52 protein-coding genes and 4 pseudogenes (2 of these 56 running past the window's edge) are annotated in these 55623 nt (G+C 61.1%); 28 read left to right on the forward strand and 28 right to left on the reverse strand.

All coding sequences use genetic code 11. The features are described from left to right. Positions 1–1758: the 5' portion of a sigma-54-dependent Fis family transcriptional regulator gene (locus tag M5B96_RS05040; RefSeq protein ID WP_248795495.1), read on the reverse strand. It extends 135 nt beyond the left edge of the window; only the first 1758 of its 1893 coding nucleotides appear in the window; it begins with the start codon at positions 1756–1758; its stop codon lies beyond the left edge, outside the window. A gap of 345 nt (positions 1759–2103) precedes the next feature. On the opposite strand from M5B96_RS05040, the gene M5B96_RS05045 reads away from it, so the two are divergent. The 6 genes from M5B96_RS05045 to M5B96_RS05070 all read left to right on the forward strand — a co-directional run bounded on the left by M5B96_RS05045 (position 2104) and on the right by M5B96_RS05070 (position 8347). Beyond that, positions 2104–3204, forward strand: a complete 1101-nt coding sequence (locus tag M5B96_RS05045; RefSeq protein WP_248795496.1) for an ATP-NAD kinase family protein — start codon at positions 2104–2106, stop codon at positions 3202–3204. Beyond that, positions 3182–4159, forward strand: a complete 978-nt coding sequence (locus M5B96_RS05050) for a thiamine pyrophosphate-dependent dehydrogenase E1 component subunit alpha (protein ID WP_248795498.1) — start codon at positions 3182–3184, stop codon at positions 4157–4159. Before M5B96_RS05045 ends, M5B96_RS05050 begins: the two co-directional genes overlap by 23 nt. Positions 4160–4192: 33 nt before the next feature. Continuing rightward, complete coding sequence (locus M5B96_RS05055; protein ID WP_248795499.1) at positions 4193–5212, forward strand: alpha-ketoacid dehydrogenase subunit beta; 1020 nt, start codon at positions 4193–4195, stop codon at positions 5210–5212. Next, positions 5209–6321 carry an acetoin dehydrogenase dihydrolipoyllysine-residue acetyltransferase subunit gene (locus M5B96_RS05060; protein WP_248795501.1) on the forward strand — a complete coding sequence of 371 codons (1113 nt, stop codon included), beginning with the start codon at positions 5209–5211 and terminating at the stop codon, positions 6319–6321. The genes M5B96_RS05055 and M5B96_RS05060 overlap by 4 nt, the downstream gene beginning before the upstream one ends. A gap of 82 nt (positions 6322–6403) precedes the next feature. Beyond that, complete coding sequence (locus tag M5B96_RS05065; RefSeq protein ID WP_248795890.1) at positions 6404–7468, forward strand: 2,3-butanediol dehydrogenase; 1065 nt, start codon at positions 6404–6406, stop codon at positions 7466–7468. A 552-nt stretch (positions 7469–8020) separates the two neighbouring features. Further along, positions 8021–8347 (forward strand): DUF6388 family protein, encoded by a 327-nt coding sequence (locus M5B96_RS05070; protein ID WP_248795502.1) that lies wholly within the window; start codon positions 8021–8023, stop codon positions 8345–8347. A 144-nt stretch (positions 8348–8491) separates the two neighbouring features. On the opposite strand, the gene M5B96_RS05075 is transcribed toward M5B96_RS05070, so the two are convergent. Genes M5B96_RS05075 through M5B96_RS05085 form a run of 3 tightly spaced genes read right to left on the reverse strand, consistent with a single transcriptional unit; the run spans position 8492 to position 10108 of the window. After that, complete coding sequence (locus M5B96_RS05075; protein WP_248795504.1) at positions 8492–9202, reverse strand: SDR family NAD(P)-dependent oxidoreductase; 711 nt, start codon at positions 9200–9202, stop codon at positions 8492–8494. A 46-nt stretch (positions 9203–9248) separates the two neighbouring features. Further along, the gene (locus M5B96_RS05080; RefSeq protein WP_248795506.1) at positions 9249–9896 is read right to left on the reverse strand and encodes a DsbA family oxidoreductase; all 648 of its coding nucleotides are present in this window, start codon (positions 9894–9896) and stop codon (positions 9249–9251) included. Further along, entirely contained in the window at positions 9893–10108 is a 216-nt protein-coding gene (locus tag M5B96_RS05085) for a tautomerase family protein (RefSeq protein WP_248795508.1), read from the reverse strand. The genes M5B96_RS05080 and M5B96_RS05085 overlap by 4 nt, the downstream gene beginning before the upstream one ends. Before the next feature lie 296 nt (positions 10109–10404). Here M5B96_RS05085 and M5B96_RS05090 point away from each other — a divergent pair, with 296 nt between their 5' ends. The 3 genes from M5B96_RS05090 to M5B96_RS05100 all read left to right on the forward strand — a co-directional run bounded on the left by M5B96_RS05090 (position 10405) and on the right by M5B96_RS05100 (position 14172). Continuing rightward, the gene (locus tag M5B96_RS05090; protein ID WP_248795510.1) at positions 10405–12294 is read left to right on the forward strand and encodes an ATP-binding protein; all 1890 of its coding nucleotides are present in this window, start codon (positions 10405–10407) and stop codon (positions 12292–12294) included. A 190-nt stretch (positions 12295–12484) separates the two neighbouring features. Then, positions 12485–13723, forward strand: coding sequence for a hypothetical protein (locus M5B96_RS05095; RefSeq protein WP_248795512.1), 1239 nt, complete (start codon positions 12485–12487; stop codon positions 13721–13723). Continuing rightward, entirely contained in the window at positions 13723–14172 is a 450-nt protein-coding gene (locus M5B96_RS05100) for a phosphate ABC transporter substrate-binding protein (RefSeq protein ID WP_248795514.1), read from the forward strand. The genes M5B96_RS05095 and M5B96_RS05100 overlap by 1 nt, the downstream gene beginning before the upstream one ends. Before the next feature lie 4 nt (positions 14173–14176). On the opposite strand, the gene M5B96_RS05105 is transcribed toward M5B96_RS05100, so the two are convergent. After that, positions 14177–16495 carry an EAL domain-containing protein gene (locus M5B96_RS05105; RefSeq protein WP_248795515.1) on the reverse strand — a complete coding sequence of 773 codons (2319 nt, stop codon included), beginning with the start codon at positions 16493–16495 and terminating at the stop codon, positions 14177–14179. 222 nt (positions 16496–16717) lie between these two features. Further along, entirely contained in the window at positions 16718–17623 is a 906-nt protein-coding gene (locus M5B96_RS05110; RefSeq protein WP_248795516.1) for a LysR family transcriptional regulator, read from the reverse strand. Between the two features lie 117 nt (positions 17624–17740). On the opposite strand from M5B96_RS05110, the pseudogene M5B96_RS32675 reads away from it, so the two are divergent. From M5B96_RS32675 to M5B96_RS32500, 4 genes and pseudogenes are all read left to right on the forward strand, one after another. Next, positions 17741–17835, forward strand: a pseudogene (locus M5B96_RS32675) (CoA transferase); the annotation flags it as partial. A 223-nt stretch (positions 17836–18058) separates the two neighbouring features. After that, on the forward strand, positions 18059–18466 hold the full coding sequence (locus tag M5B96_RS05120; protein WP_248795518.1) for a VOC family protein: 408 nt from the start codon (positions 18059–18061) through the stop codon (positions 18464–18466). 25 nt (positions 18467–18491) lie between these two features. Continuing rightward, complete coding sequence (locus tag M5B96_RS05125) at positions 18492–18755, forward strand: hypothetical protein (protein WP_248795519.1); 264 nt, start codon at positions 18492–18494, stop codon at positions 18753–18755. Continuing rightward, positions 18752–18880 carry a hypothetical protein gene (locus M5B96_RS32500; RefSeq protein WP_263859455.1) on the forward strand — a complete coding sequence of 43 codons (129 nt, stop codon included), beginning with the start codon at positions 18752–18754 and terminating at the stop codon, positions 18878–18880. Before M5B96_RS05125 ends, M5B96_RS32500 begins: the two co-directional genes overlap by 4 nt. 31 nt (positions 18881–18911) lie before the next feature. Here M5B96_RS32500 and M5B96_RS05130 read toward each other — a convergent pair whose 3' ends face one another. Continuing rightward, positions 18912–19286, reverse strand: coding sequence for a putative quinol monooxygenase (locus M5B96_RS05130; RefSeq protein ID WP_248795520.1), 375 nt, complete (start codon positions 19284–19286; stop codon positions 18912–18914). 210 nt (positions 19287–19496) lie between these two features. Here M5B96_RS05130 and M5B96_RS05135 point away from each other — a divergent pair, with 210 nt between their 5' ends. The 8 genes and pseudogenes from M5B96_RS05135 to otnI all read left to right on the forward strand — a co-directional run bounded on the left by M5B96_RS05135 (position 19497) and on the right by otnI (position 28295). Next, a complete protein-coding gene (locus M5B96_RS05135) occupies positions 19497–20351 on the forward strand; it encodes an AraC family transcriptional regulator (RefSeq protein WP_248795521.1) in 855 nt (284 codons plus the stop codon). Between the two features lie 356 nt (positions 20352–20707). Continuing rightward, positions 20708–21147, forward strand: a pseudogene (locus tag M5B96_RS05140) (CBS domain-containing protein). A gap of 93 nt (positions 21148–21240) precedes the next feature. Next, positions 21241–22860, forward strand: coding sequence for a methyl-accepting chemotaxis protein (locus tag M5B96_RS05145; protein ID WP_248795523.1), 1620 nt, complete (start codon positions 21241–21243; stop codon positions 22858–22860). A gap of 136 nt (positions 22861–22996) precedes the next feature. Then, positions 22997–23902, forward strand: coding sequence for an L-threonate dehydrogenase (ltnD, locus tag M5B96_RS05150; RefSeq protein ID WP_248795525.1), 906 nt, complete (start codon positions 22997–22999; stop codon positions 23900–23902). A gap of 10 nt (positions 23903–23912) precedes the next feature. After that, entirely contained in the window at positions 23913–25202 is a 1290-nt protein-coding gene (gene otnK / locus M5B96_RS05155; protein ID WP_248795527.1) for a 3-oxo-tetronate kinase, read from the forward strand. Continuing rightward, the gene (locus M5B96_RS05160) at positions 25199–25837 is read left to right on the forward strand and encodes an aldolase (protein ID WP_248795529.1); all 639 of its coding nucleotides are present in this window, start codon (positions 25199–25201) and stop codon (positions 25835–25837) included. Before otnK ends, M5B96_RS05160 begins: the two co-directional genes overlap by 4 nt. Positions 25838–26030: 193 nt before the next feature. Further along, positions 26031–27491 (forward strand): SLC13 family permease, encoded by a 1461-nt coding sequence (locus M5B96_RS05165; protein ID WP_248795530.1) that lies wholly within the window; start codon positions 26031–26033, stop codon positions 27489–27491. Positions 27492–27512: 21 nt separating this feature from the next. After that, positions 27513–28295, forward strand: a complete 783-nt coding sequence (gene otnI, locus M5B96_RS05170) for a 2-oxo-tetronate isomerase (RefSeq protein WP_248795532.1) — start codon at positions 27513–27515, stop codon at positions 28293–28295. Here the strand turns inward: otnI and M5B96_RS05175 are convergent. After that, entirely contained in the window at positions 28292–29101 is an 810-nt protein-coding gene (locus M5B96_RS05175; RefSeq protein WP_248795534.1) for a DeoR/GlpR family DNA-binding transcription regulator, read from the reverse strand. The genes otnI and M5B96_RS05175 overlap by 4 nt on opposite strands. Positions 29102–29259: 158 nt before the next feature. Beyond that, complete coding sequence (locus M5B96_RS05180) at positions 29260–31317, reverse strand: carbon starvation CstA family protein (protein WP_248795536.1); 2058 nt, start codon at positions 31315–31317, stop codon at positions 29260–29262. Between the two features lie 162 nt (positions 31318–31479). On the opposite strand from M5B96_RS05180, the gene M5B96_RS05185 reads away from it, so the two are divergent. The 3 genes from M5B96_RS05185 (at position 31480) to M5B96_RS05195 (ending at position 34519) form a co-directional block, all read left to right on the forward strand. Then, on the forward strand, positions 31480–32841 hold the full coding sequence (locus M5B96_RS05185) for a cache domain-containing protein (RefSeq protein ID WP_248795537.1): 1362 nt from the start codon (positions 31480–31482) through the stop codon (positions 32839–32841). A 30-nt stretch (positions 32842–32871) separates the two neighbouring features. Continuing rightward, on the forward strand, positions 32872–33504 hold the full coding sequence (locus M5B96_RS05190; protein WP_248795539.1) for a response regulator: 633 nt from the start codon (positions 32872–32874) through the stop codon (positions 33502–33504). A gap of 73 nt (positions 33505–33577) precedes the next feature. Continuing rightward, entirely contained in the window at positions 33578–34519 is a 942-nt protein-coding gene (locus tag M5B96_RS05195; RefSeq protein WP_248795540.1) for a 5'-nucleotidase, read from the forward strand. On the opposite strand, the gene kdpD is transcribed toward M5B96_RS05195, so the two are convergent. The 9 genes from kdpD to M5B96_RS05240 form a co-directional block, all read right to left on the reverse strand. Further along, positions 34497–37175, reverse strand: a complete 2679-nt coding sequence (kdpD, locus tag M5B96_RS05200; protein WP_248795542.1) for a two-component system sensor histidine kinase KdpD — start codon at positions 37173–37175, stop codon at positions 34497–34499. The genes M5B96_RS05195 and kdpD overlap by 23 nt on opposite strands. Positions 37176–37201: 26 nt before the next feature. Continuing rightward, entirely contained in the window at positions 37202–37774 is a 573-nt protein-coding gene (gene kdpC, locus M5B96_RS05205) for a potassium-transporting ATPase subunit KdpC (protein ID WP_248795543.1), read from the reverse strand. A gap of 11 nt (positions 37775–37785) precedes the next feature. Next, positions 37786–39864, reverse strand: a complete 2079-nt coding sequence (gene kdpB / locus M5B96_RS05210; protein WP_248795544.1) for a potassium-transporting ATPase subunit KdpB — start codon at positions 39862–39864, stop codon at positions 37786–37788. 10 nt (positions 39865–39874) lie between these two features. Beyond that, on the reverse strand, positions 39875–41647 hold the full coding sequence (gene kdpA / locus M5B96_RS05215; protein ID WP_248795545.1) for a potassium-transporting ATPase subunit KdpA: 1773 nt from the start codon (positions 41645–41647) through the stop codon (positions 39875–39877). Next, on the reverse strand, positions 41644–41736 hold the full coding sequence (kdpF, locus tag M5B96_RS05220; RefSeq protein ID WP_248795546.1) for a K(+)-transporting ATPase subunit F: 93 nt from the start codon (positions 41734–41736) through the stop codon (positions 41644–41646). The genes kdpA and kdpF overlap by 4 nt, the downstream gene beginning before the upstream one ends. Positions 41737–42095: 359 nt before the next feature. Beyond that, entirely contained in the window at positions 42096–42515 is a 420-nt protein-coding gene (locus M5B96_RS05225) for a hypothetical protein (RefSeq protein WP_248795547.1), read from the reverse strand. A gap of 54 nt (positions 42516–42569) precedes the next feature. Continuing rightward, entirely contained in the window at positions 42570–42737 is a 168-nt protein-coding gene (locus M5B96_RS05230) for a hypothetical protein (RefSeq protein ID WP_248795548.1), read from the reverse strand. Between the two features lie 334 nt (positions 42738–43071). After that, positions 43072–44070 (reverse strand): bile acid:sodium symporter family protein, encoded by a 999-nt coding sequence (locus M5B96_RS05235; protein WP_248795549.1) that lies wholly within the window; start codon positions 44068–44070, stop codon positions 43072–43074. Between the two features lie 257 nt (positions 44071–44327). Next, entirely contained in the window at positions 44328–45101 is a 774-nt protein-coding gene (locus M5B96_RS05240) for an SDR family NAD(P)-dependent oxidoreductase (protein ID WP_248795551.1), read from the reverse strand. A gap of 156 nt (positions 45102–45257) precedes the next feature. Between M5B96_RS05240 and gcvA the strand changes: the two genes are divergently transcribed. Next, on the forward strand, positions 45258–46181 hold the full coding sequence (gene gcvA / locus M5B96_RS05245) for a transcriptional regulator GcvA (RefSeq protein WP_248795552.1): 924 nt from the start codon (positions 45258–45260) through the stop codon (positions 46179–46181). A 36-nt stretch (positions 46182–46217) separates the two neighbouring features. On the opposite strand, the gene M5B96_RS05250 is transcribed toward gcvA, so the two are convergent. Next, entirely contained in the window at positions 46218–47294 is a 1077-nt protein-coding gene (locus tag M5B96_RS05250) for an alginate lyase family protein (RefSeq protein ID WP_248795553.1), read from the reverse strand. Between the two features lie 56 nt (positions 47295–47350). After that, positions 47351–47560 (reverse strand): hypothetical protein, encoded by a 210-nt coding sequence (locus M5B96_RS05255; RefSeq protein ID WP_248795554.1) that lies wholly within the window; start codon positions 47558–47560, stop codon positions 47351–47353. A gap of 97 nt (positions 47561–47657) precedes the next feature. Here M5B96_RS05255 and M5B96_RS05265 point away from each other — a divergent pair. Then, positions 47658–48029, forward strand: a pseudogene (locus M5B96_RS05265) (TolC family protein); the annotation flags it as partial. A 47-nt stretch (positions 48030–48076) separates the two neighbouring features. Here M5B96_RS05265 and M5B96_RS05270 read toward each other — a convergent pair. From M5B96_RS05270 to M5B96_RS05285, 4 genes and pseudogenes are all read right to left on the reverse strand, one after another. Beyond that, the gene (locus tag M5B96_RS05270; protein ID WP_248795555.1) at positions 48077–49645 is read right to left on the reverse strand and encodes a sensor domain-containing diguanylate cyclase; all 1569 of its coding nucleotides are present in this window, start codon (positions 49643–49645) and stop codon (positions 48077–48079) included. A gap of 161 nt (positions 49646–49806) precedes the next feature. Beyond that, positions 49807–50040: pseudogene (locus M5B96_RS05275) on the reverse strand (Lrp/AsnC ligand binding domain-containing protein); the annotation flags it as partial. 34 nt (positions 50041–50074) lie between these two features. Further along, the gene (locus M5B96_RS05280; protein WP_248795556.1) at positions 50075–50530 is read right to left on the reverse strand and encodes a GFA family protein; all 456 of its coding nucleotides are present in this window, start codon (positions 50528–50530) and stop codon (positions 50075–50077) included. 10 nt (positions 50531–50540) lie between these two features. Then, positions 50541–50975 (reverse strand): GFA family protein, encoded by a 435-nt coding sequence (locus tag M5B96_RS05285; protein WP_248795557.1) that lies wholly within the window; start codon positions 50973–50975, stop codon positions 50541–50543. Between the two features lie 129 nt (positions 50976–51104). Here M5B96_RS05285 and M5B96_RS05290 point away from each other — a divergent pair, with 129 nt between their 5' ends. After that, positions 51105–51998 (forward strand): LysR family transcriptional regulator, encoded by an 894-nt coding sequence (locus M5B96_RS05290; RefSeq protein WP_248795559.1) that lies wholly within the window; start codon positions 51105–51107, stop codon positions 51996–51998. A 17-nt stretch (positions 51999–52015) separates the two neighbouring features. Here the strand turns inward: M5B96_RS05290 and M5B96_RS05295 are convergent, their stop codons facing one another. From M5B96_RS05295 to M5B96_RS05310, 4 genes are all read right to left on the reverse strand, one after another. Continuing rightward, entirely contained in the window at positions 52016–52702 is a 687-nt protein-coding gene (locus M5B96_RS05295) for an amino acid ABC transporter permease (protein ID WP_248795561.1), read from the reverse strand. A gap of 3 nt (positions 52703–52705) precedes the next feature. Further along, positions 52706–53434: an amino acid ABC transporter permease gene (locus tag M5B96_RS05300; protein WP_248795563.1), complete on the reverse strand. Its 729-nt coding sequence runs from the start codon at positions 53432–53434 to the stop codon at positions 52706–52708. Positions 53435–53513: 79 nt separating this feature from the next. Then, the gene (locus M5B96_RS05305) at positions 53514–54320 is read right to left on the reverse strand and encodes an ABC transporter substrate-binding protein (protein ID WP_248795565.1); all 807 of its coding nucleotides are present in this window, start codon (positions 54318–54320) and stop codon (positions 53514–53516) included. 319 nt (positions 54321–54639) lie between these two features. Beyond that, positions 54640–55074: a GNAT family N-acetyltransferase gene (locus M5B96_RS05310; protein ID WP_248795566.1), complete on the reverse strand. Its 435-nt coding sequence runs from the start codon at positions 55072–55074 to the stop codon at positions 54640–54642. 172 nt (positions 55075–55246) lie between these two features. On the opposite strand from M5B96_RS05310, the gene M5B96_RS05315 reads away from it, so the two are divergent. Continuing rightward, positions 55247–55623 carry the beginning of an alpha/beta fold hydrolase gene (locus tag M5B96_RS05315; RefSeq protein WP_248795568.1) on the forward strand. The gene runs 565 nt beyond the window's last position, so 377 of the gene's 942 nt are visible here — the first part of the coding sequence; it begins with the start codon at positions 55247–55249; the stop codon falls past the right edge of the window.

Genomic DNA, 55623 nt, shown 5'->3' on the forward strand with positions numbered 1-55623 from the left:
CTGGCGTTCCGGGCTTGCACAGCATTCCTCGGTATCGGCGCAGGGAGGATCATCGGGTCGGTGGCCGTGCAACGGCTCGGGCAGGTCGCCCAGGACAATCAAATCGCTCTCGCACACCGCGCAGGCGTAGCGCAGTACATGTCGCAGTTCGCGCACGTTGCCCGGCCAGCGGTAACCGAGCAGGCATTCCAGGGCGGCGGCACCCAGTCGCATCGACACCCCGCAGGCCGCCGATTCCTCCGCGAGTATCCGGTTGATCAAGGCGAGTCGATCACTGCGTTCGCGCAACGCTGGTAACTGGAAGCGTGCGCCGTTGAGGCGAAAGTACAGGTCCTCGCGAAATTCGCCGGCGCTCACCAGCGCCTCCAGGCCGCGATGGCTCGCACAGATCACCTGAATATCGATTGCCTTGCTTCGTGACGCCCCCAGGGGGGCCACTTCGCCTTCGGCCAGCACACGCAGTAGCCGGGTTTGCAGGGCCAGCGGCATATCGCCGATTTCATCGAGGAACAGGGTGCCGCCATCAGCCTGTTCCAGCAGGCCCTGCATGCCCTTGCTCGATGCTCCGGTGAAGGCGCCGGCGACATAACCAAACAACTCGCTTTCGATCAGGTTTTCCGGAATCGCCGCGCAGTTCACGGCAATAAAGGGCCGCTCACGGCGGCGGCTGGCCTGATGCAACTGGCGGGCGAAGACTTCCTTGCCGCAGCCGGTTTCGCCTTGGATCAGTATCGGCAAGTTGCGGTCTTTGACCCGGATCGCCAGGCGCAGGCTTTCTTCCAGTCGCGGGTCGAGCTCGCAGGGTGTCGGCAGCAGTCGTGTGCTACGCGGTTTTATCCGACGTGGCGGGCTGAGCCGTCCATGCACGAGCTGCCCGTCACGCTGGCCGCGCAGCAGACAGAGCGATCCGTCGCGGGCGGCATGCAACAACTGCTGGTCGAATACCTGGGCGATATGTTCCGGCGTCTGCTCGAAGCGTTGCCGTAGCCAATGCCGCGCGGCGGGATTCAGCGCCCGCAGTTGGCCATCATCGTCCCAGGCGAACAGGTAGTCTGGGTGGCTGTCGACGTAGCCCGGGCTATTGTGGGCGCGTAGCACCCAGTAACCCTGGACACTGCTCATGAAAAACGCCTGTTCTATTTCCTGCGCGCTCTGCACCACCAACTGGCGGATCAGATGTTGGGAGCGTCGGTCATCCGGCGAGCGCACGGCGGAGACGTCGAGCACCCCGAGCAGTTCGCCCCGGGGATCGAAGACCGGTGCGGCGGAACAGGTGAGTCCGATAAAGGCGGCGCGGAAGTGATCACGCTTGTGCACCGTGATGGCTGCGCGCGCAGTCAGCACCGCGGCGACGCCGCAGGTACCTTCCTCGCCTTCCGACCAGCAGGTACCCAGATACAAGCCGGCTTTACGGCAATCATTGCGGATAGCGCTTTCCACACGGTAGTCGATGGTCCGGCCCTGGGCGTCGGTGAGCAGTACGCAGTAGTCGGCATCGCGCACGCGCCCGTGGAGGCGGGCGACCTCTTCACTGGCGATACGCAGGAACAGTTCGGAGCGCTCCCGGCACTCCTGTAGCAGGTTCTGCGAAAGGATCCGTGGCCCTTGCAACGAGCCCGGGTCCAGATGGTGTTGCTCCATGGAGCGGCGCCAGGAGTCGAGTATCAGCTCCGACACCGGCAGCTGCGGCAGGTGCGTGGCATTTTTCAGAACACGGCTGACGCAATCCACGTGCGCCTTTGAATGTGCGCAAAGCATTAGGGCCTCCGGATCCAGCTTCTTGTAGTTGTGTGGCCATTAAGCGCCGTTCATCGACGCTCGACAAGCGACGGTTGGTCAACGGCAGCGTTGAGACGCGACGTCTCACGGTCTCAGCTCCAACCCCGACTGGCTGATATGCGACGTCTCAAGCGAGCCTGCTTCCGATCACCCGAATAGTCTGCACTGACCGCTCTGGAACAGCATTCTGGAGGCTTTTCGGCGGAACTGGCACCGGCCTTGCTCTGTCCCAGGCAACCAGCGTGACTGGCCACCCAATAATAAAAAGAGGTGCCCGATGTTTTCCTGCCGAGGTCTTTTTCCTGTGCGGCCGGCGGTGGCGACATGAGTCGCTTGCCGCTGACCGTTGGCATCATTGCCAACCCGGCGTCCGGCCGGGATGTACGACGGCTGACGGCGAATGCCGGGCTGTTTTCCAGCACCGACAAGGTGTCGGTGATCCAGCGCTTGCTGGCGGCGTTTGGTGCCACCGGTATCGAGCGGGTGCTGATGCCCACCGACATGATCGGCATCGCCGCCGCGGTGCGGAAGAACAGTCGTGGTCGCCAGGCTCGCGACAGCCACTGGCCGCAGCTGGAGTTCCTCGACCTCACCTTGCGCCAGAGCGTGGCCGACACACGCCAGGCCGCGCGCTGGATGAGCGAACGCGGCGTAGCGCTGATAGCCGTGCTCGGAGGCGACGGTACCCACAAGGCGGTGGCGGCCGAGGTCGGCGATATTCCACTGCTGAGCCTGTCCACCGGGACCAACAATGCCTTCCCGGAGTTGCGCGAAGCCACCAGCGCCGGGCTGGCCGGCGGGCTGTTCGCCAGTGGGCGGATTCCGCCCGAGATTGCCTTGCGTCGCAACAAGCGTCTGTTGGTGCGGGTGCCGAGTCGCAGCCTGTGCGAGGTGGCGCTGGTGGATGTGGCGGTGTCTTCGTTGCCTTTTGTCGGAGCCCGGGCCATCAGTCGCGGAGTCGATCTGGCCGAGGTCTTCGTGACCTTTGCCGAACCCCAGGCCATCGGTATCTCGGCCCTCTGTGGCTTGTGGTTTCCGGTCTCGCGGCAAGAGCCGGGTGGTGCCTGGATGCGCCTTGACCCGAGAGCCGCCGAAGCCTTGCTGGTGCCGCTGGCACCTGGCCTGCTGCAGGGCTGCGGGGTACTCGCCGCCGGCAGCCTGGCGCCGGGTGTTGCCCGGCACCTGTGCCTGAGCAGCGGCACCCTCGCTCTGGATGGCGAGCGGGAGATCGAATTCAACGCCCTGGATCGCCCCACAGTGACCCTCGATAGCAATGGCCCGCTGAGCATCGACGTCAATGCTGCCCTGGCCTATGCCGCCCGACAGCGGTTGTTGGCCATCGGCCGCGAACACCCGCAGCACCCTCTGAACCTCGAGTCTCAAGACACCCTGGAGAATAAAAATGTCGACACCCCTGACCGCTGAACAATTGCTGCATGCCTATCGGGTGATGCGCACTATCCGTGTTTTTGAAGAGCGCCTGCACGTGGAGTTCGCCACCGGCGAAATTCCCGGTTTCGTCCATCTTTATGCCGGTGAGGAGGCATCTGCCGCCGGCGTCATGGCGCACCTGAGGGATGACGATTGCATCGCCTCCAATCACCGCGGCCATGGCCATTGCATCGCCAAGGGTGTGGATGTGCACGGGATGATGGCCGAGATCTACGGCAAGAAAACCGGGGTTTGCCAAGGCAAGGGCGGCTCCATGCATATCGCCGATTTCGAGAAAGGCATGCTCGGCGCCAACGGCATCGTCGGTGCCGGTGCGCCACTGGTGGTCGGTGCGGCCCTGGCTGCGCGGCTCAAGGGCACCGATGGCGTCGCGGTGGTGTTCTTTGGTGATGGCGGCTCCAATGAAGGCGCGGTGTTCGAGGCGATGAACATGGCTTCGGTGTGGAACTTGCCATGCCTGTTCATTGCCGAGAACAACGGTTACGCCGAGGCGACGGCCTCCAACTGGTCGGTGGCCTGCGATCACATCGCCGACCGTGCCGCCGGTTTTGGCATGCCCGGGGTCACGGTCGACGGTTTCGATTTTTTCGCCGTTCACGAAGCCGCCGGTGCCGCGGTGGAGCGCGCCCGGGCGGGACAGGGGCCGTCGCTGATCGAGGTCAAGCTGACTCGCTACTACGGTCATTTCGAAGGCGATGCCCAGACCTACCGGGGAGCGGATGAGGTCAAGTATTTCCGCGAGCACAACGATTGCCTGATGCAATTTCGCGAGCGCACCACCCGCACCGGCCGGATCGATGCCAGCCAGTTGGAGCGCATCGATAGCGAAGTCGAGCGGCTGATCGAAGACGCCGTGCGCAAGGCCAAGTCCGATCCAAAACCGAGCGCGGCCGACCTGCTCACGGACGTCTACGTCTCCTACCCCTGAACGCCCCCAATAAGAAGAATCGAGACCATCATCATGGCTAGAAAAATCAGCTATCAGCAGGCAATCAATGAAGCCCTGGCCCAGGAAATGCGCCGTGACCCCAGTGTCTTCATCATGGGCGAAGATGTCGCCGGCGGTGCCGGTGCCCCGGGTGAGAACGACGCTTGGGGCGGGGTACTGGGCGTGACCAAGGGCCTCTATCATCAGTTTCCCGGACGCGTGCTGGACACGCCGCTGTCGGAGCTGGGCTACGTCGGTGCCGCGGTAGGCGCCGCGACCTGTGGCGTGCGCCCGGTCTGTGAGTTGATGTTTGTCGACTTCGCCGGGTGCTGCCTGGACCAGATCCTCAATCAGGCGGCCAAGTTCCGCTATATGTTCGGCGGCAAGGCCTCGACCCCGTTGGTGATTCGCACCATGGTCGGCGCCGGCCTGCGGGCCGCCGCCCAACACTCGCAAATGCTTACTTCACTGTGGACCCATATCCCTGGCCTGAAAGTCGTCTGCCCGTCGTCCCCCTATGACGCCAAGGGCCTGCTGATCCAGGCCATCCGTGACAACGATCCGGTGATTTTCTGCGAACACAAACTGCTCTACAGCTTGCAAGGCGAGGTGCCGGAGGAGCTCTATAGCATCCCGTTCGGCGAAGCCAACTTCCTGCGCGAGGGCAAGGACGTGACCCTCGTTTCCTATGGCCGCACGGTCAATACGGCGCTTGACGCCGCCCGCGGCCTGGCCGGGCGCGGCATCGATTGCGAGGTCATTGACCTGCGCACCACCAGCCCGCTGGACGAAGACAGCATTCTTGAAAGTGTGGAGAAAACCGGGCGTCTGGTGGTCATCGACGAAGCCAACCCGCGTTGTTCCATGGCCACCGATATCTCGGCGCTGGTGGCACAGAAGGCCTTTGCCTGGCTCAAGGCGCCGATCGAAATGGTTACCGCGCCGCACACGCCGGTGCCATTTTCCGATGCCCTGGAGGACCTCTACATCCCTGATGCGGCGAAGATCGAAAAGGCCGTGCTGAAAGTGATCGAGTGGAGCCCGCGTTCATGAGCCAGATCCATATCCTGACCATGCCCAAGTGGGGCCTGTCCATGACCGAGGGCCGGGTTGATGTCTGGCTCAAGGCGGAAGGGCAGGCGATCAGCAAGGGCGATGAAGTGCTGGACGTGGAAACCGACAAGATTTCCAGCAGCGTCGAGGCGCCGTTTTCCGGGGTATTGCGTCGGCAGATCGCCCGCCAGGACGAAACCCTTGCCGTCGGTGCCTTGCTTGGCATCGTGGTCGAAGGCGAAGCCAGCGAGACGGAGATTGACGCGGCGGTCGAGCAGTTCCAGGCCAGCTTTGTGCCCGCTGATGGCACTGCGGAGGACGCTGGGCCCAAGCCGCAAAAGGTCGAGCTGGACGGGCGGTTGATCCGCTTCTTCGAGCGTGGTGAAGGCGGGGTGCCGTTGCTGCTGGTACACGGCTTTGGCGGCGACCTGAACAACTGGTTGTTCAATCACGAGGCGCTGGCCGCCGGACGGCGGGTAATCGCCCTTGATCTTCCGGGCCACGGTGAGTCGAGCAAGCAACTGCGGCGCGGCGATCTGGATGAGCTGAGCGAGGTGTTGCTGGCGTTGCTCGACCATCTGCGGATCCCTGCGGCGCATTTGCTCGGTCACTCCATGGGCGGCGCAGTAGCACTCAACACGGCGCGGCTGGCCCCGCAGCGGGTGCGTTCGCTGAGTTTGATCGGCAGCGCCGGCCTGGGCCCGGCAATCAACGGCGACTACCTGCGCGACTTTGTCGAGGCGGCCAGCCGCAATGCCCTCAAACCGCCATTGACGCAACTGTTTTCCAACGCCGGGCTGGTCAACCGGCAGATGCTCGAGGACATGCTCAAGTACAAGCGCCTGGAAGGGGTGGACACGGCTTTACGCCTGCTGGTTTCGAAGCTGTTTCCCGAGGGCCGGCAAACGCCGGACCTGCGCGCTGTGGTGCAGGAAGGTCGGCGGCCGGTGTTGCTGATCTGGGGGCGTGACGACGCGATCATCCCGGCGGCCCACAGCGAGGGCCTGAAGGCCCGGGTCGAGATTTTGCCGGGGCAGGCCCACATGGTGCAGATGGAGGCCGCCGAGCAGGTCAACCGGCTGATCCAGGACTTTTTGCAGCAGCACTGATGAGGCGCCTGGCAGCTCTTGCCGGGCCAACGATTCCAAGGAGATTGCGCCAATGAGTTTTTCAACCGATCCGATCCGCAGTATGCGTGCCGCCGTTTGGCATGGCCGTAACGATATCCGTGTCGAAGATGTTCCGCTGCCGGTGTCGCCACCCGCCGGATGGGTGCAGATTCGCGTGCAGTGGTGCGGGATCTGTGGCTCCGACCTGCATGAGTACGTGGCGGGCCCGGTGTTTATTCCGGTGGACGCGCCGCATCCGCTGACCGGGATCAAGGGCCAATGCATTCTCGGTCATGAGTTCTGTGGCGAGATCGTCGCGCTCGGTGCCGGCGTCCAGGGTTTCAGTGTCGGCGAGCCGGTGGCGGCCGATGCTTGCCAGCACTGCGGCAGTTGCTATTACTGTACCCATGGGCTGTACAACATTTGCGAGAACCTGGCCTTTACCGGGCTGATGAACAATGGTGCGTTCGCCGAGTTGGTCAACGTGCCGGCCAACCTGCTGTATAAATTGCCGGCCAATTTTCCCGCCGAAGCCGGAGCGCTGATCGAGCCCCTGGCGGTGGGCATGCACGCGGTGAAAAAGGCCGGGAGCCTGCTGGGAAAAAATGTCGTGGTGGTGGGGGCGGGGACCATCGGCCTGTGCACCATCATGTGCGCCAAGGCGGCTGGTGCGGCACAGGTCATCGCCCTGGAAATGTCCGGTGCCCGCAAGGCCAAGGCATTGGAAGTGGGCGCCAGCCATGTGCTCGACCCCAAGGAGTGCGACGCGTTGGCGCAGGTACGGCGTCTGACCGGCGGCCTGGGGGCGGATGTCAGTTTCGAATGCATCGGCAACAAGCACACGGCCAAGCTCGCTATCGACCTGATCCGCAAGGCCGGCACCTGTGTGCTGGTCGGTATCTTCGAAGAACCCAGCGAGTTCAACTTCTTCGAGCTGGTCGCTACCGAAAAGCAGGTGCTCGGCGCACTGGCCTACAACGGTGAGTTTGCTGACGTGATCGCTTTTATCGCCGATGGTCGCCTCGACATCACACCGCTGGTCACCGGGCGTATTCAGCTGGAGCAGATCGTTGCACAGGGCTTCGAGGAATTGGTCAACAACAAGGAACACAATGTAAAAATCATCGTTTCGCCCGCTCGCGCCTGAAGCCGCCGCGAGAGTGGCTGGGCGATGGCCGTTGCTGGTCATCGCCCAGCTACTTCTTCGCCCCCCACTTGATCCTGTTGCCGGTCCGTGAACCGGTGTCAGGATGGCCTACAAAAGTCTTATGCTGCACCGCTCTATTGGCTGCTGGCCAACCTGCCGCTCGCTCTTCCTCTCAGGCAACGTAAACTAAATTTTTATGTAATATATTGTTTTTTCGCGAGTTTTAAGGTTTTAATCGGCTGTCAGTCAGAGGCTGATTTGTATCAAATATGAAATATATGACCCGCTGCAGGCTTGATTTTTGTAATCCTGGTTCCTTGATTTTTATCTAGACTTTGACATGTTGTTTGGATCATTCTCTGGGTCAGGAAGAAGTTGTCCGCACCGTCAGTGGCAGAGGGGGATGCTATAGCTAATTGCTTGAGATTTAATTGTTTTAGTAGCGATTTGTTTGGGGTTGATGAGGAAGTTTAAAGATCTTGCCGTGCGGTAGCGGGAGGATGGTTTTTCATGACCGTTCGAAAGGATGCGTCATCCGAGTGAGCCTGAACTATGTACGGATCAAATAGTATTTCTCATAAAGCCATCTTGAAGTTTATTGCCCAACGCCCCTGGGTCGATCAAAAGCTCAAGGAGCTGAATGTGAAGCCCGTGGGGGCCAGGGCGCCGCTCGATGACGATCAGCTATTCCATATCAATCGCTTGATCGACGATGAGGCCGTGGTGCTCGGTATTGCTACATGGGAGCTGATTTTGATACTGGAATCAGACAGTCCTGGTGAGCTGCAGGCCTCGCGGATCAGGGCCCATCAGGAATTGGCGGAAATGGTCGATGTGGAGTGGAGCGCCTACTGCCAACTCAATGGCCTGGAGTTTTGAGAGTTTGTGCGCGTTCCATGAATCTGCATGAACGCCTTCACGCCTGGTCGTTTCCTTCAAGACCCTGGTGACCCAGCTCAAGATCCGATTCGTCCCTGCGCAGTACAGGAAAGCCCGCTCGTTGGCGGGCTCCGGTTAAAGCGCTTAGTGTCCGGCGCTCTGTCCACCATCCACATGCAGGATCTCACCGGTGACAAACCCGGCGGACTCCAGGTAGACGATCGCCTGGACAATATCGCTGCTTTCCCCCATGCGCCCAACCGGGTGCAGGCGGCCCAGCGCCTCATGGGTTTCTTCAGCATGCATCGGCGTCTTGATGATGCCGGGGCTGACCGCATTGACCCGAATCCCGCGCTTGGCGTATTCGATGGCCAGGGATTTGGTCGCCGAGTTGAGCCCGCCCTTGGTCAGCGAGGCCAGCACCGACGGCACGCCTTCAATCGCATGATCCACCAAGCTGGTGGTGACATTGACGATATGGCCCTTGCCTTGTTTTTCCATTTCGCTAATCGCCAACTGGGTGATGTAGAAGAAGCCATTCAGGTTCACTGCCAGCACGTTGACATAGTCTTCGTGGGTGTAGGCGGTGAACGGCTTGGCAACGAAGATCCCGGCGTTGTTGATCAGGCTGTCGATGCGACCAAACCGGGCGATACCTTCACGGATGACACGCTCGGCGGTGGTCGGATCGGCCATGTCACCGGCGACACTGAGGATGTCCGGGTCAGTCGAGGGCTTGATCGAACGGGAAGTGGCGACCACCCGGTAATCGAGGTCACGGAAGGCTTTGACCAGCGCAGCGCCGATACCTTGGGATGCGCCGGTGACTACAACGACTTTTCTTGTATTGCTCATGATGAAACCTCTAATAGACAGATAAGTGGGGGTAGGGCGTGATCCATCAGGCAGCGGACGATATTTCCCGCAGCATCTGTTCGTAGTACTCGACCGATTGCGAACCGGAGACCAGGTGGCGGCCGTCAAGGATCATGGCCGGCACCGAGTTGATGCCGCGCGCGCGGTAGAACCCTTCCAGTTCACGGACCTCGTCGGCAAATGCACCGCAGGCCAGTACTTCAGCGGCGGCGCTTGCATCCAATCCCGCTTCGGCCGCCAGACGCACCAGGGTTTCGCGATCGCTCGGGTTCTGGCCGTGGCTGAAATAAGCGCGTAACAAGACTCTCTTCAGCTCAATCTGCCGGCCTTCCTGCAAGGCCCAGAGCAACAGGCGATGGGCATCGAAGGTGTTGTAGAAGTGGCTGCGTTTTTCCAGGTCGAACTGAAAACCGATGGCCTCGCCGCGGGTCATCAACAGCTGTTTGCCAGCGGCGACTTCCTCGGCGCTACGGCCGTACTTGCGCATCATGTGCTCGACCGCGTGCTCGCCTTCGGCTGGCATGTCCGGATTCAGCTCGAAGGGTTTGAACGTCAACTCCACCGGGATTTCGCCGGCCAGGTTGGCGATCGCCTGCTCCAGGGCCGTCACGCCCAGGGCACACCAGGGGCAGACTACATCGGAGATGAAGTCGAGTTTGACCGGCGCGTTCATGAGCGGTTTTCCGCCAATTGCTTGCGGTATTGGGTGGTGCTGATACCGGCATAGCCCCAGTTATCGGTGTCGACTTCTTCGATCACGACATGGGTCAGGTCCGGGCGTTTATCGAGGACCCGTTCCAGGGTTTCGGTGATTTCGGCAATAACCTGGGCTTTTTGCTCTGAGGTAACGCCATCGCGGGTAATGCGCACGCTGACAAAAGGCATGACAACTCTCCAGTGGCCTGCCCATCGGTATGCTGGGCAGGCAGTGGAGTCAATTTATTGGTTTGTTCATGGAGGATAAATGGGCTGCAAAGAACATCATTAATGATGTGATGTAATGAGTTGCGCGCTCGGCCCGTGGGTTCACTCAGCCGGTTTGTGATCTATAGTCCTTAGCGGATCTGTTGAAAATCTCTTTCGCACGGACGCCAAAAGGAGCCCCACGCCGCCTCCTTGAGCCATGCGCCCGGCGAACGCCCGCTAGCCTAGAAGTGTTGGTACAACGCAGGGAGCACAGTATGTCGATCCAACGACCAGACGGACTGAGGTCGGCTCCCACTATTGCCAGGTCAGCGGACGCCATTGCCAGGACCGCTCGCGGCATCTTGCTGCGTGGACTCGAGCAGATCAAGGAAGCCTATATCCTGTTCCCCCTGCTGGCGATGGTGCTGTTGCTGGTCATCTGGACCACGACGCTGCACCTCATCAGCAGTGAGCTGGCGCGTGCACAGCGCAGTGCTAGCGCGGCCAGCCTGGAGATCGGCGCCACCTACGAGGCGCAAATGTTGCGTGCCGTTCACGAAATCGATCAAACCCTGAAGCTGCTCAAATACACCTATGAGGCCGAGGGCGAGCGCAATCCACTGCCCAGGCTCAAGGAGCGGGCCTTGCTGCCGCCGCCGCTGTTGTTTGACGTCAGTGTGACCAACCCGAACGGTGGGCTGGTGGCGAGCACGCGCGCCAACGAGACGCAAACCAGTGCGGACCGGGATGAGCAACAGAGACTGCAGCACAACGATACGCTGTTGATCAGTCGCCCCTGGAAAAACCCGCTGACGGGAGAGTGGCGGCTGCGCTTCAGCCGTCGGCTCAACGCGCCGGACGGCGGGTTTTCCGGCATTGCCCGGGTCGAGGTCGATGCGGCCTATTTCGTCAGCAGCTATGACGCCTCGAAACTCGGCGATCACGGCGTCCTTGGCCTGCTGGGTACCGATGGGGTTTTTCGGGTACGGCGCAGCGGGGAGGCGGTGCTGGCCGGCGACGCAGTGGATTACGCGGCGCTGGTCCCGGACACCGAGGACACCCAGGCGCTGCTGGCGACCAATACCTGGGATGGCGTGCGCCGCTATACCAGTGTTCGCCAGCTCTATGACCTGCCCCTGGCGGTGATTGTCGGGTTATCCGCAGAAGAACAACTGACCACGGTGACCGGGCAAGCGCATACCTACCTGTGGCGGGCCGCTGGCGGCAGTCTGTTGCTGGTGCTGCTGGTCGGCCTGTTGAGCCGGATGAGCTGGCAGCTGGCGCAAAGCCGCCTGCGTACGGCCGAAGCGCAGACCCAGTTGGTGGCAATTGCGCGCCAGGCGGGCATGGCGGAAATCGCCACCAACGTCCTGCATAACGTGGGCAACGTGCTCAATAGCGTCAATGTCTCCGCGGAAGTGGTTAGCCGTAAGCTGCACAACAGCAAGGCCCAGGGACTGAGCAAAGCGGTGCAGTTGATGAACCAGCATGCTGAGGACCTGGGCCACTTCATCTCCCAGGACGAAAAAGGCAAGCTGCTTCCGGGTTATCTGAACCAGTTGGTGGACGCTTTGGCGGTCGAACAGAAGAGTATGGCCGAGGAGCTTGAGCAACTGACCAAAAGCATTGATCACATCAAGGAAATCGTCGCGGCCCAGCAATCTTATTCAGGCGCTTCCAGTCTCTGCGAGGCCGTGCAGGTACCGCAGTTGATCGAGGACGCGTTGCGCATGAATGCCGGCATTCTCGCGGCGCGCCAGATCACCGTGGTGAGGGAGTTTGCCGACACGCCCTTGTTGCAGCTGGACAAGCACCGGGTGCTGATGATCCTGGTCAATCTGATAAAAAATGCCGGCGGCGCGATGAACAACCTGTCGGATCGACCGCCGCTGATCACCCTTCATACCGAGATATTGCTGGAGCACACCTTGCTCATCAGCGTGATCGACAACGGCGAGGGGATTGCGGCGGAAAACCTGACGCGGATTTTTGCCCATGGATTCACCACGCGCAAAGAGGGCCATGGCTTCGGTTTGCACAGCTGTATCCTGGCCGCCATGGAAATGGGCGGTGTGTTGAACGTGCAAAGCGACGGGCCGGGAAAAGGCGCCAGCTTCAACCTGGAACTGCCCATCAAGTCCTCGGCCCCGACAACGCTTGGATAACCCGGGTGCGCGGGGTTTTGTGGTCTACAATTTCGCTCGTGGTAGCGCTGAAATCTATTGGGCCGACGTTACAAGGAATAGAACGAATGGCTGCAGTCCTTCCCGGCACCCTCATCAGTCAAGGTCGAACAGTGTTCCAGGGCGCCGGAGTGGATATCTTGGTCTTCTCTGATGCGGTTGCGCTGATCCCATGACGCCAACACTCAATAGACTGCTGCTGGCGGCGATGACGTTATATGCCACCACCGTCGACGCCGACGACTCGACGATGCCAACGTTTTCGCTGAGTAGCTTTGGCACGCTCGGTATTGTTCACTCCAGCGAGAAAAAAGCCGACTTCACCTCCAGCATCTACAAACCCAATGGCGCCGGCCACACCCGTGACTGGAATGCCGATGTCGACAGCTTGATCGGGGCGCAGGTGACGGCCAATTTCACCCCCCAGCTCTCGGCGGTGGTGCAGGTCATCTCGGAGCAGAATTATGACAACAGTTACCGTCCCACCCTTGAGTGGGCGAACTTCAAATATCAGTTCACGCCTGATTTCAGTATGCGGCTCGGTCGCACGGTACAGCCGGCTTTCCTGCTTTCCGATAGCCGCAGAGTGGGCTACACGCTGCCGTGGGTGCGACCGCCGGGGGAGATCTACAGCCTGATACCCGTCACTAGCACCGATGGCATGGACTTCAGCTATAGATTGCACTTTGGTGACCTCACCAATACTGTCCAGGGCAATGTCGGACAGGGCGATTTCCGGATGCCCAATAGCGGAGGCAGGACCCTGGCCAGGGACTCGTGGGGCATTTCCAATTTGACCGAATACGGCGCTTTGACCACCCGTGTCACCTATCAGAAAACCCACTTGACCGTAGAGTCGTTCAATCCGCTTTTTGATAGTTACAGGCGCTTCGGCGACGAGGGCAACGTCATCGCGGACCGCTATGATGTCAAGGGCAAACCTTTTGATTTCGTGGGCGTGGGGGCTGTCTATGATCCAGGCAGTTGGTTCGTCATGGGCGAATGGGGGCATTTCGACAGTCATTCGGTGATCGGTGCAATGAGTGCCTGGTATATCAGCAGTGGCTACCGGGTTGATGCGTTCACCCCGTATGTGACTTATGCGCGCTCAAAGACGCTCAGCGAAACTTCCAGCGCGGGCTTGACCACGTCCACCTTGTCGCCGGCCTTGGCGGGTGCTGCCGCCGGCCTCAACGGTGCTCTCAACGGCATCCTGGCAGCAAGCAGCGGCCAGCAAACCCTGTCTCTGGGGGTACGCTGGGATTTCACGAAGAATATGGACGCCAAACTACAGTATGACCACACTCGTTTAGACAAGGGGGCAACCGGGCCGTTGACCAATTTTCAGCAGGATTATGAGCCGGGTGGTACGTTCAGCCTGCTCAGCCTCGCTATCGATTTTGTCTTCTGATGGCGCCGATCATGGGGCTTCTCAAACGTGTCGGGTACACGCTGGCGGGGTTCGCCCTGTGTCTGGGCAGCACGTTGGCCATGGCCGAGGTCGTGGTGGTCGTCGCCGCGGCCAATCCGCTGCAAGCATTGACGCGTAATCAGGTGGCGGACATCTTCCTCGGCAAGACCAATCGCTTTCCCAACGGCAAGCCGGCCATTGCGCTCGACCAGATGGAAGGTTCCGCGCCCCGTGACGAGTTTTATACCGCCTTCACCGGCAAATCGGCCGCGCAGCTCAAGGCGCACTGGTCGAAAATCATCTTCACTGGCAGAGGCCAGCCTCCGGAGGCACTGTCCAATAGCACTGAAGTGAAGAAGCGGATTGCCGGAAATCCCGATAGCATCGGTTATATCGAGGCGGGTGAGGTGGATGCCGGCGTCAGGGCACTCGCCACCGACCCGCCATGAGACTTTACCGGCCGGGGCCGGTGTTCATCCTCTGGGCCTGGAGCAATACCGCGAACTGATCGGCCGGCACCGGCTTGTTGAAGTAGAATCCCTGGAATTCGTCGCAGGCGTTGTCACGCAGGAAATCGGCTTGCTCGCGGGTTTCCACGCCTTGGGCAACCACGGTCAGGCTGAGGGTTCGCCCCATGGCGATGATCGCCTCGGTCAAGGCTTTGTCTTCCGCCACGCTGGTAACGTCACGGATAAACGAGCGATCAATCTTGATCGAGTCGAGTGGGAACTGCTTGAGCGCCGAGAGCGACGAGTAGCCAATCCCGAAATCGTCGATGGCGATCCGGACTTTCAGCTTTTTAAGGCCGTTCAACACCCGTAGCGCTCTTTTGACATCCTGCATGAGCAGGCTCTCGGCGATCTCCAGTTCCAGCAAACCGGCATTCATGCCGGTCTCTGTCAGTATCGAGGCGAGGTCGCTGAGCAAGTTGTCATCGACAAACTGCCGGGCCGTCAGGTTCACGGCGACCCCCAGATGTGGCAGGCCCTGCTGTTGCCAGGCGATGTTTTGCAGGCAGGCGGTCCTCAGTACCCATTTGCCGATGGGCACGATCAAACCGGTTTCCTCGGCCACGGGGATAAACTGCATGGGCGCTATCAGCCCCAGATCGGGATGTTCCCAGCGCAACAGCGCCTCCATGCCGGTGATCTGGCCAGTGCGGATATCGCGCTTGGCCTGATAGTGCAGCCGGAACTCGTTGCGCTCCAGGGCGTGGCGCAAGCCGAGTTCCAGGGTCAGCCGCTCCAGCGACTCGGCGTTGAGTTTTTCGGAGTAGAACTGGAAGTTGTTTTTACCTTGTTGCTTGGCCTGATACATGGCGATATCGGCATGTTTCGTCAGGGTCTGTTCGTCCAGGCCATCCTGCGCATAGAGGCTGATGCCGATGCTGGCGGTTACCCGGAACTCTTGTCCCTGGAGGTTGAAGGGCTTGGCAATCGCGGAGAGGATTTTCTGCGCGGTGGTTGCCACGTACTTGGCCTCGGACAGCTCCGGCAGCAAGATCACGAATTCGTCGCCACCCAAGCGGGCCACGGTATCGCCGGCGCGCAGACATGCCTTGAGGCGAACCGCGACTTCTTGCAGCAACTGGTCGCCGGCATGATGGCCCAATGTGTCGTTGATGTATTTGAAGCGGTCAAGGTCAAGGAACAGCACGGCCAGTTGACGATGATAACGGCGCGCTTCACTGATGTTCTGACTCAACAGTTTGCTGAACAGGCTGCGATTGGGCAGCGCCGTGAGACCATCGTGATAAGCGAGGTACTCGACGCGCTCGGCATAGGCGACCTTGGCTTCGGCTGCGCGCAGGCGACTTTGCGCCAACTGCCAGTTCATGCGACTGAGCAGGCTGGCCAGGAGCACCAGCAGCAGACTGCCAGCGGCGGCTCGCCACAGGTAGGTCTGCGCTTGCCGGGTCACGCTGGCCAGGCGCTCTTCGGCGGATAGCCCGACAATCACCGCCAGGGGAAAGTCGTAGAGCTGGCGGACACTGGTGTAGCGCTGCACGCCATCCCAGGCATTGCTCAAGAGTCGCGCTTCGGTGTCTTCGGTGTTTGGGGCCAATGCCGCGTAGTCGACGGTATCACCGGCTTGTACCGATTCCCCGCTGCGCCGTACCCGAAAAACCCCATCGGTGCCCAGCAGGCCAAGGACGCCGTGGTCGCCGAGTTTCGAGTCGTCATAACTGCTGACGAAATAGGCCGCATCGACCTCGACCCGGGCAATGCCCGAGAACGTGCCGTTCGCTGCGTTGAGCCGACGACTGAAGCGCAGCCGCCATTCTCCTGTCAGCGGGTTTTTCCAGGGGCGACTGATCAACAGCGTGTCGTTGTGCCGCAGCGTCTGCTGTTCGTCCGGCGCGGTGATATTTTCCGCCTCGTTGGCGCGCGTGCTCGCCACCGGCTCACCGTCCGGCTTGACCACGCTGACGTCAAACAACAGGGCCGGCGGCAACAAGGCCCGCTCCTTGAGCCTGGGCAGGGGATTACGCTCACCCTCGGCCTCATAGGTGTATTTGACCAGCTTGAGGGTTTGATCTATTTCACGAACAGCGCGCAACATTTGCGCTTCATAGGTGGCGCTGATCTCCAGGCTGGCGGTGGCCGCGCCGCGCTGCGCGCGGATCTGTTCGATCTTGATCAGGTATAGGGTAGCCGACCAGATGACCAGCAACAGCACCAGCGCCAACAGGGGAAAGAGGATATAGGCTTCCTTGATCGGCTCAAGCGTGCGCCGAAAGAGGCTGCTGCTGGTCTTGGCAAGGGCGTCCATGGGTTTCGTGATACCGGGAGTCGATCTCAGTCCATTTGTCCGTTGGATCGACATGCTGTGCTCCCTGCGTTTTACCAACACTCTAGGCTAGCGGGCATCCGACGGGGCGATGGCTCGAGGAAAGGTCCTTGTAGCGTCCGCGCGAAAGAGATTAAAAGACTATAGACCACAAACGGCAGTTGCCTTGCGGGGGAGGACGGGGCATCGCATTAGATGGGCGGGCTACAAGTCGTGAACGCTGCCCAGATACTCGAACAACCTGGCCGCCTCCGGAGCCAGTTGCGCCGGATCCCTGACCCCGACGAACAAGGTGCGCTGGGCCCAGTCATCGCGCAAATCGACTGCTATCAGGCGGGGCCCAAGTAATTCGCTGCGAACTGCTTGCACCGGCAGGATCCCGATCCCGAGCCCGGCTTCGATCATGCGACAGATGCCGTCGAAACTGCTGACTTGAATCCGGACCCTGAGGACTTTGCCCGCGCTCACGGCGGCGTCGGTGATTCTGCGCAGCAGCGAGCTGCCCTGATTCAGCGCCACATAATCGTAGCCGAGCGTATCGCTGAAGGAAACACAGCGTTCATCGGCCAGTTCATGGCCGACGGGCACCAGCAGTACCAGGCGGTCATCGCGATAGGGCAGTGTGTACAACCCTTCAGCCGGTACGTTATCGGCAAAGATACCGATATCGGCGCGTCCGCTTTCCACTGCTTGAATAATGGGGTCGCTGAGGGCCTCCTCCAGCCCGATGCGTACGTGCGGGTTGTCGCGCAGGAACGGCGCGAGGTCATCGGGCAGGAACTGGACCACGGCAGAGGTGTTGGCGCACAAGCGCACATGCCCGCGCACGCCGACCGCGTAATCACTGGCGTCGGACGCCATGCGGTTCACCCCTTCAAGAATCGTCCGGGCGTGCTCCGCTATCCCTTGGCCCGCGGCCGTCAGTTCGAGCCCCCTCGGCAGGCGCACGAACAATGGACATTGGGTCGTGCGCTCCAGCTCGGCCAGGCGCTTGCTCGCCGCCGAGACCGTCATGTTGGCCTTGTCGGCGGCGCGGGTCAGGTTTCCCGTCTCGGCGGCGAAGATCAGCAGGCGCAATGATAGCAGGTCGAAATGCAGGGGATTGATCATCAAAAGGGTCCAGGGCTTTCCTGTTTGGAAAGGATAGTGGCGAAATGTGAAATTTTCATCTGCCCGATTTCTGTCGATTATCCCTGTCACAAGTACTCGACAAGAACGGTAAATGTCATGGGATTACCTCTGCAAGGTGTCAGGTCGTGGAGCTCGGTCAACTGATTGCCGGGCCCTTTGCGGCGAAAATTCTCGGTGAGCTGGGTATCGACCCGGCGCAGCAGGCCGACTGGCGCCAACGCGGCATCATCTGAACCCGAGGAGTCTTTATGAAACGTCTTTTCCTGCAGGAAGTCGCCTCCCGTGATGGCTTCCAGAACGAAGCGCGGTTTATCGAAACCGTAGACAAGATCGCCTGGACCTGCATCCGATACCCGCCCATGTCGCCAATCTGGAAAAGCAGGTGCCGTCGACCCGAACCCAGGAGCTGCAACCATGATCGACCATCTTGACCATCTGGTGCTGACCACCATCGACCCAGTGGCCGCCGAGGATTTCTATGTACGGGTCATGGGCATGCAGGTGCAGACCTTTGCCGGCGGGCGCAAGGCGTTCGCCTTCGGCCAGCAGAAAATCAACCTGCACGTGCGCGGCCACGAATTCGAGCCCAAGGCACACCTGCCGGTGCCGGGGGCGCTGGACCTGTGTTTTATCGCCTCGATCCCCCTGGACCTGGTGATTGCCCACCTGGCCCGTGTCGACTGGCCGATTGTCGAAGGCCCGGTGTTGCGCACCGGAGCCACCGGGCCGATCCGCTCGGTGTATGTGCGTGACCCGGATCTGAACCTGATCGAGATTTCCGAGCTCGTGCAGCCGGAGGGTGCCGCTGCTGGACCTGATTGACCTTGTGGCCCAGGCGTTTTTCCGCATGGTCAGGATCGTCATATATGTCTCGCCGTTGGGGGCCTTCGGCGGCATGGCCTTTACGGTTGGCAAGTACGGCGTGGGCTCCATCGGAGCCTATGGCAACTTGCTGTTCATTCTGCTGCTGACCTCCAAGGGCGCGGCCAGCGTCACCGGCGAGGCGTTCATTACCCAGGTGGCGGCCCTCGGCAGCCTGGATGTGATTCCGGCAGCGGGGTTGGTGCTGGTACTGGGGTCTACCGGTTTATTTCCGAGGGCGGGGCGTTGATCAATGTGATCGGCAATGGTGTGGCCATGCTGTTCATTGCCAAGTGGGAAGGGGCGCTGGACGAAGAGAAGCTGGCAGCCGAATTGCACGAGGGCTGTGCCCGTGAGCCAGGGGTGGAGTCCTGAACGAGTTGTCGTGAGACCGCCCCAGGACCACTCAGTCCACGAAAACTGGGCGCTCCCGGGTTTCTGCAACCGCATGTCTGCACGGGTTGGCGTCGTTACCCTCCGGGGCGGGCGCGTTGAGCTGAAAGGTTCCGAACTTGAGGGCGTTGGCGAATCGCTCCAATGTCAGGGCGAACAGGTCCGTCAGGCAAGGCAGGCTGAAATGCGCTTGCATGGTTGCCTGCGCGCTCCAGTAGCCGGTCATGATCCAGACGTTCTGGCGTGAAGAGCAGCGCGTCAGGGTATACGAGGTGCAGCCGGACAGCGCCTGCAAGGTTTCAACCAATGCGCTCAGTCGAGCCTGGAGGGCCATTGAGCGACTGTCGGCTGCGTGGATTTCAACGGTGCTGATGGCGACGAGGTGCATGGGGGTTACCTGGGGCAGGGTGGATCGGCCTGTGTGCATCCAGGCCCGCGGGAGCTGTGCGGTATCAAGCAACAGCTCCGTACTCCTGGGCACTCAACAGGATCAACCACACAATACTCAGCACTCGACTGGACGTCATTGTGAAATATGGCCACACTATTTTTCAAAACGGCCAAATGTTCGTTCAGTATCCGAGGTTCATTTTCCTTGATGCAGACTTCAATCGACGATCTGGCAGGCGCTCGGGAGGTCGATCACATTCCCCGCCTGGTCTACGCCTTGAACGCCTCCCTGGTGTCCGAAGGCTGGGAGCAGGCCAAGCACCGGCACCGCAAGGCACAACTGCTGTATTCGGTACGCGGCATCCTCAATTGCGAGGTCGAGGACGGGGTCTGGATCGTGCCGCCGCAATGCGCGGTCTGGATCCCGGGTGGCATGTTGCATGCGTCTCGTGGTTCCGGTGAAACGGAGTGCTACTGCCTGTTTATCGAGCCTGAGGCCATCGCGAATCTGCCCGGTTTCTGTTGCACCATCGCGGTCTCGCCGCTCCTGCGCGAGCTGATCCTGCGGGCAGCGAGCTTTCCCCAGTTATATGCCGAGCAGGGGCGCGAAACCCGTCTGGTCGCTGCGTTGCTTGACGAGTTGTGTGAGGCCCCGGTGGAAGACCTTCACCTGCCCATGCCGCGGGACCGGCGGCTACGGCAGCTGGCGGAGCAGCTGTTGGCCGAGCCCTCGGCCAAGGTCCCGATGAGTGAATGGGCCACGCGTATTGGCATGAGCGAGCGGAGCATGAGCCGGCTGTTGTTGCAGGAAACCGGCGTGAGCTTTGGTCGCTGGCGTCGGCAGTTGCATATCATCCTGTCACTGCGGCGCCTGACCCGGGGCGAAAGTGTGCAGGCGGTTGCCCTGGATCTGGGCTACGAAAGTTCCAGCGGTTTCGTCACCATGTTCCGCAAGGCGGTCGGCAAACCCCCCGCGCGGTATTTGCTGGAGCGTGTGACCAGCACCGCACGGGAGGGGGGCTTTGCCTATGTTCCGGGGATCATGTTGGCCGCTGATGGCTGAGAATACGTGGACCAAGTGCCGGATGGGTCAAGCAGCGGATCTCCGCACTTTTATAAAGCGCCGGCTGCGGGCCTTTGCACCAGTCGGAGGCGCTCGGCCATAGCCTCCCGAGTGCTTTTCCCGGCAATTCGCCTTGGCGTTTTGCGCCGGCGACTGGCACAAAGGCTGCAAGGCTCGCTCCAGGCTCAGCGGGAACGTATTCCCGCGAACAGCCCCCTCGGTCAACGACGACCGATTGGCCGGAGAGGCCAGGGCAATTTTCAACAGTGCTAAAAACAGGCAAAGGCGCCTGGAACCGAAAGGTTTCAGACGCTTTTTTTTTGCCTTTTCAATCGTGAACAGTATCGGAGTCTCCTATGAAAACCGCCGCACAATTGCTGAAGCTCAAGGTCGTGCAAAACCAGCAGGTGCATAGCATCGCGCCCGATCAGATGGTGCTCGAAGCGCTGAAGCTGATGGCCGAAAAGAACGTCGGTGCGCTGCCCGTCATAGAGGCGGGGCAGGGATCGGAGTGATCAGCGAGCGTGACTATGCGCGCAAGGTCGTTCTACAGGGGCGATCTTCGGTGGGGACGCCGGTCAGGGACATCATGAGCGCGCCCGTGGTGACGGCCGACAGTCAGCAGAGCATCGAGCGCTGCATGGCGGTGATGACCGACAGTCATCTGCGCCATCTGCCGGTAATGGAAGGCGGGCAACTGATTGGCCTGTTATCGATCGGTGATCTGGTCAAGGAGGCCATCGCCGAGCAGGCCGACCTGATCCGGCAGCTGGAGCACTACATTCGCGGACATTGAAACGACCCTGGAGCAAACGGATCGAAAGTTTCTGGGCACGAAGTTTTCAAATGTGCTGCCCGGCGGGCAGGTATTAATCGGAGAACATTTGATATGGCCAAACCAAGCACGGCACAACGTATTGTCATCGGCTTTGCAATTGCACCCTTGGTCCTGACGGGCCTGGTGTTGTATGCGTTGCACGATCTGGCAACGCTCAAGGACCAGTCGATGGTGATCGTCAAGCAGGACTGGCCGAAGATCGCCCCGATCATGGTGATTGCCACGGGGGTACGTGACAACGGCCGGAACACCCGGGATCTGCTGCTCGACAAAGATAACCAGCAAGCACAGCAGTCCATCGATAGCACCAAAAAACGCATCAGCCAGGCCTTTGAAACCCTCGAGCCATTGCTCGATACGCCAGCAGGCAAGGTCGCCTATGCCAACCTGAAAAAGAGCCGCGAGGCCTACGTCGCCGCGTTCACCCAGGTGCAAGTGCTGATCAGGCAAGGCGTTGCCGAGGCTGCGATGACCCAGTTGAAACAGCAAGTCATCCCCGCCGAACAGCAGGTTTATCAAAGCCTGGATGCCTTGATGGCGCTGCAAGGGCAGATCTTTGTCGATCGTGAACGCTCGGCTGAGGAGCTGTACAGCGATGCGCGCCGGAACATGCTGGGGTTGTTTGTGCTCTGCCTGGTCTCGGTCACCGCCGCGGCGGTCATCGTCACGCGCAGTGTCACCCGGCCATTGGGAGGAGAGCCCGATGTGGCCGCGCAAGTCTTGAGTCAAATCGCCCAGGGCGATCTGACGATCCAGGTGCCCGTGCAGGCCAGTGCCGAAGGCAGCGTGATGATGAACATGCATCGGATGCAGCAAAGCCTGAATGCGATGGTCAAGCATATCGCCGCGTCGGTCGATCTCGTCGCCAGTTCGTCAGAACAGATGGGCGCGGTCAGCAACCAGACCCGCGACAGTTTGCAGTTGCAGGGCCAGGAGATCGAGCAGGCCGCGGCGGCAGTCAATCAAATGACCGCGGCGGTCGATGAAGTCGCGCGCAACGCGGTCAGTACCAGCGAGGCATCGCGGATCTCCGAGCAAACAGCCCGGCGCGGCAGTGAGCAGGTGCAGGAAACGGTGGCTTCGATTGGCACGCTGGCGGACGGCATGACCGCTACCTCCCAGCGTATCCAGCAATTGGCCGGGCGCGTGCAGGATATCAGCACGGTGCTGGACGTGATTCGCAGTATCGCCGAGCAAACCAATCTGCTGGCCCTCAACGCGGCGATTGAAGCGGCCCGCGCCGGTGAGGCCGGCCGTGGCTTTGCGGTGGTTGCCGATGAGGTGCGGGCGCTGGCCCATCGCACCCAGGTCTCGACCCGGGAAATCGAGCAAATGATCGGCAATGTGCGCCAGGACACCGGGCAGGCGGTAAATGCCATGCACAGCAGCAGCCAGTTGGTACAGGCCACCCTGGAAGTCGCGCAACGCTCCGGTGAGGCACTGGAAGAAATCACCCGGTCGATCTCGCAGATCAACGAGCGCAACCTGATGATCGCCAGCGCCACGGAAGAACAGGCCTTGGTGGCACGTGAGGTGGATCGCAATCTGGTGGGGATTCGTAATCTGTCCGAGCAGGTTTCGCAGGGTGCCCGGCAGACTCATACCGCCGGTCTGGAGTTGGCGCAGATGGCCGGTGCCCTGCACCAGACAGTCGCGCGTTTCAGAACCTGAACAGGCGGGCGCGGGCGGCGGATCTTTGCCTGCGGGGTGCGCTTACGCGGCAATGTTAAAAAATGTTATTTTGAAAAACAGCTTCACATATTCTGATCATTGGGGGATTATCCGCTCAACCTGATGGAGTCCTCCCATGAATAACAAGAATGTCGGTGTTGTCGGTTTGGGCGCGATGGGGCTGGGCATTGCCCGCTCGCTGCTGCGCGGTGGTTTCAATGTGCATGCCTGCGATGTACGGGCGGCGGTGACGCAACAGTTTGCCGGCGAGGGCGGCGTGGCCTGTGCTTCGCCCGCTCACATGGCCGGCGAGTGCGAGGTCATCATCACGGTGGTGGTGAATGCCGAGCAGACTGAGGCCGTTTTGTTTGGCGAAGGTGGCGCCGTGGCGGCGCTGCGTCCTGGCAGCCTGGTGATTGGCTGCGCCACCGTGGCTCCGACCTACGCGGTCGATCTTGGCCAGCGCCTGGCCGAACGGGGCCTGCTGTACCTGGATGCGCCGATCTCCGGTGGCGCGGCCAAGGCCGCCGCCGGCGAGATGACCATGATGACCTCGGGCCCGCTGGCGGCTTACGCCAAGGCCGAGGCGATCCTGGCGGGCATGGCCGGCAAGGTCTATCGCCTGGGCGATGCCCATGGCCTGGGTTCGAAGGTCAAAATCATCAACCAACTGCTCGCCGGGGTGCATATTGCCGCCTCGGCCGAAGCCATGGCCCTGGGCCTGCGTGAAGGGGTCGATGCTGACGCGCTTTACGAAGTGATCACCCATAGCGCTGGCAACTCCTGGATGTTCGAAAACCGCGTACCGCACATTCTCAAGGCCGACTACACACCGTTGTCGGCGGTGGATATTTTCGTCAAGGACCTCGGCCTGGTGCTGGATACCGCGCGCGCCAGCAAATTCCCGCTGCCGCTGTCGGCCACCGCCCACCAGATGTTCATGCAGGCTTCCAGCGCCGGTTTCGGCCGCGAGGATGACTCGGCGGTGATCAAGATTTTCCCGGGCATCCAGTTGCCCACGGCCAAGACCGAGCCGGTTTGAGGAGCGCACAATGACCAACCCTCCATTACTGGGCTGCATCGCCGACGATTTCACCGGGGCCACCGACCTTGCCAATATGCTGGTGCGTGGCGGTATGCGCACTGTTCAGAGCATCGGTATCCCGAGCCGCGAAGTCGCCGCCGGGATCGACGCTGATGCGATCGTGATTGCCTTGAAGTCACGCACCACGCCGGCCGCCGAGGCGGTCACGCAATCCCTCGCGGCACTGGCCTGGCTACGGGAACAGGGCTGCGAGCAGATCTTCTTCAAGTACTGTTCGACGTTCGACTCCACGGCGGCCGGCAATATCGGCCAGGTCAGCGAAGCACTGCTGGCGGCGTTGGGCAGCGACTTCACCCTGGCGTGCCCGGCGTTTCCGGAAAATGGCCGGACAATCTTTCGCGGCCACTTGTTCGTTCAGGATCAACTCCTCAGCGAGTCGGGTATGCAGCATCACCCGCTGACGCCGATGAGCGACGCCAACCTGGTGCGGGTGCTGCAAGCGCAGACCGGCCTGAATGTCGGCCTGCTGCGCTATGACAGTATTGCCCAGGGCGTCGAACAGGTTCGTGCGCGCATCGGCGAATTGCGTGCGCAAGGTGTTGGCATCGCCATTGCCGATGCCTTGTCGAACGAAGATTTGTATACCTTGGGCACGGCTTGCGCCGATCTGCCGTTGCTGACCGGCGGTTCCGGGCTGGCCTTGGGCTTGCCGGAAAACTTCCGTCGCGCAGGAAAATTGCGCAACCTTGATGCGGCGCAATTGACGCCGGTTCCAGGCGGCGAAGTGGTGCTGGCCGGTAGCGCTTCGCTGGCGACCAACGGACAAGTGGCGGCCTGGCTCGAAGCCGCGCGGCCGGCCCTGCGTATCGACCCACTGGCCTTGGCCGCCGGCGCGCCGATAGTTGCGCAAGCCTTGGCGTTCGCCCGTGCGCACAAGGAAACCGTCTTGATCTACGCCACCTGTTCACCGGAAGAGGTCAAGGTGGTGCAACAGCAACTGGGGGCCGAGCGGGCCGGTAGCCTGGTGGAACACGCTTTTGGCGAAATCGCCGAGGGGTTGCGCCAGGGCGGTGTGCGGCGCTTCGTGATTGCCGGTGGCGAAACCTCGGGCGCGGTGGTGCAAGCCTTGGGCGTGCACCTGCTGCGCATCGGCGCGCAGATCGATCCCGGGGTGCCGGCTACGGTGAGCAGCACCGCGGAACCGCTGGCGTTGGCCCTCAAGTCGGGCAACTTCGGCGGCCGTGACTTCTTCGACAAGGCCTTGAAGCAGCTTGCTCGGACGGGAGAGGCGCAATGACTCATGAAAACGCCTTGCGCGAGGAAATCTGCGAGGTCGGCCGCAGCCTTTACGCGCGCGGTTATACCGTCGGCAGCGCGGGCAATATCAGTGCGCGCCTGGACGATGGCTGGTTGATCACGCCGACTGACGTCTGCCTCGGTCGCCTCGACCCGGCGACGATTGCCAAGGTCAACCTGGCCGGCGAATGGGTATCCGGGGACAAACCCTCGAAGACCCTGGCGCTGCATCGCCAGGTCTATGACCGCAACCCCAGTGTTGGCGGCGTGGTTCACACCCATTCCACCCATCTGGTCGCCTTGACCCTGGCGGGCGTCTGGCAAGCGGACGATATTCTGCCGCCGCTGACGCCGTATCAGGTCATGAAGGTCGGACATATCCCGTTGATCGGTTATCAGCGTCCCGGCTCGCCGAAGGTGGCCGAACAGGTCGCGCAACTGGCCAACCGCGTGCGCGGCGTGATGCTTGAACGGCTGGGCCCGGTGGTCTGGGAGAGTTCGGTGTCCAAGGCCAGCTACGCCCTGGAAGAACTCGAGGAGACCGCGCGGCTCTGGCTGATGAGCAATCCCAGGCCCGAGCCGCTCGATCAGGTGGCGCTGGACGAACTGCGCGAGACCTTCGGTGCGCATTGGTAGAACACGGTTTTTCAGCACGACAACAGATCGATAACGCAGGCTTTGTCCGGGAGGCGCGCAGCGACTCCTGATGGCCCCGGCTTGCCAGAAAAACAATAACAACAGGAAATCCAAGCATGTTTGACCTTCACTGCGGCAATTTCAGATCCAGTGGCGCACGCGCTGCGTTCACCCAACGCGGAGGGTTGCGCAAATGAGTCCGTTAATCCTGATGGTGACCGCCGGGCTGGGCATTGCGCTGCTGTTGTTCCTGGTGCTCAAGTATAAATTCCAACCCTTCGTCGCCTTGATGCTGGTGAGCATCCTGGTGGCATTGGTGGCCGGGGTGAAACCGGCCGAGTTGGTCGCGACCATTGAAGGCGGGATGGGCAAGACCCTGGGGCATATCGCGATCATCATTGCCCTGGGCGCGATGATCGGCCGGATCATCGAACTCTCCGGCGGTGCCGAGGCCCTGGCCAAGACGCTGATCGCCCGTTTCGGCAACCGGCGTACCCCCCTGGCGCTGACGATTGCCGGCTTCATGGTCGGGGTCCCGGTGTTCTTCGAGGTCGGGGTGATCATCCTCATGCCGCTGGCCTATGGCGTCGCGCGCAGTGCGCGCAAGCCGCTGCTGGTGTTCGCGCTGCCGATGTGCGCGGCCTTGTTGACCGTCCACGCCTTCCTGCCGCCACACCCGGGCGCGGTGGCCGCGGCGAGCCAGTTGGGCGCCGATCTTGGGCGGGTGTTGATGTTCGGTCTACCGATCACCGCGCTGCTGTGCTACGTCGGCTACCGGGTGGCCGGGCGCATGACCCGGCGGGTGTACCCGATGACCGATGATATCCGTGCCGAAGTCTACGGCCCGCATGTTACCAACGAAGACCTGGCCGCCTGGGCCAATGGCAACCACAGCAGCACTGTGCGCGCCGCCGAGGCCGTATCGCACATGGGCCTGGAAGAGTCCACCAGCAACCTCGTCGCCAAGTTGCCGCCGGCACCGACGCCAGGTTTTGGCTTGATTGTCGGTCTGATCCTGTTGCCGATCATGCTGATTTTGCTGGGCACCCTGGCCACCTCGTTGTTGCCCGCCGATTCGACCCTGCGCAGCATCATGACCGTGCTCGGCGCGCCGTTGGTGGCGCTGCTGCTCGACACCTTGCTGTGTGCCTGGTTGCTCGGTTCGCGGCGGGGCTGGAGTCGGACCCAGGTGTCCGATGTGATCGGTTCGGCCCTGCCCGGCGTGGCGATGGTGATCCTGATTGCCGGGGCCGGCGGAGTTTTCGGCAAGGTCCTGGTGGACACCGGGATCGGCGCGGTGGTCTCCGATCTGTTGCGCAGCACCGGGCTGCCGGTGCTCGCCCTGGGCTTTTTGCTGACCCTGCTGTTGCGCGCGGTACAAGGCTCGACCACCGTGGCACTGGTGACTACCGCCGGTATCATCAGCCCGTTGATCGCGACCCTCAACCTCACCCCGAACCATATGGCCCTGTTGTGCCTGGCCATGGGCGGTGGCGGCTTGGCCATGTCGCATATCAATGATGCCGGTTACTGGATCTTCACCAAGCTGGCCGGGCTGAATGTGGCCGATGGCCTGCGCACCTGGACGCTACTGACCACCTTGCTCGGGACGCTGGGTTTCTGTATTACCTTGTTGATCTGGCCGTTTGTCTGAGTTTTTATCCTGGGAGCTACCATGCCTCGTTTTGCTGCAAACCTCAGCATGCTTTACCCGGAACAGGGGTTTCTGGAGCGCTTCGCCGCGGCGGCCGCCGACGGTTTCGAAGCGGTGGAGTACCTGTTTCCCTACGACTACAGTGCGCAGGAACTCAAGCAACGGCTGAGCGACAATGGCCTGGTGCAGGCGCTGTTCAATGCTCCGCCCGGCGATTGGGCGGCGGGGGAGCGCGGTACTGTGTCGTTACCCGGTCGGGAAAGTGAGTTTCGCAGCGGTTTCGAGCGCGCCCTGGAGTACGCCGCGGTGCTGGGCAATTCACGCATCCACGTCATGGCCGGTCTGCTGCCCTCGGAGGGCGAGCGGGCCCGGCATCACGGCATCTACCTGGAAAACCTCGCCCATGCCACGGCCCTGGCGGCCAAGGTCGGCGTCACTGTGTTGCTGGAACCGATCAATACACGGGACATGCCGGGCTTTTTCCTCAACCGCCAGGATCAGGCCCAGGCGATCTGCAAGGAAGTCGGTGCGAGCAACCTGAAGGTGCAGTTCGACTGCTATCACTGCCAGATCGTCGAGGGCGACCTGGCCAGCAAGTTGCGCCGCGACTTCGCCGGGATCGGTCATATCCAGATTGCCGGGGTGCCGGATCGGCACGAGCCGGATCAGGGAGAGGTCAATTACCCCTACCTGTTCGAGCTGATTGACCAACTGGGTTACGACGGCTGGGTCGGTTGCGAATACCGCCCGCGCGGCGATACCTCGGCGGGCTTGCAATGGCTGCGCGACTGGAAGGCGCGCTAGGCGGTAGGTAACAGCAGTTCCACGCCCTGCTTGCGGATGCCATCGGCGGCGGCGGCGGTCAGGGCGTCGTCGCTGAGGATGATGTCGAACTGCTCGAGCCCGGCAATCCGGTACATGCTGAAGGTGCCGTACTTCGAACTGCTGGCCACCAGCACCGTTTGCGCGGCCGATTGCATCGCCACTTGCTTGACCTCGACCTTCAGCGCCGAAGGCGTGGTCAGGCCGCGACGCAAATCCCAGGAACTGGTGGAGATGAAGGCGATATCGGTGACCACCTGGCGCAAGGTGGCGACCGCCAGTCCTCCGACGCAGGAATGGTTGGAGTGATCCAGCTGGCCACCGGTATGGATCACCGTGACCTGGGGTGCGTCCATCAAGGCCTGGACAATACCGAAGTCGTTGGTGACCACGGTCATGCCGGAAAGCGCCTTGACGTACGGGACGATCTCCAGGGTGCTGGTGCCCGCGTCCAGGTAGATGGTCATGTCGGCATGCAGCAAGCGCGCGGCGAGCTTCGCCATGGCCTGCTTCTGCGGCAACTCGACCACCGCCTTGAGCTGGTGGCTGGGCTCACTGTGCAGTTGGCTGGCGATGCGCACGCCACCGGTCACCGAGTAGGCCCGACCTTCCTGTTCCAGCAAGGCAATGTCGCGGCGCACCGTCATGTGCGAGCACTCGAACATTTCCATCAACTGATGAACGCTCAGCACCTGGTGCTTGCGCAACTGGCGCAGCATCAATTCACGGCGCTGTTCAGGAATCATCGGTGCGCCGCTTTCGACGGCGATGTCCTTTTGACTAGGCATTCGGGCTCCACAATGAAGAAATCCGCCGACAGGGAAAGCGGAGCAAACATAGTAGCGAATCCGCGTCAAAGGAACGAGTCGTTGTGGTTCTCCAACGAAGAATGCCCCGTATCTTTCGATACGGGGCATTCTTTTTTATCTACCGGGACAAACTTCGATTACGCCTCGGGAATAGCCTGGAACGGTGCTTCCTTATCCGTGCGCTCCTTGCTGCCCCAGGCCGAGACTCCGACCTTGATCGCATAGAACAGGATACTGAAGACCACGAACAGGAACAGCGCGGTCAGCGTGGCGTTGGTGTAGGCGTTGAAGATCACGTGCTGCATCTGGGTGATGTCCTTGGCCGGGGCGATCACCTGCCCGGCCTCCAGCGCGACGCTGTATTTCTTCGCCAGGGCGAGGAAACCGATGGCCGGGTTGGCGTCGAACAGCTTGATGAAACCGGCGCTGGTGGTACAGATCAGCAACCAGGCGGCGGGCAGCAGGGTGACCCAGATATAGCGCTGGCGCTTCATCTTGATCAGCACCACGGTGCCGAGCATCAGCGCGATACCGGCCAGCATCTGGTTGGAGATGCCGAACAGCGGCCACAAGGTGTTGATGCCGCCCAGCGGATCGATCACGCCCTGGTACAGCAGGTAACCCCACATGGCCACGCAACCGGCGGTGGCGATCAGGTTGGCGGTCCAGGACTCGGTGCGCTTGAGCGCCGGGACGAAGGAACCGAGCAAGTCCTGCAGCATGAAACGCCCGGCACGGGTACCGGCATCCACGGCGGTCAGGATAAACAGCGCTTCGAACAGGATCGCGAAGTGGTACCAGAACGCCATGGTGTTCTCACCGGGCAGCACATGGTGGAGGATCTGCGCGATACCGACCGCCAGGGTCGGCGCACCGCCGGCACGGGCCAGGACGGTGGTTTCGCCGATATCCCTGGCCACGGCCAGCAGGGCGTCCGGGGTAATCGCGAAGCCCCAACTGCTGACGGTCTGCGCCACCGCCACCGCATCAGCGCCGACTACCGCCGCCGGGCTGTTCATGGCGAAGTACACGCCCGGATCGATGACCGAGGCGGCGACCATCGCCATAATGGCCACGAAGGACTCCATCAGCATGCCGCCGTAACCGATGTAACGGGCATGGCCTTCGCTGGCCAGCAGCTTGGGCGTGGTCCCCGACGCGATCAGCGCGTGGAAGCCGGAGACCGCGCCGCAGGCGATGGTGATGAACAGGAACGGGAACAGGCCGCCTTTCCAGACCGGGCCTGTGCCGTCGACGAACTGGGTCAGCGCCGGCATTTTCAGCACCGGCATGGTGATCAGGATGCCGATGGCCAGGGCCATGATGGTGCCGATCTTGAGGAAGGTCGACAGGTAGTCGCGCGGTGCCAGGATCAGCCACACCGGCAACACCGCGGCGACAAAACCGTAGCCGATCAGCATCCAGGTGATCTGGATCCCGCTGAAGGTGAAGGCCTTGGCCCAGACCGGATCGGCGGCGATCTGCCCGCCGAGCCAGATCGAACCGAGCAGCAGGAGCACGCCGACAATCGAGATTTCACCGATGCGGCCCGGGCGGATGTAGCGCATGTAGACGCCCATGAACATCGCGATCGGGATGGTCGCCATCACCGTGAAGATGCCCCAGGGGCTCTCGGCCAGGGCCTTGACCACGATCAGCGCGAGCACCGCGAGGATGATGATCATGATCAGGAAGCAGCCGAACAGGGCGATGGTCCCCGGCACGCGGCCCATTTCCTCACGGACCATGTCGCCCAGGGAACGGCCGTTGCGGCGGGTGGACATGAACAGGACCATGAAGTCCTGTACGGCACCGGCCAGCACCACGCCGGCAATCAGCCACAGCGTACCGGGCAGGTAGCCCATCTGCGCCGCCAATACCGGGCCGACCAGCGGTCCGGCGCCGGCAATGGCGGCGAAGTGGTGACCGAAAAGAATGTGTTTGTTGGTCGGCACATAGTCCAGGCCATCGTTGTTGATGACGGCGGGAGTGGCGCGACTGGGGTCGAGCTGCATCACCTTGTTGGCGATAAACAGGCTGTAGTAGCGGTATGCGACGAGGTAGATTGCGACTGCGGCGACTACGATCCAGAGGGCGTTGATGGCTTCGCCGCGGCGCAGGGCCACGACACTCAGCGCAAACGCTCCCAGGACAGCCACGGCAAACCAGGCGAGGTGTTTAGCCAGACGGTTCATTGCGTGTCTCCTGCCAACAGTCGGTAGACTGTGGCGGTAATTTTTATAATTGTGTCCGCGGTGCGGAGCTGGCCCAATATCCGTGTATGCCGTCAACAAAAGTATCCGCACGACTACGTACGCAGCCTCTACGTAGTTCTACTGAGAGCCTCGGAATTCGCCATGCAGCTCAAGCACAAAATCGTCGCACTGGGGATCTTGCCCCTGGTCCTGGCTATCGCGGTCATCTGCGCCCTGGTGATTTCCCTGAACCGGCAACTGGGCGATCAGCAGGCGCAACTGATCGAAGACAGTATCCTGGCGAGCAAGCGTGCGGAACTGAAAAACTACGTCGAAATGGCGCAGAGCCTGATCGCACCGCTCTACGACGACGGCAAAGGTGACGCCCACGCCCAGCAGCAAGTGCTGGAAGAGCTGCGCAAGCTCAGCTTCGGGATCAATGGCTACTTCTTCGTCTACGACCGCCAGGGTCGCAGCCTGATGCACTCGCGACAGTCGGAGCTGGTCGGCCAATACCTGTGGGACATGAAGGATCCCCATGGCTTGCCGGTGATCCAGGCCTTGCTCAAAAGTGCCGAATCCGGGGAGGGCTTTCAACGCTACGCCTGGAACAAGCCCTCGACCGGGCAGGTGACCGAAAAGCTCGCTTATGTGGTGATGCTGGATCGTTGGGGCTGGATGCTCGGGACCGGCATTTACCTGGAAGACGTCGAGCGCGCCACCCAGCAGGCGCGTGACGAGGTGGCCCAGGGCATCCGCAAGACGATGCTGGCGATTGCCGCCGTCGCCCTGGTGGCCGTGCTGTTGGTATTCGCCAGCGGCATGACGCTGAATGTCAGCGAGCATCGCTTGGCCGACAGGAAACTGCAGCGCCTGACCCAACGCATCGTCAGTTTGCAGGAGGAAGAGCGCTCACGGGTTTCCCGTGAACTGCACGACGGTATCAGTCAGGTGCTGGTGTCCATCAAGTTTCAGTTCGAGCTGGCCAGCCATGTGCTGGAGAAGGGGGAGGAGCGGGGACTGGGCATTTTAAGGGAAGCCGTCGAGCGCCTGGGGGAAGCGATTGGCGAGGTGCGCAGCCTCTCCCATGACCTGCGCTCGTCATTGCTCGATACCTTGGGCTTGCCGGCGGCGATCGGTCAGCTCGCCGCCGAGTTCGAGCAGCGCAGCGGGTTGGTGGTGACCTACGAAAACAACGAATTCGATTGCCAACTGGTCGATGGGCTACCAGTCTCGTTGTTTCGCATCGTGCAGGAAGGCCTGACCAATATCGAACGTCATGCGCGGGCGCACAACGTCTCGATTACCCTGCATGGGGCCACGGACTCCATACGGCTGACGGTAATCGATGACGGTATCGGTTTTAACGTCGCCCAGGTCGAACGTCTTCACTCCGGCATTGGCTTGCGTAATATCCGTGAACGGGTCGAGCATTTTGGTGGACGCTTCGAGCTGGCATCGACGCCGGGAAGAAGTGTGCTGGACGTACTGCTACCGCTTAAAATGCCCGCTACCCCGTACTGACCCAGTCCACCACAAGAGCGAACGCCCCTGATGAGCCTGCGTTACCCAATCCGCGTCGCCCTGGTCGACGATCACTCCCTGGTCCGGGATGGCATCAAGGCCTTGCTGGCGATCATGCCCGCCCTGGAAGTGGTGGGCGAAGCCGAGAGTGGCACCGAAGCGCTGGAGATGGTGAGTCGCTGCCAGCCGGACCTGCTGCTGGTGGATATCGGCTTGAAGGACATGAACGGACTTGAGCTGACCCGGGTGTTGAGCAAGACCTATCCGCTGCTGAAGATCCTGATCCTCAGCATGTATGACAACACCGAGTATGTGAGTGAGTCGGTGCGTTCCGGCGCCAGCGGCTATGTGCTGAAGAATTCGCCTTCAAGGGAAATCATTGCGGCCATTGAAGCCATCGCCAGCGGCGGGACTTTTTACAGTGCCGCAATCGCGCAGCGGCTGATCGCCGACAAGAACCCCGATAATGAGCTGACGCCGCGCGAGAGCCAGGTGCTGCGCAAGATGGTCGAGGGCATGAACAACAAGGAGATGGCCCGTGAGCTGGATATCAGCGTGCGCACGGTGGAGACCCATCGCTTGAGCATCCGTCGCAAGCTGAATATCGACAAGCCCGCGGCGTTGGTCAAATACGCCATTGACCATGGGATTATTTCGCACTGAGATGGCTCTAGATCGCGTCGCAATGGAACAAGGCAGGTGCGATAGTATGTGGCCATGACGACGGAGAATGGTTATGCCCTATGAGTTGGATAATCGCCTGGTGATTGGCGTGGCATCGAGCGCTGTTTTCGACCTCAGTGCTTCGGATGCGGTGTTCAAGAGTCATGGGGAAGAAGAGTATCGGAAATTCCAGGAGCAGAAGCTGGCCGAGCCGTTGCCCAAGGGCATCGCCTTTCCTTTTATCAAGCGCCTGCTCTCTCTGAATGATTTGAGCGCCGATCCGGAAGATCCCCTGGTGGAAGTGGTGCTGCTGTCCAAGAACGATCCGGACACGGGACTGCGTGTCATGCGAACCATTGATCACTATGGGCTCGGGATGACGCGGGCGATCTTCATGCAGGGCAAGTCGCCTTACGAATACATCCCTGCGTTGAATATTGCGCTGTTTCTCTCGGCCGACAAGACGGACGTGGATGCGGCCATCAAGGCCGGGTATCCGGCGGGGCAGGTCATGGACTCAAAGGCCGATGATGACGAGGCCGACGATACCCTCAGGATCGCCTTCGACTTTGATGGCGTCCTGGCGGGGGATGAGTCCGAGTCGGTAATGCAGACGTCCGGGCTGGAGGGATTTCACGCCCATGAAGTCAAGAATGTCGCGCAGCCCCACAACCCCGGGCCGCTCAAGGAGTTCTTTGTTCGTATCGCGAAGATCCAGTCGGAAGAAGAGAAATACAAGGCGCAGAACGCCGAGTACAAGAATCGCTTGAGGGTATCCATTGTTACCGCCCGCAGTGCGCCGTCCCACGAACGGGCGCTCAATACGCTCAAGAGCTGGGGCGTGATGGCCAACGACGCTTTTTTTCTTGGCGGTATCGAGAAAGGTCGAGTGCTGGCGGTGTTGAAACCGCATATTTTCTTCGACGACCAGTCGGGACATCTGAAAGCGGCCAGTGCGGTGGTGCCTTCCGTGCATATTCCATTCGGTGTGACTAATCAACCGAAGACTCAATGACCGGCGGCTCTTCACGGGGCAGGAGCAGCGTGAAGCGCGCCCCGCCTTCCGGGCGGGTGACAGCCTGTATGCTTCCTCCATGGGCCTGGGCAATGGCTTTGCAGATGGCCAGGCCAAGACCGACACCTGGAGTCGAATTTTCCTTCTTGCCTCGTACGAATTTGCTGAAGATGGTTTCCTCGTGACCGCGCGGCAAGCCTGGGCCTTCATCGGCCACCCACAACTCGATATTGTCAGGCGTAGCCCTTGCCCCCAAGTGGATGGGCGTTTGCGGGGGCGTGTATTTGACGGCGTTTTCGATCAGGTTGATGAGCAGGCGTTCAATCAGTGCGGCGTCGATACGAACCGTGGGCATATCGTCCTCCAGCGTAACCTGCACTGGGTGGTTTCCGATAATCGGCTGCAGGGCTTTCAGCGCGCTGCCGACCACGTCCTTGATCGGCTGCCACTGACGGTTCAGCACCAGCTTGCCGGATTCCAGATGGGCCATGTCCAGCAGGTTGTTGACCAGCGTATTCATGTGCTGCGCGGATTCTCCGACTGCGCCAGCGATCTGCGCGGCATCACCTGAGAGGGGCGGGGTGCTCTGTTTCAGCGCTGCGGCGAGTCCGACCAATACCGACAAGGGCGTTCGCAGGTCATGTGAGATGGCCGCGAGCAGTGAGTTGCGCAACCGCTCGGATTCCATCTGAACCGTGGTGTCCTGGGCCACATTGACGTAGTGAATCCTTTCCAGGGAGATTGCCAGCAGTGAGCCACAGGTGTCGAGCAGGCGCCGCTGTTCCGGGACCACCAGGCGGCTGGTGTCGCGCGGTTGCACCGCCAATACCCCACGCACCCGCATGGGGGCCGACAGGGGCAGATAGAGCGTGGAACTCGAAGGCAGCGTATCGGTGCCATAGCCGGCAGGCTCGGTTTTGTCGAAAGACCACTGGGCGATGGCAATGTCGACCTGTGGGGGATCGCCGATGATCATCGGGGCTTGCAGTTTATTGTCGTCGTCAGCGACCAGCAGGGCTGATCGTGCGCCGAACTCATCGGCCAGAAAACGTGCGCCAATCTCCGCGACCTGTTCGGTCATCAGGGCCGCGGACAACAGGCGTGACATCTCGTACAACGCCCGCATGCGATCTTCGCGGCGTTGCGCAACCCGTGCCTGGTAGGTCAGGCCGGCGGTCATCTGTCCGATCACCAGCGCCACAACCAGCATGACGCTGAAGGTCACCAGGTACTGGACATCGGCAATGGCGAACGAATAACGCGGTGACACAAAGAAGAAGTCGAAGGCCGCCACCGACAAAAAGGCCGCCAGGACCGCCGGGCCGCGACCAAAACGCACCGCCGCGGCAACGACGGCCAGCAGGAAGATCATGACGATATTGGCCTGCTCGAGTATCTCGGCCAGGGGCATGGCCGCGAGCGTCGTCAAGATGCAGAGTGCCACGCTCCAGAGATAGGGTTGCAGCGCCAGCGGGCCGTGGCTCGCCTTGAACGGGGTTTCGGTTTGCGCGCGCTGGCCGGCGGGAAGCGAGACCTGGATCACATCCAGGTCCGCGCCCAGTGCGCCAATTCGATCGGCAATCGCCCAGCGCCAGAATCGGCGCCGCAGGCGCTCATCACGCCCGAGCACGATTTTGGATAGATTGTGCTGCCGTGCATACTTGACCAATACCTCGGCAATATCCTGGCCGGCCAGGGTCGAGATTTGCGCCCCCATGTTCTGCGCCAGCTTCAGTGTTGCCAGGACACGGCGGCGCTTGGCCTCGGGCAGGCGTTGCAAGGCCGGGGTCTCGACATACACGGCGTGCCACGGCACGTTGAGTTGGGCGGCCAGGCGCGCGGTCGAGCGCACGGTCTTTTCCGCATGCTCGTGGGGACCGATACAGGCGAGCAACGACTCGCGCGTGCCCCAGACCGGTTTTACCGCAGTGTTCAGGCGGTACTGCAACATCTCGCTGTCGACCCGATCGGCGGTGCGCCGCAGCGCCAGCTCGCGCAGGGCGATCAGGTTGCCCTTGCGGAAGAAGTTCTGCACCGCGCGCTCGGCCTGCTGGACCAGATAGACTTTGCCTTCCTTGAGACGTTGCAACAGGTCATCGGGTGGCAAGTCGACAATGACCACCTCGTCGGCCGTGTCGAACACATGGTCGGGCACGGTCTCCCAGACCTTGATCCCGGTGATGCCGCCGACGATGTCATTCAGGCTCTCAAGATGCTGGACGTTCATGGTCGACCAGACATCGATCCCGGCGCCGAGTAGTTCTTCCACGTCCTGCCAGCGCTTCGGGTGGCGCGAACCGACGACGTTCGAGTGTGCCAGTTCGTCCATCAGGATCAGGCCCGGTCGGCGCGCCAGCGCGGCGTCCAGGTCGAACTCGGTCAGGGTACGATGCTTGTCGACGACCTGTTTGAGCGGCAGCTGTTCAAGCCCCGAAGTCAATGCCTGGGTTTCAGCGCGGCCATGGGTTTCGACCACGCCGATCAGCACATCGACATTTTGCAGCCTGGCGGTCTGGGCGGCGGCCAGCATTGCGTAGGTCTTGCCGACACCGGCGCTGGCGCCGAAAAAAATCTTCAAGCGGCCGCGTTTGGCTTGCGCTTCTTCTTCGCGGAGCTGGGCCAGTAGCTGGTCCGGATCAGGACGTTGTTCGGCCATCAAGCCCACCCTGTGTCAGTGGGCACTCAATGCGTGGCGTCGAGTGCCAGGTTCAGTGCCAGCACGTTGACCCGTGGCTCGCCGAGGAACCCGAACAGCATGGTTTCCGAGTGCCCGGCGATCAGCTCGCGGACCCGATCGACGGGCAGGTTGCGTACCCGCGCAACGCGTCCGGCTTGATACAGGGCGGCGGCGATACTGATATGCGGATCAAGACCACTGGCCGAACTGTAGACCAGGTCGGCGGGTACCGTGGCTTTGTTTCCCGGATCGGCGGTGTGCAAGGCGTCGATCCGGCTCTTGATGGCATCGGCCAGGGCCGGGTTCAGCGGACCCAGGTTAGAACCGCCCGAAGACAGTGGGTTATAGGCCATGGGACTGGTGGCGGACGGCCGGCTCCAGAAGTACTTGGGGTCACTGAAGCCTTGGCCGATCAGCAGCGAGCCCACCGCTTTACCGTCCCTTTCGAGCAGGCTGCCCGCCGCCTGATAGGGGAACACCAATCGGGCGATCCCGGTGGTGAGCAACGGATAGGCGAGGCCGGTGATCAGTGAGAGTGCGATCAGCAGGGTCAATGCGGGACGCAACAGAGATAGCATGACAGTACCCCTCAGGTCAGGCCGACAGCAGACAAGGCCATGTCGATCACCTTGATGCCGATAAATGGAACGATCACTCCGCCCAGTCCATAGACCAACAGGTTGCGGCGCAGCAGCGAGGCCGCGCCGACCGGGCGGTATTTCACCCCTTTGAGTGCCAGGGGAATCAGGAAAATGATGATCAGCGCATTGAAAATCACCGCCGACAGCACCGCCGAGTTGGGACTGGTGAGGCCCATGATATTGAGGGCCGAGAGCTGCGGGTAAGTGGAGACAAAGGCGGCCGGTACGATGGCGAAGTACTTGGCGATGTCGTTGGCAATCGAGAAGGTGGTCAACGAACCACGGGTCATCAGCATCTGTTTGCCGGTTTCGACCACCTCGATCAGCTTGGTCGGGTTGCTGTCCAGGTCGACCATGTTGCCGGCTTCCTTGGCCGCCTGGGTGCCCGAGTTCATCGCCACGGCTACATCGGCCTGGGCCAGTGCCGGGGCATCGTTGGTGCCGTCGCCGGTCATGGCTACCAGCCGACCTTCGGCCTGGTAGCTACGGATCAGTTGCAGCTTCTGTTCGGGGGTCGCTTCCGCCAGAAAGTCATCGACCCCGGCCTCGGCGGCGATGGCGGCGGCGGTGACCCGATTGTCGCCGGTCACCATCACCGTCTTGATGCCCATGCGCCGCAGCTCGATGAAGCGCTCCTTGATCCCGCCCTTGACGATGTCCTTGAGTTCGATCACCCCAAGCACCTTGGCCCCGTCGGCGACCACCAGCGGTGTGCTGCCCCGGCGCGCAACTTCCTCGATGCTGGTTTGCACCGCGGCTGGAAAGCTGCCGCCCAAGCTCTGGACGTGTTTGAGGATAGCCTCGCCGGCGCCTTTGCGCAGTTGCCGGGGGCCCAGGTCGACACCGCTCATGCGAGTCTGCGCGGAAAAGTGCACGAAGTGCGCATCGAGCGCCGCGATGTCCCGTTCCCGCAGGTTGAATTTTTGCTTGGCCAGCACCACGATGCTGCGCCCCTCGGGGGTTTCGTCGGCCAGGGACGCCAGTTGCGCCACATCGGCCAGCTCCGCCTCCTTGATATCCGGCGCCGGCAAAAAGGCCGAGGCATGGCGGTTGCCCAGGGTGATGGTGCCGGTCTTGTCGAGCAGCAGCACGTCGACATCCCCGGCGGCCTCCACGGCCCGGCCCGAGGTGGCGATGACATTGGCTTCCATCATGCGGCTCATGCCGGCCACCCCGACGGCCGATAGCAGGCCGGCGATGGTGGTGGGAATCAGGCACACCAGTAGTGAGATCAGCACGGTGAGCGAGACCGGTATACCGGATTTCGCCACAGCCACGCCGAACAACGAGAAAGGCAGTAGGGTCACCGTGACGCCGAGGAACACGATGGTCAGCGCCACCAGGAGAATCGACAGGGCGATTTCATTCGGGGTCTTTTGCCGCTTGGCGTTCTCGACCATCGCGATCATGCGGTCGACGAAGGTCTCGCCGGGATTGGCCGTGACCCGTACGACGATCCAGTCCGAGAGGACCCGGGTCCCGCCGGTCACCGCCGAGAAGTCGCCGCCACTTTCGCGGATCACCGGGGCCGACTCACCGGTGATGGCCGACTCGTCCACCGAAGCGGCGCCTTCGATCACATCGCCGTCGGCGGGGATGAGCGAGTTGGCCAGGTCGCCGGCTTCAACCACGACAATATCACCTTTGCACAGGTCGCTGGATTTGGCCAGTTGCCACTCGGCGCCGTAGCGGGGCTCGCGCAGTTTCTTGGCCCAGGTTTCCTTTTTCAGGTCGCGCAATGAGGCGGCCTGGGCCTTGCTGCGGCCTTCGGCCAGGGCCTCGGCGAAATTGGCGAACAGCACGGTGAACCACAGCCACAAGGCAATCGCCAGGATGAATCCGGTACTGGCCTCGCCCTTACCACTGAGGGCCTGGACCCACAAACCGGTGGTGATGATGGCGCCGATATAGACGACGAACATCACCGGGTTGCGCCACTGGACCCGTGGGCTGAGCTTGCGCATGGCGTCGACGACGGCGGGTCGTAGCAGGGTCGGGTCGAACAGGGAGAACGCTTGACGTGTCATGTGCCTGATCTCACTTGAACAGCATGAGGTGTTCGACTACCGGGCCCAGCGCCAGCGCCGGCACGTAGTTCAGCAAGCCGACCAGCAACACCGTGCCGATCAGCAGGACGACGAAGAGCATGCCGTGGGTAGGCATTGTGCCGCCGGTCACCGCCAGGCGTTTCTTGCCGGCCAGGCTGCCCGCGACCGCCAGTACCGGGACGATGACGCCGAAACGGCCAAACCAGCAGACGATGGCCAGCAACGTGTTGTAGAAGGGGGTATTGGCCGACAGGCCGGCGAAGGCGCTGCCGTTGTTGTTGGCCACCGAGGTCAGGGCATAGAGGATTTCCGAGAAACCATGAACACCGGGGTTGGCGATTCCCAGTCGGCCCGCGTCGGTCATGACGGCGATTGCGGTACCGAGCAGCACCAGCAGCGGTGTGACCAGAATGGCGATGGCGACCATCTTCATCTCGTAGGCTTCGATCTTCTTGCCCAGATACTCGGGTGTACGGCCGATCATCAGGCCGGCAATAAACACTGCGAGAATGGCGAATACCAGCATGCCGTACAGACCCGAGCCGGTCCCGCCGAATACCACCTCGCCCAGTTGCATCAACACCAGCGGCACCGCGCCGCCCAGGGGCGTGAACGAGTCGTGCATCGCATTCACCGCGCCGCACGAGGCCGCCGTGGTCACCGCGGCGAACAGGCTTGAGGCGCTGATGCCGAAGCGCAGCTCCTTGCCTTCCATATTGCCTGCGGCATTATCGATACCCAGCGATGAAAACTGCGGATTGCCGAGTTGCTCGTAGTGGGTGACGGCGATCACCGCGATCACGAAGAGGATGCTCATGGTTGCCAGCAGGGCCCAGCCTTGGCGCATGTCGCCGACCACGTGACCGAAGACGAAACACAGGGCGGTGGGGATCAGGAAGATGGCAATCAACTGAAAGAAATTGGTGACGGCGGAGGGGTTCTCATAGGGGTGCGCCGAGTTGGCGTTGAAGAAGCCGCCACCATTGGTGCCGAGCATCTTGATCGCCTCCTGGGAGGCCACCGGCCCCATGGGGATGGTCTGTTTATCGGTGCTGCTGGCTACGGTCAGCGGATTGCCCTTGGCATCGACGCTCGGCTGGCCCGCGGCGTCGAGCACCGGGGCCTGGTATTGCATGACCTCCAGCGTGGTGACGTCCTTGTACGGATCAAGGTTCTGGATCGCCCCCTGGCTCACATAGAACAGCGCGAAAATCAGCGACAATGGTAGCAGGACCCACAGGGTGATCCGGGTGAGGTCGGCCCAGGCATTGCCGATACTGTCGACACTGTGCCGTGCAAACCCACGGACCAGGGCAATCGCCACGACGATCCCGGTGGCGGCGGACATGAAATTCTGCACGGTCAAGGCGAGCATCTGGGTCAGGTAACTCATCGCCGACTCGCCGCTATAGGCTTGCCAGTTGGTATTGGTGACGAAACTGGCGGCGGTATTGAACGACGAGTCCGGGGTGATGGCGGCGAACCCTTGCGGGTTGAACGGCAGCACGCCTTGCAGCCGCTGCAAGGCATAAACCGCCAACAGCCCCAGGCTATTGAACAGGATCAGGGCCAGGGCGTACTGCAGCCAGCTCATCTGCGTATCAGGCTGGACGCCGGCCAGCCGATACAGCGGTGACTCGAGGCGCGAACCGAAGGTGAAGCGGCCCTCCATCACGGTGGTCAGCCAGCGCCCCAGCGGCCAGGCGAGAATAACCAGGAGCAAAAGAAAGGCCCCGAGCAGGCCCCAGGCTTGAGTAGTCACAGGAAGTCCTCCGGAAACAGCAGCGCGGCGACCAGGTAAACCAGCAGGCCGGCTGCTATCAGGCCACCCAATAGATAGAAGGCGGTCATGACCGTCTCCTTTTCAGCGCCGCGCAGCCATACGCCATGCCCACCAGGCTGATGAAGAACAGTGCAGCGAGTACCAAAAAGATCAGGTCCATGGCATTCCCTCCAGTGATGGAGGGAGCATAGACGGACATTTCGATGTGGGCTCGCTGACCACGGCATTGGGGGCTGCCGGTTCACCAGGCCCGGCATGCCCGGGGACTTCTGGCGCCGGCGGGCATTATTGTAGGGGGCTATGTCTTGCAGTTCGGCAAGTCCGTATCCAGGGTGAAGGCGCGGATGACAGTGTCAGATCCAACCTGGTTTATTTGAAACTTCAAACCACAGGTTGAGAGCTGCCGATTGAGCAGCGCAGCCTTGGATCAGCTTGGCGATTTGCCAGAAACATAATCGAAAGTTAGCTTTCCTAGCGGAATAACGATGGTTATGAAAATCAGACTGATTTGCCAGTACACAAGCGTCAGGCCTTTATCGATTTTAGAATTCAAGTCTGAAATGGACCTCTTCAGTTCGTTGTCCACATCCTTGATTTCAGATCGAATGTCGGCGCTTCTTCTGTCTATTGCAGCTTCCAGTGCTTGAGTACGGGTTTCAATTTTCACACCGACATCTTTTATTTTGTTGTGAAGCTCGTTGCCTTGCTTTTCCATTGCAAGCCGGAACTCGTGCCCTTGTTGTTCTATTGCAGACTGGAGCTTGTGACCCTGTTGTTCCATTGCAGACTGGAACTCATGTCTCTGTTGCTCCATTGCAAACCGGAGTGCGTGCCCTTGTTTTTCCATCGCAATTCGAAATTCGCTGCCTTGCTCCTTGATCTCGGCACGAAGCTCATCCCCTTAATTGACAATCACTTGGCTGAGCGTGTCTATCCGTTCGCCTTGGGCTTTGACTGTATCTCCAAGCTCTTTGATCGAGCCGCGCAGTTCTCGGCCCAGGTCCACGGCTTTTTGGATCAGCTGTTTCTCCGTTCGTATCAGAGCGGATTTTGATGCGAGGTTTTGCACTTAGGCCTCCCATACCTCTGCGACGGCTTTGGTTTTTCCGGTGGTGTGCTATCACGACCGCTTGGGGCGGTGCTGTCGACGACAGCGAGCCCGGCCAAATAATTGATCCAGACACTCTGGGTGAAATAGTCGGCCGCTTCCTGGGTGGGCGTGGGAAATGCTCTAGCTTATTGCGTGCAGATAGACGTGCGCGACGGGGAGCCACGCAAAGAGCCGGGGAGGCGGTTTTCTTCAGCCAAAACGCGGAATACGAAAACCGCCTATTCGCTTGAAAAGGCGGCCCGGTGGCTCCGACCGGATCCGCTCTAAACGCTCATCCGTGGATGGGAAACCATCAAGGATCGACCTGGCCCATCAATTCGGCCACCGACTCCGGCCGTTTTGCATAACGCTGCGCCAGCACCGCACAGACCATCAGTTGAATCTGGTGGAACAGCATCAGCGGCAGGATCAGCACGCCGATGGTGCTGCCGGCGAACAGTACCTGGGCCATCGGCACGCCGGTGGCCAGGCTTTTCTTCGAACCGCAGAAGAGGATGGTGATGCGGTCTTCCTGGTCGAAGCCAAAGGCCTTGCCCAGCACGGTGGATGCCAGCAGCACCAAAGCGAGTATCACACCGCAGACCAGCACCAGGCCGGCCAGGTCCCGGAGCGGGATCTGATGCCAGATGCCTTCGTTTACCGCTTCGCTGAAAGCGCTGTAGACCACCAGCAGGATCGAGCCTTGGTCGACGAACTTCAACCAGGTTTTGTTACGTCCCACCCAGGCGCCGATCCAGCGCCGGGCGATCTGCCCGGCAATGAATGGCAGCAGCAATTGCACGCTGATTTTCAGGATGGCATCCAGGGTCGAGCCGCCACTGCCATGCACATTCAGCAGCAAGGTCACCAGCAACGGTGTGAGGAAGATACCGAACAGGCTCGACGCCGCCGCACTGCAAATCGCCGCCGGCACATTGCCTCGTGCCAGGGACGTAAAGGCAATTGCCGACTGCACCGTGGCCGGCAGGGCGCAGAGGTAGAGCATGCCCATATACAGCTTGTCGCCGATCAGTGGCGACAGCAGCGGCTTGAGCGCGACGCCGATCAGGGGGAACAGGACAAAGGTCAGGCCGAACACCAGAAGATGCAGGCGCCAGTGGCCGGCGCCGGCGATGATCGATTCGCGCGACAGCTTGGCGCCATGCAGGAAGAACAGCAGGGCAATAGCGATATTGGTCAGCCAGCTGAAACCGACGGCGACCTGGCCGCTGGCAGGCAGGAAGCTGGCGAGAAGCACCACGCTGACCAGGGTCAGGGTGAAGTTGTCGGGCAAGAAGCGAGGGCGGGTCATCAGGCACGTCATCCACGGGCAAAAACAGTAGATGGACTTTAGCCTGTCTGCCGATTGCCGACTAACGCCAATAAGTCCATGAATGTCGCCTAACGGACATAACGTAGCGCCCAGCCGTATTCATGGCCACGCTCCGGGAAAAAAGCCGGAAGGCCCGCATGGCCCCTGACTCCGGGGCGATGCAGGCGAGTTTCAGAGGACCGTCGTCAGTTTTGTTCGAGCGCTGCATTCCAATCCAGCATGTTTTCTCCCATGGCTCAGATACGGCCGGCAGTGACGCCGCCATCGACGGGCAATACGGTGCCGGTAATCCACGACGCCTGTTCCGAAGCCATGAACAGGATGGCCTCGGCCACATCGCCAGGCTGACCGTTGCGACCCAGCGGGTGGAAGGCGTTGAAGGTCGGCAACACGGCCTTGACTTGTTCGCTGTCCATGAAGGTGTTGTACACCGGCGTTTCGACCACGGCGGGGGCGACGGTGTTGATGCGGATATTCGACGACGCCAGCTCGATGGCCAGGTTGCGGGTCAGGGCATGGACGCCGGCATTGGCTGCCGAGTAGGCCGCCGACGGCGTCGCGCCAATGGCTTGCAGGGCCCACAGGGAACCGGTCTGCACGATGGCGCCGCCGCCGCGTTGCTGCATGGCTTTGGCGGCCGCCTGGGCCATGAAGAATTTGCCCTTGAGGATGATATCGACGAAGCCGTCATATTCCTGCTCGTCCAGCTCGAGGAAAGGTTTGGGGTTAAACACACCCGCGTTGTTGATCAGAATATCGACGCCGCCGAACTCGGCGCTGGCCAGCTCGACCAGGGCCTGGGCCGTGGCGGGCTTGGCGATATCGGCCGCGAGGAAACGCACTTGCTTGCCGGTGGGGTCGATCTGCGCGGCGGCTTTTTCCAGTTTCGCCGCGTCACGGCCGCTGATCACCACGCTGGCGCCTTCGGCCACCAGGCGTTGCGCCACTTCCTTGCCGATGCCTGAACCGCCGCCGGTGACGATGGCGACCTTGGAAGAAAATCTTTTCATGTTTTTGCCCTGTGCTGGGTGGATGAAATAACCTGAACCGTTCTACGCTTGGGTCTTCATTGCTGTAGTGCTTCGGCTTGGGTGCTATTCTTCGCCTTGCCGGCAGGGCTCACAAATCAGAAGTTTTTTCCATTCATTAAAGAAAATCTTTAGCAGATGGCCACGCCAACCTATCTCAACGCGCTTCGCGCATTCGAAGCGGCTGCCCGGCACCAGAGCTTTTCGGCCGCGGCCGCGGAGCTTCATGTCACTTCCGCGGCCGTAGGGCAGCAGGTGCGCACGCTGGAAGCGTGGCTGGGGGTTGCGCTGTTCAATCGTGCTTCGAGTGGTTCGGCGCGGCTGGTGCTGACCGATGTCGCACGCAAGGCGCTGCCGGATATTCGTGAGGGTTTTGAGCGCCTGAGCATTGGGCTGGCGCGCTTGAAGGAGGGGTCGCTCAGCACCGGGCTGACCGTAACGGTGAGCCCGGCGTTCGCCGCCAAGTGGCTGTTGCCGCGGATCGAGCGTTTCCAACTGGCCTATCCGCAGACCGATGTGCTGTTGGACACCAATCTCAGGCCCGTGGACTTCATTGCCGAAGGCATGGACATCGGCGTGCGTTATGGCGCGGGACGTTGGCCGGGATTGACCGCGATCAAATTGATGGACGAGGAAATGTACCCGGTGTGCGCGCCCAGCTATCCATTGCTCAAGGCCGGGCGATTATCGGGCAAGCGCCTGGCCGAGGCGACACTGATCCATGATTTGTCGATGGCCGGCGATCCGGCCTACCCGACGTGGCGGACCTGGCTCGATGTTTCGGGATACGGCGATATCCAGGCGGAACACGGGCTGCGCATCAACAACTCGGCGGCCGTGCTGCAAGCGGCCATCGATGGCCAGGGCCTGGCCCTGGGGCGCAGCGTGATGTTGCGCGAAGACCTGGCGGCGGGGCGGTTGATCCGCCCCTTTGGCGAAGCCAGTCATCCATTGGTGTTTGCCTACTACATTGTCTATCGACCCGAGATGGAGGGGTTGGCAAAGATCCAGGCGTTTCGCGACTGGCTACTTGAACAGGCGTCCCCCAGCGTTGGAGGTTGAGTTCCTCGCTTTCCTTAAAGAAAATATTACCCGTGCCTATTTCAGGTAACAGGCCCCGATCCAGTCCTGAGGGTTGGGTACCAGTTGCCGGGCCAGGGGCAAGTAGCGCGCATCCAGTTGCGCGGCCAGCCAGTAGAGCTTGTTGCTGCTTTTCGGCTCCCAGGTGCCGCTGTACCCGGCCTCTCCGACGTTGGCACGGTCGCGGTCAAACTTCACGCTGGTATGCACGAACTCCTGATGGCTGCGTTGACCGTTGGCATAGGGCACCAGCCAATCGAGCGAACGGACCAGGGAGGAACCGGTGGGGGCGGTGTAAGTCAGCCAGTTGCCACCGTAGGGCTTGGCCGCCAGGGCCGCCTGGACCAATGGCTCCAGGTCATAGACGACGTAGTGCAGTGCATCGCGCTCCCTGAAGTCGAACACCGAACCATCCGCCCGGAGATTGTCCGCCACCTGTTGCTGGAACAGCTGGAAGGCCTGCTCCAGCATGGCCCGATCAGCCAGCGCGGCGGCGGCCAGGGTCACCAGCTTGACGCGATGGCTCTGCCAGTTATTGATATTTTTACTGCTCTTGGAGCCATGGGACTGTCGAATCTGCGCCATGTAGCCGTTGCCGAGTTGGCGTAGGAAGGCCTGGCTGGCCTCTCGCGTTTCCGGGCGCAGCGCGCTGGCGGTGAGGGTGTAGGCATCGATCAGTTGATCGAGATTGGTTTCGTCGATCGGGTTGAAGTCCGGCTGATAGGTGCGGGTCCAGGCGGCCAGTGCCTCGTCGACCTGTTGCAGATAACGCGGGTCGGCGCTCAGGCGCCAGGCCAAGGCGGCCTGGCGCAGTACCGGCCAGTCCTTTTCCGCCGCGATGCTCTGCTCGCGAATGCCCTGGTTCGGCAGGGTACCTTCCGTATGCAGATGGGGCAGGGCGTGGATGCCATCGCCGAGATGTCCTTGTGCGGCAGCCAGCAGATGCTTGGCGGATGGGCTGGTGGCAGCGGGCTGGCAGAGGTTCATGATCTGAGGTGAGGCGGCGACAGTTGAGGCTGCGCTCGAGAAGGTGCTGAGCAATGTTGCGCTGATGCCGAAGACCCATGTTGCTGTACCGGGAAAAACTCGTGACATGCTCTATCTCAACGTTTGGTAGGTGAAACCAGTGCTGCTGGCGAGTGGTGGAAAAATTAGCACAGCGTGGTTTCTTGCTTGATGAAACCGGCGAGCGGTGGGCCGAGGCCGGCTTGCTCGCAGGCCATGAAACGACGCCAGTCGGTGGATTGCGGCGTGTCGTGCAGGAACGACATGAAGACCCCGAGAATTCCCAGGTAGCGCTCGATCAATATCGGGTCATCGGCGTGAGGATCGTTCAGCGCCGCTTCGGCGGCCGCGACCACGTCCGTCAGCTGCGCCCAGAGCTGCGCGAGGATGTGCTCGACGCAGGCCAGGTAAACCCCTTCCTTGTTGTCGAAATAGTATTGCAGCGCCGGTGCATTGACCCCGGCGGCGGTCGCGATCTGGCGCGTGGCGGCTGATGTCGAGAGTGCCGAAGGCGCTGTCGACGAAGCCCGGGCCCACTACCGCAGCGTGGTTCTCGATGCGTTGCGTGATGCTGATGTCGCCCTGGCGCGCTACGGTCACCAGCGTGAAAATGTGGTTCTGCTGCGGGATATCGAGGCTTCCTCGGCTCGCGCGGCCAGCCTGACCCGCGAACGTTACGACGCCGGCACCGCAAGCACCCTGGACTGGCTCAACGCCGAACGCACGCGTTTTGACGCGGAGCAGAATCGGGTCAGCGGCGACAGTGAATTGCTGAAAGATTTTGCTTCGTTGCACAAGGCGTTGGGGTTGGGCTGGCAGGGCTGAGTCAAGCAATAGCGACAGCGCGGCCAATGGCGCACTGCCGCATCGACTCAGGCCAGGGCGCTGGACAGATTGTTGGATATAACCGTCCGGTTTCGGCCATTGGATTTGGCCACGTACAGGGCTTTATCCGCGATATCGATCAGATGCTCGGGGGTGTCGGCTGTCGATCCGGATAAAGCACTGATACCAATGCTGATGGTGACGACTTTAGCCGGTGATTCGCAGTGTTGAATGGCGCTGCGCTCGACCTCCGTGCGAATCTTCTCGGCAATAATAAAGGCACCGACATAGTCAGTGTTCGAGAGGACAATGGCAAACTCTTCTCCGCCGTACCTGGCCGCCAGATCACCTTCCCGAGTGATGTTTCTTTTGATAATGGTGCTCACCGATTTCAGGCATTCATCGCCTTGTACGTGGCCGTAATGGTCGTTGTACTTCTTGAACAGGTCGATATCAATCAGGATCAGCGCCAGGTCGTCGGGTTTGCGCTTGGCCTTGCTTATTTCCGAGTCGATAAACAGGTCGAACTTGCGACGATTCGAGAGCCCGGTCAAGCCATCTTCGAGTGCCAGTTGTCCGAGTGCCTTGTTCGCCGCGATGTAGGCTCTTTCGGAGTGTTGCAGTTCTTTTTGGGCTTGAATCTGCCGGCTCATGATTTTTATAAGGCGATAACCCAGCAGGCCCAGAGTGAGCAGCAAGACAGAGGATATGACAAAACTCGACAAGGATTCGCGGCGCCAGTCCGCCAGGATCTCCTCTTTTTCAAAGGCGGCGATGACTACCAGGGGGTAGCCCTCGACGCGGCGAAAACTGATGACCCGTACGACATTGTCAATAAATGATCTTATTGTCGCGGTGCCCGCGGTAACACCGGGCACCAACAAGGCAAATACCTCCCCGGTTGAAATGTCCGTGCCGATTTCAGCTTCCTTGAAGGGCTTGCGTACGATGATGTGTCCAGTCGAGGAGGCCAGGTTGATGATGCCATTCTTGCCCACATCGATATTCTCATAGAGGCTGAGAAAGTATTTGAGATAGACGGTGGCTATGGCCATACCGGCAAAGCTGCCATCCGCGTGATTGATCCGGCGTGATAGGGTGATAACCCATTCGTTGGTGGCGCGGCTGCGTATGGGCGGGCCGAGGAATGGGGCGGAACTCTCATGGTCGCGATGGTAGATGAAATAGTCGCGGTCCGAGTTGTTTATGCTGGACCGATACCTGTCGTTTGAACTTAATAACCAACGTCCTTGTTCGTCGTAAATGGAGAATCCATAGATTTGTGGCAGGCGTTCTTGTTGGGCCTTTAATATTTCCTCCAGCTTTTTCAATTCCTCCGCTCCGGTGCCTTCAATATTGGCCCGGGCCTGGACCCCGAGTATGACTATGTCGGCTTGGGTGAGGGTGGCCGCTATGCTCGACGACAAGGCCTTGGAGAGGTTCGACATCTCGATCTCTTTGTCATGCAAGTGATACGCCAGGGAGTTGAAAGCCCCCCAGATACTGATGCCGATCAATGAGATGCAGACCGCCGCCACAAAGAGAATCACATGACTGATCTTGAGCTTGCTATCCGCCCACTCGGCGCTGAAAGTCGAGGTTATCTTGGTGAACATGAACAACACATCCATGTGGTTGAAATGGCTTTGTGTAGCTTATGTTTTTTTTACCAAAGTAAAATAATCTTTTTGAGTGTTTTTTGCTTTTAGTGTCTATTTTTTTGAGTGTTGGTGGTGCGTCGTTTTGTCTTGCCGCCGGGTGCGGCGGGCAGGTCCTGCTAGCACAGCGCGAGGGCCCGATCCTGAATGACCCGCTTCATCACCAGGGTGGAACCGAGGCGCTGCACGTTGGGTAGCGCGGACAGTCGTTCATCGTAAAGTCGCTGGAAAGCCGGAAGGTCCCGGGTAATCACATACAGCATATAGTCGGGGGCGCCAAAGAGCTGTTGGGCTTCGACGATTTGTGAGATGTCCGGCAAGGCCGCCTCGAAATCGCTGACGGCCTGACGGGTGCGTTGCTGGTTGAACAAGGTTTTGCCTGAGTGCTTATGCCTGACGCCACTGCGCATACTGTTGTGTCAGCGCTGTAAAGTCCTGCGGATCGGGGAATCCCTCGAAGCCATGCATGGCCCCGGTAGCGACCCAGGGCAGCTTTTCACGAGTCCAGGTTTCGATGAACGGGGCGAATTGTCGCGGGTTATCCAGCAGGCTGGAACGCACGCCGACAATCACCTCGTTGCCTGCCGGGCGAGTGAAAAGCCAACTCAGGCAGTGAGGGCAGAAGTAGTGTCGTGTTGTCCCGTGCAAGCCGCCGATCACCGGCTCACCCAGAGTGACCACGAACTGCCCGGCCGGCACCAGCGCACTGAGGGAGAACGCGCTGGCGGACATTTTCTGGCAGCCGGTGCAATGACAGGCCGTGGTGATGATCGGCCGGGCGCGCAGTTCAAACGTGACCAGGCCACAGCGGCAGCTACCGCTGGCAAAGACTGAAAGGTTCATGACCTGCCTCCTATCCTCTCAAGGCTGCGGCGAACGCTTCTGGCGTCGGGCTTTGTGGCCAGGTGGGAAGCCCGTCCGGCAGTGTCAGCCAGGGTTGTTTGTGTTGCACCCAGATATGCGCGACAGGCTGCAGGGACGGACTGTTATCCAGCGTGCCGGCGCGCAGCACTTGCAGGCCTGGCGCGGCGCTGGTGGTGTTGTAGAGTCGGGTATGACAGACGCCGCAGAGGGCGTGGCGGGCATGCAGGCCGTTGCTGTCATAGGCGTATTCGCTGATCGGCCCCGCAACGCGGATGGCGCCTTCCGGCAACAGCGCATGCAGGGCAAAAGCGCTGCCGCTCCAGGTCTGGCAGTCGCGGCAATGGCAGGCATAGACCGCCAGCGGGATGTCGGCGGCCAGGTTGTAGCTCACGGCGCGGCAGCGGCATTGGCCAGTGAGTGGCATGGGTAAAACTCCTTTAAACGTTGAGGTGGCGGACGGAGCGGGGTGCCCGTGGGATATGCTTGAGCAGCATGAGGCTGCGCCTCACGAAAGAAAATTAGCCAAAATTGCCCAGCAGCTCACAGGAAAAGTATGAACGCGCCTCAGCTACAGTGGGAAACCCAGCGTGCCTTTCTGGCGGTACTGCGCACCGGCAGTCTATCGGGGGCGGCCCGTTTGCTGGGCATTGCGCAGGCCACCGCGCGCAGGCGGATCGAGGCGTTGGAGCAGAGCGTGGGCGTCAGCCTGTTTATCCGCTCACCGGCAGGGCTGTTGCCGACAGAGATGGCCAAGGACCTGATCAGCCATGTCGAGGCCATGGCCATGGCGGCCAATGCCTTCAACCGGGCGGCGTCGGCGGATGCCGCGCTGGCGGGCGGCACGGTACGCCTGACCAGCAGCAAGCTGCTCGGGGTCGAGGTCTTGCCACCCATGCTGCGCACGCTACGGCAGGCCTATCCGCAATTGGCCGTCGAACTCAGCGTGTCGAACCGTGTGCAAGCGCTGGCCAGGCAGGAGGCCGATGTGGCGGTGCGTATCCGTCGGCCGAGCGAAGCCGCCGTGGTTACCCGCAAGGTCGGTGATTTGCAGGTCGGCTTGTATGCCACTCCCGGGTTGCTGGCGGAGCAGGGCACGCCGGACACCATCGCACAGCTGGATGGCTATCCGCTGATCGGGCCGGACCGCAATCTGGTGGAGCTGCAGTTTCTGCGCGAACGCGGCTTTGACTGCACGTCGCAGCGGACGCTGATTCGTACCGACGACCACCTCGCGCAACTGGCGGCGTTGCGCGCGGGGTTGGGCATTGGTGTCTGCTCCAGCCAACTGGCCCGGCGTCACGAGCTGGTGCGTGTGCTGCCCGAACAGGTGGATTTCTCCGTGGATGTCTGGATCGCCATGCACCAGGACATGCGCAGGGTTCAGCGCATCGCCTTGGTGTTCGATACGCTGGGAGAGTCGCTGACGCAGTTCCTGGGGACTCGCTAAATCCCCTGGGCGTCTGGTCAAGCACGCTTCCCCTGTGGCTTTCTGCTCGCGAAATTGGCCAGCAGATCGAGGCTGGAACAGAACACGAAGTAGACCAGGGCCACGAACAGGAAGATCTCCGTGGGGTGGACCATCACCCGGTTGCTGACCTGGGTCGCCACGAAGGACAGTTCGCCGACACCGATCACATAGGCCAGGGAGGTGTCCTTGATCAGCGAGATCCACTGGTTGAGGAACGACGGCAGCATGATCGGCAAGGCTTGCGGCAGGATGATCAGCCGCATGACCTGGACCGGTCCCATGCCCAGCGCGCGGGCCGCCGCCCATTGGCCGTCCGGCAGGCTCTGGATACCGGCGTGGACCGAGTATGCCAGGTAGGCGCCGCCGATCAGCGACAGGGCGCAGACCACGGTGAACAACGCCGGGATATCCACGTGGAAGATGATCGGCAGCAGGAAATAGCTCCAGAAGATCAGCATCAATACCGGGATTGCCCGCAGGAACCCCAGCAGCGTGATCAATATCCCCCGTGGCCAGCCTTTGAGGGTGCTCAGGGCAATGCCCAGCACCAGGCCCAGCACGGCTGCGCAAATGCCGGACAGAACGCTCAGGACCAGGGTCAGCGCGGCACCGCCCAGGGGGCCGTCGGGGTAGGCGCCGATCAGGAAGTATTCGAGGTTGTCGCCGATAACGGAAAAGTCCATGGCTTATGCCGCTCCCTGGCGATAACGCTTGGTCTGGCGGATCCATTGCCCGGCCACTTCAATCAGCGCGATGGCAAGGATGTAGAGCAGGGTGGCGAAGCCGAAGGACTGGAAGGTCTTGAAGGTTTCGGTCTCCACCTGGCGCGAGGCGTAGGACAGCTCGGCGAGGCCGATGGCCATGGTCAGCGAGGAGTTCTTCAGCGCGTTCATATACTGCCCGAGCAAGGGCCCGAGGGCGGTACGCAAGGCCTGGGGCAGGATGATGTAACGCCACACCTGTGCCGGCCGCAAACCCATGGCCACGCCGGCTTCGCGTTGCTGCGGGCGCACCGAGGCGACGCCGGCGCGAAATTCTTCGGCGATAAAGGCCGAGGTATACAGCGTCAACCCCCAGAAGCCGGCGATGAACTCAAAGGACGGCCAGCTGATTTCCAGGCTGGCCACGTTCGCCTCATGGGGGCTGTTCAGCCAGCTCACCAGCCCTTCGGGCAGCAGGGCGCTGAGGCCGAAATACCAGAAGAACAACTGCACCAGCAGCGGCGTATTGCGAAACAACGCCAGGTAGGCCCGTGCCGGCCAGGACGCCAGGCGCGAGTTGCCCAGGCGTGCCAGGCAGACCAGGAAGCCGAGCCCGGTGGCAATCAGGCAGACCGTGGCAGACAGGCTCAGGGTGAGGAGAAATCCATCGAACAGCCATTTCAGGTAATGCGGGCCGAGCAATTCACCAAACATCAATCACGGTGTCCATCCAGAATACAAAGAGCCCGCGCGGAAAACCGCGCGGGCCGTGGGTGTGCGGCAGGGTGGGTGATCAGCTCTTGTCGCCGATCTTGTACAGGCGGGCCAACGGTGTCTTGGTGTCCGGGCCGAACCAGGTGTCATAGATTTTCTGCGCCTGGCCTTTGCTTTCCAGTTCGACCAGCGTCTGGTTGACCACGTCGGTCAGGGCCGCCTCGCCCTTGGGCAGGCCGACGCCGATCAGGTCATTGGAAATGGTGAAGGGCGGCACTTCGTACTTGTCCTTGTCCGGGACGTTGGCCAGCAGGCCGATCAGCTTCGGACCGTCCTGGGTAATGGCTTGGACATTACCGTTGCGCAGGGCGGTGAAGGCGAACGGGGTGTCGTCATAGGCGATGACTTTGGCACCGGGGAATTTCTCCCTTAGCACGCCTTCGTTGACCGTGCCCTTGTCCACGCCGACACGCCATTTGTTCAGGTCGTCCTGGGACTTGAGGGTGCCTTTCTTGACGATGAACTGCTGGCCGGAACTGAAGTAGGGAATGCTGAAGTTGACCTGCTCGGCGCGCTCCGGGGTGATAGTGAAGTTGGCCAGGACCAGGTCGACCTTGTTGGCGACCAGCAGCGGGACGCGGTTGGCCGGGTTGGTCGGTTGCAACTGCAGCTTGACTCCCAACTTATCGGCGATGGCCTTGGCGTAGTCGACGTCCAGGCCTTCGATCTGTTTGCTCTTGGCATCGATAAAGCCGAAAGGCGGGTTGCTGTCGAACGAAGCGACGCGCAGGACGCCGGATTTCTTGATGTCTTCCAGGCGGTCGGCATGGGCCAATCCCGAAAGGACGGCGAGGGTGAGGGCAGTGAGGGCAGCTAATTTCTTCATGATGATCTCAACACTTGGTGGATGATTCTGGTGTCGAGTCTTGCAGTCCGCGAATTAACAATAAAAGAATATAAAAGAATTTGTTGATTCTTTTGTGGAATAAGCCGGTCTGTCGGGGACTTCGTGCAACCCGCAGGCTAGAGCGTTGTCGGCCACTCGCTGAAACACATGCTCCTACAACGCCAGCCCCGGCGTGTGTGAGGATCGCGGCAATCGCCGGGTGAATCCGGTGATCGACGCCCTCGGCTTGCTGCTGATCAGGCTGTTGCCCGGGATTTATTGAGCCGATGGGGCAAACCAGTGCGGCGGATGCGAGTCGTCATACGTTCTTGTTGTCCGACCGGGTAAACGAGTAGCGGTCGATATCCCGCCGGAGCTGCCAACCCTGGCTTTGCCAATAGGCGGCAGCGGCTGCATTGGTCTTGAACACGTCGAGATGGCACTTGAGGATGCCGTGGGTTTCCAGGATCGACAGGCAGCGTTCGACCAGTGCATTGGCGATGCCCTGGCGCCGATAGCGGGGCAGGACCAGCAGGTGCTGCAAGTAGCCCCGGCGACCGTCATGCCCGCACATGATGCAGCCAGCGAGGTCACCATCGACTTCCGCTATGAAGCTCATCCCCGGATTTCGCTCCAGGTACCGGGCGGTCGACTCACGGGAGTCGGCATCACGCAGGGAGATGCCCGGAGTATTGCGCATCAGGTCGATGACCGCAGGGTAATCGTCCATTGTCATGGCGCGGATATTGAGCATGGGGCTGAGCCTGGCTGAGTGGATTGTCCGATCCATCAGCCTATCAGAAGCCACTCAAGGGTTGTCACGCCGATCTGGCAAGGCGTCTTGCTGGCGGATGCGCGTTCTGCTTTTATGACTCGATCGGCAGTGCGGAGACTGGTTTCGCGAAGCCTGTTCTGGAGAAGTGTTGATGTTCTTGATCCTTGCCCTGATCGCCACCCTCATCGTATGGGGATGGTGGACCTATCCGCGGATAGGAGGGTTGTTGTTCGACCTGATTACCCGCCTGGAAGCACGGCTCTCCCGGGTGACGGAAGTCCCGGTGGCGATTGAGCGGATGACCTTGGCGACTTTCCAGGGCGGGGCCCGGCACAACGCGCCGCCGCTGTTGCTGATCCACGGCTTCAGTGCCGACAAGAACCTCTGGCTACGTTTTGTGCGGTCTTTCGTTGCCGACCACCGGGTACTCATTCCCGACCTGGCCGGGCACGGTAAAAGTGGCTTCGAAGCGGGCGGCGACTACAGCATCGCGGCCCAGGCGCAACGCATGGTCGAGATGCTGGACGC

The sequence above is a fragment of the Pseudomonas sp. MWU13-2105 genome, assembly GCF_023242315.1.
Taxonomy (GTDB): Bacteria; Pseudomonadota; Gammaproteobacteria; order Pseudomonadales; family Pseudomonadaceae; genus Aquipseudomonas.

Excerpts from the sequence above, each read along its gene's own strand:
- M5B96_RS05045 (WP_248795496.1), top strand. The coding sequence starts at position 2,104 with ATGAGTCGCTTGCCGCTGACCGTTGGCATCATTGCCAACCCGGCGTCC.
- M5B96_RS05050 (WP_248795498.1), top strand. The coding sequence starts at position 3,182 with ATGTCGACACCCCTGACCGCTGAACAATTGCTGCATGCCTATCGGGTG.
- M5B96_RS05055 (WP_248795499.1), top strand. The coding sequence starts at position 4,193 with ATGGCTAGAAAAATCAGCTATCAGCAGGCAATCAATGAAGCCCTGGCC.
- M5B96_RS05060 (WP_248795501.1), top strand. The coding sequence starts at position 5,209 with ATGAGCCAGATCCATATCCTGACCATGCCCAAGTGGGGCCTGTCCATG.
- M5B96_RS05065 (WP_248795890.1), top strand. The coding sequence starts at position 6,404 with ATGCGTGCCGCCGTTTGGCATGGCCGTAACGATATCCGTGTCGAAGAT.
- M5B96_RS05070 (WP_248795502.1), top strand. The coding sequence starts at position 8,021 with ATGTACGGATCAAATAGTATTTCTCATAAAGCCATCTTGAAGTTTATT.
- M5B96_RS05075 (WP_248795504.1), bottom strand. The coding sequence starts at position 9,202 with ATGAGCAATACAAGAAAAGTCGTTGTAGTCACCGGCGCATCCCAAGGT.
- M5B96_RS05080 (WP_248795506.1), bottom strand. The coding sequence starts at position 9,896 with ATGAACGCGCCGGTCAAACTCGACTTCATCTCCGATGTAGTCTGCCCC.
- M5B96_RS05085 (WP_248795508.1), bottom strand. The coding sequence starts at position 10,108 with ATGCCTTTTGTCAGCGTGCGCATTACCCGCGATGGCGTTACCTCAGAG.
- M5B96_RS05090 (WP_248795510.1), top strand. The coding sequence starts at position 10,405 with ATGTCGATCCAACGACCAGACGGACTGAGGTCGGCTCCCACTATTGCC.
- M5B96_RS05095 (WP_248795512.1), top strand. The coding sequence starts at position 12,485 with ATGACGCCAACACTCAATAGACTGCTGCTGGCGGCGATGACGTTATAT.
- M5B96_RS05100 (WP_248795514.1), top strand. The coding sequence starts at position 13,723 with ATGGCGCCGATCATGGGGCTTCTCAAACGTGTCGGGTACACGCTGGCG.
- M5B96_RS05105 (WP_248795515.1), bottom strand. The coding sequence starts at position 16,495 with ATGGACGCCCTTGCCAAGACCAGCAGCAGCCTCTTTCGGCGCACGCTT.
- M5B96_RS05110 (WP_248795516.1), bottom strand. The coding sequence starts at position 17,623 with ATGATCAATCCCCTGCATTTCGACCTGCTATCATTGCGCCTGCTGATC.
- M5B96_RS05120 (WP_248795518.1), top strand. The coding sequence starts at position 18,059 with ATGATCGACCATCTTGACCATCTGGTGCTGACCACCATCGACCCAGTG.
- M5B96_RS05125 (WP_248795519.1), top strand. The coding sequence starts at position 18,492 with ATGGTCAGGATCGTCATATATGTCTCGCCGTTGGGGGCCTTCGGCGGC.
- M5B96_RS05130 (WP_248795520.1), bottom strand. The coding sequence starts at position 19,286 with ATGCACCTCGTCGCCATCAGCACCGTTGAAATCCACGCAGCCGACAGT.
- M5B96_RS05135 (WP_248795521.1), top strand. The coding sequence starts at position 19,497 with ATGCAGACTTCAATCGACGATCTGGCAGGCGCTCGGGAGGTCGATCAC.
- M5B96_RS05145 (WP_248795523.1), top strand. The coding sequence starts at position 21,241 with ATGGCCAAACCAAGCACGGCACAACGTATTGTCATCGGCTTTGCAATT.
- ltnD (WP_248795525.1), top strand. The coding sequence starts at position 22,997 with ATGAATAACAAGAATGTCGGTGTTGTCGGTTTGGGCGCGATGGGGCTG.
- otnK (WP_248795527.1), top strand. The coding sequence starts at position 23,913 with ATGACCAACCCTCCATTACTGGGCTGCATCGCCGACGATTTCACCGGG.
- M5B96_RS05160 (WP_248795529.1), top strand. The coding sequence starts at position 25,199 with ATGACTCATGAAAACGCCTTGCGCGAGGAAATCTGCGAGGTCGGCCGC.
- M5B96_RS05165 (WP_248795530.1), top strand. The coding sequence starts at position 26,031 with ATGAGTCCGTTAATCCTGATGGTGACCGCCGGGCTGGGCATTGCGCTG.
- otnI (WP_248795532.1), top strand. The coding sequence starts at position 27,513 with ATGCCTCGTTTTGCTGCAAACCTCAGCATGCTTTACCCGGAACAGGGG.
- M5B96_RS05175 (WP_248795534.1), bottom strand. The coding sequence starts at position 29,101 with ATGCCTAGTCAAAAGGACATCGCCGTCGAAAGCGGCGCACCGATGATT.
- M5B96_RS05180 (WP_248795536.1), bottom strand. The coding sequence starts at position 31,317 with ATGAACCGTCTGGCTAAACACCTCGCCTGGTTTGCCGTGGCTGTCCTG.
- M5B96_RS05185 (WP_248795537.1), top strand. The coding sequence starts at position 31,480 with ATGCAGCTCAAGCACAAAATCGTCGCACTGGGGATCTTGCCCCTGGTC.
- M5B96_RS05190 (WP_248795539.1), top strand. The coding sequence starts at position 32,872 with ATGAGCCTGCGTTACCCAATCCGCGTCGCCCTGGTCGACGATCACTCC.
- M5B96_RS05195 (WP_248795540.1), top strand. The coding sequence starts at position 33,578 with ATGCCCTATGAGTTGGATAATCGCCTGGTGATTGGCGTGGCATCGAGC.
- kdpD (WP_248795542.1), bottom strand. The coding sequence starts at position 37,175 with ATGGCCGAACAACGTCCTGATCCGGACCAGCTACTGGCCCAGCTCCGC.
- kdpC (WP_248795543.1), bottom strand. The coding sequence starts at position 37,774 with ATGCTATCTCTGTTGCGTCCCGCATTGACCCTGCTGATCGCACTCTCA.
- kdpB (WP_248795544.1), bottom strand. The coding sequence starts at position 39,864 with ATGACACGTCAAGCGTTCTCCCTGTTCGACCCGACCCTGCTACGACCC.
- kdpF (WP_248795546.1), bottom strand. The coding sequence starts at position 41,736 with ATGACCGCCTTCTATCTATTGGGTGGCCTGATAGCAGCCGGCCTGCTG.
- M5B96_RS05225 (WP_248795547.1), bottom strand. The coding sequence starts at position 42,515 with ATGGAAAAACAAGGGCACGCACTCCGGTTTGCAATGGAGCAACAGAGA.
- M5B96_RS05235 (WP_248795549.1), bottom strand. The coding sequence starts at position 44,070 with ATGACCCGCCCTCGCTTCTTGCCCGACAACTTCACCCTGACCCTGGTC.
- M5B96_RS05240 (WP_248795551.1), bottom strand. The coding sequence starts at position 45,101 with ATGAAAAGATTTTCTTCCAAGGTCGCCATCGTCACCGGCGGCGGTTCA.
- gcvA (WP_248795552.1), top strand. The coding sequence starts at position 45,258 with ATGGCCACGCCAACCTATCTCAACGCGCTTCGCGCATTCGAAGCGGCT.
- M5B96_RS05250 (WP_248795553.1), bottom strand. The coding sequence starts at position 47,294 with ATGTCACGAGTTTTTCCCGGTACAGCAACATGGGTCTTCGGCATCAGC.
- M5B96_RS05270 (WP_248795555.1), bottom strand. The coding sequence starts at position 49,645 with ATGTTCACCAAGATAACCTCGACTTTCAGCGCCGAGTGGGCGGATAGC.
- M5B96_RS05280 (WP_248795556.1), bottom strand. The coding sequence starts at position 50,530 with ATGAACCTTTCAGTCTTTGCCAGCGGTAGCTGCCGCTGTGGCCTGGTC.
- M5B96_RS05285 (WP_248795557.1), bottom strand. The coding sequence starts at position 50,975 with ATGCCACTCACTGGCCAATGCCGCTGCCGCGCCGTGAGCTACAACCTG.
- M5B96_RS05290 (WP_248795559.1), top strand. The coding sequence starts at position 51,105 with ATGAACGCGCCTCAGCTACAGTGGGAAACCCAGCGTGCCTTTCTGGCG.
- M5B96_RS05295 (WP_248795561.1), bottom strand. The coding sequence starts at position 52,702 with ATGGACTTTTCCGTTATCGGCGACAACCTCGAATACTTCCTGATCGGC.
- M5B96_RS05300 (WP_248795563.1), bottom strand. The coding sequence starts at position 53,434 with ATGTTTGGTGAATTGCTCGGCCCGCATTACCTGAAATGGCTGTTCGAT.
- M5B96_RS05305 (WP_248795565.1), bottom strand. The coding sequence starts at position 54,320 with ATGAAGAAATTAGCTGCCCTCACTGCCCTCACCCTCGCCGTCCTTTCG.
- M5B96_RS05310 (WP_248795566.1), bottom strand. The coding sequence starts at position 55,074 with ATGCTCAATATCCGCGCCATGACAATGGACGATTACCCTGCGGTCATC.